This window comes from Candidatus Brocadia sinica JPN1 (assembly GCF_000949635.1).
GTDB lineage: Bacteria > Planctomycetota > Brocadiia > Brocadiales > Brocadiaceae > Brocadia > Brocadia sinica.
In genome coordinates, this window is sequence record NZ_BAFN01000001.1 from 2,594,562 (window position 1) to 2,652,232 (window position 57,671).

Genomic DNA, 57,671 nt, shown 5'->3' on the forward strand with positions numbered 1-57,671 from the left:
CCCCCATACTTCTGGTCTGGAGAAAAGGAGAGGGAGAATATAACAGTTTTATCTTTGCCAGAAAGGATAGCGGAATAAACCGTCTGGAGGATTTGAAAGGGAGGATAATCGCCTTTGAAGATGAGGGATCGACTTCTGCGTATTTCCTGCCAAAATTCTCAATGGAGGCAAAAGGACTAAACTTGACAAAAATCAGTTATGCCGATCCCTGTGTTCCAAAAGATGTGGTAGGGTATGTTTTTGCTGGTTCGGAGTTGAATATCTCCAGTTGGGTTTTCTTTAAGAAAGCAGGCGCAGGGGTATTGAGTTGTTCAGATTGGTTTGATCAGAGAGATAATCCAAGGGCTTACAGGAAAGAGTTTAAAATTATTTATAAAACGCAAAAACTGCCAAGGATGTTAGTTATGGTAAGAGCCGGGTTGGATGAAAGATTTGTAGCAAGGGTCAAGGAAGAGCTGCTCAATATGGATAAGAGCAAAGAAGGAAAAGAAGCTTTGAACGAGTTCGATATAAAGAAATTCGTTGCACTGCCAAAGGGCGCGTTAAGGCGCATTGAACACCTATATGGAGAGAAAGCTCGTATCTTAGATTGAAAATAGCCATTCCTGATTGCTGGATAATCGCAAAAATCTCCGGAGAAATTTTATTCAGATGTTTTACCTGAGAAGCATCAAGACAAAGTTCTGCTTATTCATTGCTTTATTAATCCTCCTGCCCATGGGACTCTTTGTTGGTGTGGCAATTCATATCCACCGAAGCAATCTCTCACAGGTGGAGAAAATGAACTCCTTCCTTTTGACAACAACTCTTATGAATGAATGGAAAGAGAAAACATATTCGATGGCGGCGCTTCTTGCAAAAGAATTTGCTCAACCTATTTTTGAACTGGATATTCACGAAATGAAATATCTTGCCAAATTGGTTACAGAAGGAGATGGATTCCGTTATATTTACGTCCAGGACGAAAAAGGAAGGGTGCTGGTTGATACTACTGAAGGTTCTCAGTTGCTGGGCGAAGTGCTCAATGATACGCTTACCAGGAAGGCGCTCGCTGTCAACCGGATACTCATGCAAAAACAGGCAGATATTGTTGATGTGGCGGCACCAGTTATGGTAGGAACTCGACATCTGGGCATTGTCCGTATTGGTTTTTCTACAGAAAGAATCCGGGAAGTTACCGGTATAGCGACACAGAAAATTGGTGATAGTATAAATCAAGCGTTTGCTATAATCGTCAGAGACATATTTCTTTTTCTGCCGGCAGTTTTTGTCCCGACCGCAACTCTTGGATATATCTTTATACGTAGTCTTATATCGCCGATAAAAAATCTTACCGCAGGAACTGAAAGAATAACCAGGGGAGATCTTACCTGTCGGGTTGAGATAAAATCGAAAGACGAACTCGGCCAACTAGCGGCTTCTTTTAATAAGATGACTGAAAATTTACACGAGACGACAGTATCAAAAAATTATGTGGATAATATTATCAGAAGCATAGCTGATACCCTTATTGTAGTAACTCCGGAAGCAACTATCAAAATGGTCAATCAGGCAACCTGCAACCTCCTGGATTATCAGGAGAACGAACTTATCGGCAAACCAATTTCTTTGATTTTAGCAGAAGAACAACACGTTAAGACAATCTTGTTTGATGCGCTGTCTGAAAGAGGTTTCATTTGCAATGTAGAAACTGTTTATGTGGCAAATGGCGGCAGAAAAATACCCATGCTTCTTTCCGGCGCAGCAATGAACGGAGATAATACGACGCAGGGAATAGTAGTTGTGGGATCGGACCTCACGGAACGCAAAAGGATAGAAAAGGAAATCAGAAACCGTGCAATACAACAAGAAGTTGTGTCAAAAATAGGTCAGCGTGCATTAGCCGGAATCGACCTCACAACCCTGTTGGATGAAATTGTTGCCATGGTTGCCCAAACCTTCTCGGTGGAGTATAGCAAAATATTAGAACTGCTTCCGGACGGCAAGGCCCTGTTGCTACGCGCAGGGATCGGATGGAAAGAAGGATTGGTGGGACAGGCGACTGTAAATGCCGGATACAACTCACAGGCCGGTTACACCATACTTTCCGGGGAACCTGTAATCGTCGGCGACCTGAACTTAGAAACTAGATTCAACGGACCGGATATGATCTTCGACCACGGGGTAATCAGCGGTATGAGTGTTATCATCCAGGGCAAGGATCGGCCATTCGGCGTACTGGGCGTACATACTACCAGACAACGAACGTTTACTATAGATGATGTCCATTTTTTACAAGCCATAGCAAATGTACTGGCGCATGCTATTGAACGCAACCAGTTTATAGAAAAGCTGGGAGAAAAGGAAGAACGGCTGGAACTGGCGCTGTGGGGCACTGATCTTGGGCTATGGGACTGGAACATTCAGACGGGCAAGGTCTTCTATGACAAACGATTGGCAGAGATGCTTGATTATACACTGGAAGAGATTGAGTTGCATGGCGATTCATGGGAGAAACTGATTCATCCTGATGATATGCCAGGGATGACAAAAATTCTCAATGACCATCTGAACGGAAAGATAGAGTGCTATGAGGCCAATTACCGAATCCTGAACAAGTCGGGTGAATGGTTGTGGATTTTAGATCGTGGTAAGGTTGTGGAGCGGGATAGATATGGCAAACCATTGCGGGTCGTAGGAACACATCGCAATATCACTACTCAAAAACGGGCAGAGGCCCGTATTCTTTATATGGCAAACCACGACATATTAACCGATCTGCCCAACCGCGCTCTATTTCTCGATCGTCTGGAGCAGGAACTTGCCCATGCACACCGCAACAATCGCATCCTGGCAGTGATATTCCTCGATCTGGACCGGTTTAAAATTATCAACGATACCCATGGGCACGCAGTTGGCGACCTGTTGCTCAAAGCAGTGGCAGAACGGCTAAGAGGCTGTATCCGTGAGGGTGATACTGTGTCTCGTATGGGTGGGGATGAATTTACCCTTATTATCACAGATATTGTCCATCCACAGGATGTTGTTCCTATTGCACAGAAAATTCACAGCAAAGTATCTCTTCCCTTCCATCTTGAGGGCCGTGAACTACACATAACCCCTAGCATGGGTATCACTCTCTATCCCTTAGATGCAAAAGACGCGGACAGTTTAATTAAAAAGGCAGATACCGCTATGTACCATTCGAAGGAACAAGGAAGAGGCAATTTTAAGTTCTACACAGAAGAGATGAATGTGACTATTCTTGAAAGAGCAGCTTTGGAAAATAACCTGCGAAAGGCGCCGGAAAAGGAAGAGCTCGTGGTATATTACCAGCCTCAGATAAACCTGGTCACCGGGCAAGTCATTGGTATAGAAGCCCTGGTACGCTGGCAACATCCGCACCTGGGAATGATCTCTCCTGGTAAATTTATTCCCATTGCTGAAGAAGCTGGTCTCATTGTACCTCTTGGTGAATGGGTATTGAAGACAGCGTGTTCCCAAATTAAGAAATGGCACGATGCGGGATTTTCCACGTTGCGCCTTGCTGTCAATATCTCAGCATATCAGTTTAAACAACAAAATTTTGTGGATATGATCACGCGCGTGCTTAAAGAAACAAGTCTTGGACCACACTCTCTGGAGATAGAACTTACGGAAGGGGTTATCATGCAAATAAACGAACAGATCATCACAACACTTTATAAACTGAAGGCGGTTGGAATACAATTCACTATTGATGATTTTGGCACAGGATACTCATCTCTGGGCTATTTAAAACGCTTTCCCGTAGATGCACTGAAAATCGACCAATCCTTTATACAAGATATCACCACAAATCCCGATGACGTGGCAATTGTCAAAGCTATTATTGCCATTGCAGAAAGCCTTAAACTGAGGGTCATTGCCGAAGGGGTTGAAACTCATGAGCAGGTTGCCGTATTGCAAAAACTCTGTTGTAATAACATCCAGGGATATGTATATAGCCGCCCTTTGCCGGCGCCTGACCTGGAGCACCTGTTACGCAAAGCCTACTGCATGGAATATCAAAAATAAAATATCCAAATCTATGTCAAACTTTAAGACTCTGTTCGGTATAGAATCATCAGTCATTCAAAAGACCTGCGTCGTTGTTCCCTATCTAATGCCGGGCATTCTTAAGGCACTTGGGATTGAAGGGCTGAAAAAGGGGAAGCTCTATGCAACGGCCAATGCCGATGCGTTTACCTTTATGAAAGCCGGTATTGGCGCCTTGCTTGTTGGTGATGCAATCCTATATCTGGAAGAGACGAACTGTCAGGAGATCATTTACTTTGGCTCCTGCGGTCTGGTGCAGGAAACAGGCCAGTTAACCATCGGCAGTCTTGTTTGTCCCAAGGCATGTTTGTCTTTTGAAAGCTTTACGGACACCATTTTAAGACATACGAATAAGATTACTACCCAATACCCTGACCAAACGTTATTTCAGCCTTTTTTGACTCATGATCCAGGCCAAAAAATCCAGCCTGTGATTGGGATGAGTATAGGCTCCCTGAAGTGTGAGGAAGCCTACAAAGAATTTTTTGGTGAAAAAGGTATCGAGGTAATCGACATGGAATGCTCGGCCTTTTTTAGTGCAGCGCAGTACATCAAAAGAAAGGCAGTTGCCCTTTTGTATGTAACCGATGTCATCGGCAAAAAATCCTTTTTTGAACCGCTCGAACTACAAGATAAATTACAAATTGATTATGCAATTCAAACCGCCTGCAAGGTAATACGGTCATTTTATAAAGAAAGATAAACCCGGGATAGTACGTCAGACTGCCTTCCTGCATTACGCTTTATATACCTTGACATAATGCTCCCTCTTTTGCTAGTATCTTACCATGAAAATTATTCTGTACACTTAGACACTCAGCTGCTTTTAGCGCAACCGGGATGGTTGCGCTGCCAGATTGAATTTCCTGTATATTAAAATAGGAATTTATGCCTACCAGCCTCCTAAATCAGAACTCACCTTCACCATATTCCACTGATATCAAATCGGAAACGCACATCACGTCCACAAATCAGCTGCCTCAAAAATTATACGCTGAAGTGGTTGTCAATATTCCCTTAAATAAGGTGTTTCACTATAGTGTCTCCCCACATTTACGAGAAAACCTTACTGCTGGTATGCGGGTAAAAATACCCTTTGGCAATAAGATAATTGCCGGATTTTGTGTCGGATTTACCCACACTCCATTTACTGACAAAACAAAAGATATCATCGGTGTAATCGATAAGATCCCACTGATCGACGACCTCATGCTCAAGATTACAAAGTGGTTATCGTCTCATTACTGCTGTGGATGGGGAGAAGCGATCTCTGCCGTTATTCCACCCGTTGTGCGCAGTAAGAAAAAAGAGAAGTGGAATGGGTTTGTTCGGCGCAATGAACATACCGTGACACTCGACCATGATACCCTCTTAAACATGAAAGTCCGAGCGCCAAAACAGGCCAAGGTACTCGAAATCCTTTTAGAACATCCTACCGAAATAAGCGCCAAAGAATTGATCCGCATCAGTGGCTGCAAGATGCCCGGCCTTCGTCAATTGGAGAAAAAAGGTTTTGTCATCCTTGAAAACAAGCTTCCTGATGCAGCCAATACGCCTCGTACTATTGACCGATTGCAGCAACACTTAACCCTTACCCAGGAACAGCAAAACGCCTTTGATATCATTAACAAAAAACTTGAACAGCCCAAGCCGGGCATTATATTGCTTCACGGCATTACGGGCAGCGGGAAGACGGAACTCTACCTTCAAACCATCACAAAGGCGCTTGAGTATGGTCGCAAGGCCATATACCTCGTTCCTGAAATATCTCTCACCCCACAGACCATTCAAAGAATAAAGGCGCGGTTCGACAAGGTGGCCGTATTACACAGCAACCTCCTGGGAACCGTCCACCAATCGCAATGGAACGATATTAAAGAAGGCAAGGTGGACATAGTCGTCGGTGCGCGATCCTCCATATTTGCCCCTTTGAAAAATGTCGGATTGATCATTATCGATGAGGAACATGAAAACACCTATAAGCAGGAAAATATTCCCCGTTACAATGCCAGGGATATCGCTATACTCAGAGCGACCTGTGAAAACGCCCTGGTGATCATGGGGACGGCCACGCCCTCCCTGGAAAGTTACTCTCAGGCACTGAACGGAAGCTACGAAAAGATCGTCCTTTCAAAGAGGATTGGTGAACGGCAACTCCCCCCTGTCGATATTGTAGACATGGGTGAAGAAGTCCGCAAACGCCGTGGATACAACATTATTTCCCAACGGTTGCAATATTACATGAACCAATCCCTTGCCCGAAATGAACAGGTGATCTTGTTTTTGAACCGGAGAGGGTTTGCACCGTATATTCACTGTAAACGGTGTGGATTTGTACTAAAATGCCATCGATGTGATATCCCGATGACCTTTCATAAAAAATTTAATACTACGTTATGCCATTATTGCCATGCGGAAGCTCACCCCCCTGAATCATGCCCGGATTGCCTGGCCAATACTATGAACTATCGTGGTTTTGGGACAGAAAAAATTGAAGATGAAATCAAGAACAAGTTCCCCAATCATACAATCATACGGATGGACAGCGATTCCATGCGTGTACGTGATGCACACGAAAAGGCCTTGACTGCATTTGAACGGGGGGAGTTCCAGATATTGCTCGGTACACAGATGATTGCAAAGGGATTGGATTTTCCCAATGTTACCCTGGTAGGGGTAATCTCGGCAGACACGATACTGAACCTGCCCGATTTCCGTGCAAGCGAACGGACATTCCAACTCATTTCACAGGTTGCAGGCCGGACAGGCAGGGGAACAAAGGGCGGGCGGGTAGTGGTGCAATCCTTTAACCCCAGACACTACAGCATCACGTATGCAGCAGCCCATGATTATGAAGGATTTGCAAGAAAAGAACTGGAATACAGAAAACAATTGAATTATCCTCCTTTTGGAAAATTAGCACGGATTGTCTTCCGGAGTCCGCAGGAAAACAAAGCCAAAGAGAAATCCTCTATCGTTGGCGACAAACTGAAAGAACTTGCAAAAATCAATGGGAACCATCTGGAAATACTCGGACCGTCACCGGCCCCCATGACGAAAATCAATAACCTGTTCAGATGGCATATTTTATTAAAGACACAAGACCATGCAAGTATTCACACCGCCCTCCACGGCGTAGCAGACATGCTAAAACCGACAAAAAGCGTGCAAACGATGGTTGATGTTGACCCCTATATGATGTTATGAAAACGGGTATTTTTGACCATTTTTGTAAGTGGCTGGTAGTGTGTCCTTTACGACTGTAATACTTTGAAATAAAATAACTTACGATACAAATTCATTTCCTTTTGATTCCTGCTGATTCCTGAGCATTTCCCCTGTGTCGGTCACGTTTTGGTCACAGTAAACGAATAATATTCTTTACTGTTATAACCCTATGTGTTATATTATCTCAGTGTTTAAGCAAATCCTTACTATCATAAAAAGACCGTGATTAAATCCTTCAAAGATAAAGATACTGAAAAATTGTATGTAACAAGTAAAAGCAGAAAGTTTGCCTCTTCTGTGTATAAAATTGGATTACGGAAATTAGATTATCTGAATGCAGCACATACCTTGAATGATTTAAAAGTGCCACCAGGAAACAAGCTGGAAGCATTAAAAGGCAGTTATGAAGGGAAACACAGCATAAGGATTAACGATCAATACCGTATCGTATTTAGGTTTGAAGGATCACATGCTTATGATGTGGAAATTACAGACTATCATTAAAAGAAAGGCGGGAATATGATTGCATTAAAAAGAAAGCCAACGCATCCGGGCGAAATCTTAAAGAAGGATTTTTTAGAATCTTTAGGGTTGACTCAATCACAGTTAGCAAAAGAAATTCATACCACATTTAGGACGATAAATGAAATCGTGAATGAGAAAAGGAATATCAGTCCTGAAATGGCCGTTAGATTATCAAGGTATTTTGAAACATCGGCTGAACTCTGGTTAAATCTTCAAAGCCAGTACGATCTTTATATTGTAACTGAAAAAAGGGGCGACAGCTTGAAAGACATAAAACCCTTTAGAAGACCTGTTAAGGCCGGAGAGATGGAGACGGTTTAAGAAAATTTCCGTTCTCAGACGCTATAAAACCGGCCTAAAAACGCTTCCGAAGGGAGTCTGCATGGGTAAGGTCGATGAAGTACTTCCGTGTGTGTTTTTTGTAGGTTTTAGATAGGTTTTTCGGGGTTAAATTGAAAATTTAAGGGATAGCTCCTGCAGGGCGACAAGGTCACATTCCTGAGTGACCTTCCCTTAATTTACTTTTCAGGGTTACTACAGGAGGTAGCAGATGGAGCAAGAAGAAAATAAATCAAGTGGTGATGCATGGGATATACTTGTTAACCGACACGGCATTGCGTATAAAGACGAATATGAGCCAATATTTGAGCAATTAGAAAAGACGATAGAGAAAAGTCTTTTAGAGCGTATTAAGCACACGAAAAAGAGATGTGTTCTACTAGTTGGAAGCGATAAGGACTTAATTCGTAAGATTGCATGTTTGATTTATTGTTACAGCGACACGTTCGGCTTTCACTATGTGGATTGCCTGAACGAAAAAAACATAGATGATAAACTTTCTCAGTTTAAACGAGGTACAGTATTTTTAGAGGATATAGACAGCAAAGACCTCCCACTGATTAAACGGATTGACACCAGAATAACGGACTTTCTCAATGCTGGTTCCGGGCTTTCCTATACATTCAATGGCGTTAAAAAGACCACACCGCAAGGGCAATTAATAATCAGCGCTTCCGATGCAGATAACCTTCCACAGTATTTTACTTCAAAGTTTAATATTATTCCCCTTGAACCAGCGAAGAAAGACCTTCCCGCAAGCACGCAACAGGATATACAAAAGATTACGGCGCTCTTTTATGATGACGCAAAAAGCATCTTGTTTTTAGATGATGAAAAATGCTGTGAATTGACAAAAGATGAGCAAGCATTGGTTGATTATTTAAGACAAGATAGCCAACATTTTAGCGACATAATTACCCATTTTCAATCAAGAAAAGAATATTCTAACACAAACTGGAGCCGGGGGAATTTTGACAACCTTCAGTCCGATTTAAACAAGAAAACCGTAAAAAAATTAGGTGTAAAACTGATTCAAAACTTGGAAAAAAGAAGCGGAAAGTATGGCTTATTTGTAAAGATAAAAGACAAAAAATTCAAAAAGTAAGATAGCCGGTAAGATATTGGTAAGATACGTCAATCTTACTAAGAATCAATAAAATACCAGTAAAATCAAGGGAATTGAGCGAATGTAAAAAGTAAGATAGAAAGTAAGATTTTCATAGTTGTATAAAATAGGCCGTGTGCTGACGTGTGTTAGCCATGGCCTTTTTTATTTCAATCGAAAGGAGCATGTATGGAAGGAATTAAGTTTTTCAATTTTGCAATTCCAATCGAGACATATAAAAAACTCAAAGCCCGTTCCAATAGAACGGGGAAGCCTATTTCTGAAATGTTGAGGGAGGCGATTGAGATTGTTTTGAAAACACGAAACGGGAACCCGACTACAACGAAAGGCTAGGCATGGCAAATGAAAACGTTTGCGAAAAGAATCATTGTTTGGCTGGCCGTCCGCAAATACATAACTGAAACATTTGCGCGGCGGTTGATTGCCTTTTTGAATTTAGGGAACGCTTAAGATGAAATCGACACTTGAAGCGGCATTGTCATATCGAAATCAAGGATTCAGCATTGTCCCATCGAATCCCCGGACAAAGGCTCCATTGGTTCCATGGGCTGAATTTCAAGGCCGGATGCCGACCGAAAATGAAGTTGTTTCGTGGTTTAAACAATATCCCAAGGCAATGATTTCGCTAGTAACCGGCCAAAACTCCGGGGTAACGGTAGTTGATGCAGATTCTCCAGAGGCTATTTCCAGAATTGAAGAAATTCTTCCAGAATCTCTTGAACTGCCCTGTGTGCAAACTCCGAGGGGTGGCAAACATTTCTATTTTGCTTACGATCCATCTATACCCACAAAAGCCGGGGTGCTTCCTAATATTGATACCCGGAGTGATGGCGGTTGTTGCGTGTGCCCTCCCTCTTGCAATAGTAGTGGCAAAAAATATATATGGTTGAACGGTTCCGAACTTCCCAGAGAAGCCTTGCCGGAAATGCCTGAGGGCTTGTACCGTATGTTAACTGAGACTCAGTCTCAACCCACTGCCATGTGTGCGACCTCAAGGGAGCACACCATTAATAACATACATACTATATATAATAAAAAACTAATAATAGGGAGGGTGACGACAATTTTGACGACACCCCTCCTCTCTTTTCCGAAGGTCGTCGAGACACAGATTTGTTTACACTTGCCAATTCCCTTGTAAAATCAGGCATGCCAGAGCGAGACATCTTCAAATACCTTGAATTTATTATACATTCATGGGGTGAACATGACGAAACATGGATAAATATTAAGATTCAAAGCGCTCTGAAAAGGCAAGAAAAGCGGGATGGGAAGTTTTCGGACGAAGTTAAAGAGTGGATTTTGTCGTCAAAAGGCATCTTTTTGTCGTCAGATGTCGTCAAAAGTCTCCAAGTGTCGTCAAGGGATGAGCAAAAGAATTTGTCAAAGATTCTCTCCCGTCTGTGTGACGAGGGTGTTATTGAGCGTCATGGAAACAAAAACGGTTGTTTTCGCAAGATCGAAAAAGATTACGAGATTATAGACCTGTCCAGTGTTTCTGTAACCCCCCTCCCAATTGTATGGCCGTTCAATATCCATGAAAAAGTTTACATACTACCTAAGTCGGTTGGCGTTATTGCAGGCCAAACCGATGCAGGTAAGTCAGCCTATTGCCTCAATTTTGCCTACATGAATAGGGAGCGAATGAAGGTCAGGTATCTAACCAGTGAAATGGGCGCACAAGAAATCAAAAGCCGGATTTCGCATTTAAATGTTCCTGATGTGGAATGGGAAAAAATTGAGTTTATCGAACGTTCGGGCAATTTCCAAGACTTGGTGTTGTCGGATGGAATAACAGTAATTGATTATATGGAAAAGACGGAAAATTTCTACGAAATCGCTAGGGATATAAAAGAGATTTTCGACCGTCTAAAAACGGGTTTTTGCCTGATTTCAATTCAAAAGAAAGAAGGCCAAGACTTTGGCCGTGGCGGTGATTTTTCCGCAGAAAAGTCAAGGCTGTATCTGAGCATGTCGCCAGGGCGTTTAAAAATTGTAAAGGCAAAAAACTGGGTAAAACCCGATGTTAACCCAAATCGCATGGAATGTGAATTCAAATTAGTGGGCGGGATTAAATTTATCCAGACAAGTGGCTGGAAAAGACCTGATTAAAACTTTTACCAAATGGAGGAAAAAATAGGTGATTATAACCGGTGAAACTTTAACCACTCATTTTAGAGAACAAGAGTCGAGGCGTGAGTCGATAAGGCAAAATTTAACCTGGGAGACTGTAATTGCAATTGATCCTTATTTTGATGATTTACTGTCCGAAATTGAGGGCATAGAGCCAGGGGAAAAGTTTTGCGCCAATAATATTTGGTACAAAAAATACAAGCCTATCATTCTAAACCGGGTGGGCTGGTATGCCCCTAACTATGCTCCGGAGATTTTAAAAATTGAGCGTGCCTATGATCTTGTATATCAAAGACTTTATAATGCGTTACCCGATTGTAAGGGTTGCGGGTGTTTTACAGGTTTTTAAACTTCTTATCTTTTTTTTACGGGTTTAACTTTTATCAGTCTTTTTTTGGAGGTGTGGAAAATGTCGAATATTGAAACAGCAGTGAAGGGATTTAAATTGAAGCAAAAAGAGGTTGTTTTTGCCGGGGAAAAGTTAACCGAGCTAACCCGGCGGGGCGATGATGTCCGGGAAAATTTACCCCGTCTTGAAAGGAATGTCGAGTCAGTCAGGGCGCAGAGAGAGCAAATTGTTGATAAGCTTATCTTGAATACGGTGTCACGAGACGATTTTGGGAAAAATGAGGAATTTAGAAAAGTCCAGAAATCGCTGGAAGATGCTGAAAAAGCAGTCGAAGGTGAGAGGCTTATAAGTGAGGCCGTTTCCAGGCAAATCAAAAAAATTGAATCAGAACTCCCTCGGCTTCACACACAAGTACAGTTGGCTGAAAGGAGAGTTTGGGAAACGATTTCAGCAGAATTCGAAAGCCAGATTAGTGATGATATCAAAGAAACGGTGACGACAATAGTTGCAATCGGTGCTCAGACGGGCAGGACACGGCAATTTATCTTGGATTGCCTTTTCCCGAATCCCAGCAGCGGTGAAACCCAGGAAATCCAAAAGGGGTTGCGTGAGGAATACAGTTTGATCGATTAATCGGCTACCTCCAGGCCGATTCCTGGCATGGGGTGTTTCCGTGATAGCATCCCATGCCTTTCTTTAAACATTTTTTACGAAAGGAAACATATGATGAACCTATTAACAGAAGTCGATCCAAAAACAGGAAGAAAAACTCTCAGTCCCATTTATCAAACTTTAAGAAATAGGAAAAGGGCGGGGAGTCACAAGGACGAACCCGAGCAAAAATCAGTCATAACTAGGCGTGAAGTGGTTGGACGGACTCAGAAACCCGAACCTGCTTCAACAATTACGGTAAGCCAAAGGCAAGCTTTGATTGACCTGCAAAAATACAAATCAGGCGAGCGAATCGACATGAGATGTCGCACTCCGCAAACTGCCGAGATACCTGAACCGGTAAAAGCTCTTTCGTTTGAAGAGCAAATAATTAGTGATTGGAAAAATGATTCAGCATTGCAAAGAGAATTCACGTCATTCAATAATTATACTTCCTTTATGAAGGCGCAAAGGGAAGGTCGGACGAAGATTCATCGGGGTTGTGTCGTGAAATAGCGGGAGTCCTCCATTAGCCGTCCGTAGCTCCCGTGTCTCGTTTCATACTACGGACGGCATTACTTCACAGGAAAAAGAAGTGTATCGTAAGTTGTTTAAAATAAAGGCTTTGTGATAAAAGTGGGTCCTTGGAAAAAACTTTTTTTGTACGGGTTTGGAACAACCGTAGAGTTCATCCAGTCCCAGGGGCTAATCTAGGGTTTATGTTTTGGTTACTAAATAACAATCATTACAGATTAGGGGGAATTTATGGCGAGTAAAAAACAAGTGAATCTTAGGGAATTATCAAAAATTTTGCAGATTTCGCAGCCCACAATCCGAGACTGGATTTTAAAAGGTTGTCCTGCGGAAAGGACAAGTAAGGGCTTCCTTTTCGTTCCTGATGAGGTTTTTTCTTGGAGAGAAAAGTATCTATCTGAGAAAAAGCAGAGCAGTGAAGGTTATGAGCGGGCAAGAACCGAGCGTATGATCTGGTTGGCAAAGCAGGCGGAACTTAACTATAAAAAGCAAGAGGGTATTCTTGTTGATGCTGGCGAAGTAAAGCAGGCAGCATTTGAAACGGCACGGCAGGTCAGGGATGGTTTGCTAAATATTCCAAATCGGATATCTGACCTTTTAGTCGGTGAAATCAACTCAGCGGGGAGGATTGATGGGGCAAAGGTTAAAGAAATTTTGGACAAGGAACTACGCCAGGCGCTTGAAGCCCTGAGCGATAATCTTAACAAATCAACGGAGGTACACGATGATAAAAATTGAAGAAAGCAAGACCGAGCAATTAACCGTTCTATGGCTTCGATATTTCGAATTAATGTGCAAGCTAAAGTTATTGGCGAATGAAGCCATTTTGATAAAAGAGCAAATCAGGGTTTGGGAGGGTAAAGATATATGCCGGAATTGAAATTGGTGAGCGATAACGGCTTAAAATTAATCGGCATACCGCTGGCAATGACGCTAAACAACCTTCTGGACACCATAGAATCAAAGAAAAGAGATTTGTTTGAGAAAATAGGACGTGAGACTTGTAAGAAAAAGCTTATTTTTTTTGTCGGGGGGGGGGTAAGCAATGACACCAGCAATAGCAATCAGACTTGAATGTAAATGGTGCATGGGTAGCGTAAAAAGTTTTACATGCGATAGTGAATTTTGCAAATTGAACAACAAGTCTTTAACACCATTGAGGCGTATCAAAGCCCATTGCCTTGATTGTGTTGAGACACGACAAGAGGTTAGGGAGTGCACAGGGAAATTACTTTTTGAGGATAGACTTTGTTATTTGCATCCCTACCGATTTGGAACAAATCCAAAACGTGCAGGAATTGGAAGAAAAGGGGGAAACCCTAATATCAGAAATATCAAAAAAACACAATCTCACGATATGTTTTTGGCTTCTAAAAACGTTTCAGGATGTCTTCAACGTAGTCTAGGTCAATGAAGGTAATCAAAACGCTAAATTCTACTTATTTTTGAGATTTTTCAGGGTGGTAAATATGGAACAACTAATTGGACAGGCAAAAAGACTGGTTGCCAGGGGACTAAATCCCGACCGTAAATGGCTGGAATCTTCCCTGGATAGTTATAACGATGAATCTTACCGGGTATCGTTACTTGTCTTGGAAGGATCACCGGCGAAAGGATACATCATCGCAAATTACGGAACAGGACAGGTAATTGCTTTTGATGATGACGGCAAAGGCTAAAGACCTATCGTTTGTAGGATAGATAGTGAATCGGTCGAACTTAAACTTATAAACATTGCAGGGAAATAATGAAACGGTACGCAAATATTAAAGAAGTTTCTGAATATACGTCTTTGCCCGTTAAAACGCTTTACGAATGGGCAAGCTTAGGACGCATTCCTTCCATTAAACTGGGGAGGCGTGTCCTGTTTGATCTGAATGATATTGATAATTTTATGTCTTCCCTTAAGCGTGATACTGGCCATGATAAAAAAATCATTAAAAAGGTTATTGCCGATGTATGCTAAAGCATATATAATTTTAGACACAGTCCAAAGGACACCTTCCGGTCACGGGAAAGGGGGGAAGAATGTTTAAGCGTGACGGGGTATGGTGGGTATCCATTACGTATGGAGGGAGAAGGATAAGGAGGAGTACAGGGACACCAAAATTAGAGCTTGCAAAGGCTATTGAAGCCAAGTTAAGGACGGAATTAATTGAGGGAAAATATTTCGACCGATGCGAAGGGGAAGAAAAAACGTTTCAAGACATGGCAGACCGCTTCATGTTAGAGTATGCGCCGAAGAACTCGAAAAGGACGCAAATGCATTACAAGACAACCCTGGGGCATGCATTGCCTTTTTTTGGCAATATGAAGTTGACTTCGATCACACCAAAAAGGATAGCAGAATATAAAGCCATGAGGTACAGCAGGGGGATTAAACCGGGCACGTTTAATTTAGAACGGGCGATGTTTTCAAAGATGTTTAACGTTGCTATCCGGGAATGGGAATGGTTGAAGGAAAACTCAGTTAGTAAGGTTTCCAGAGACAGGGAAAATAACCATCGTGACAGGTGGTTATCTATAGAAGACGAACGGCGGTTATTGGAGAATATGCCTGAATGGTTGCGGGAAATTGTGTTATTGGCCCTACACACAGGTTTAAGACAAGACGAATTGCTTTCATTGACATGGGACAGGGCAAACCTTCTGCAAAGGACAATTGTTATCCAGAAGTCAAAAAACGGAAGGGCAAGGACTATCCCTTTAACCAGTGTTGCAATGGGTATTCTGGAAGAAAAGGCACGGATAAGGAATTTAAAGACAGACCTGGTATTTACGAATACTATAGGCAAAAAAATCGGTAAAAGCTGGGTGTTGGAGAATTTTATCATCGCTAGAAAGAAGGCGGGGCTTGATGACTTCCATTTTCATGACCTCAGACACACCTTTGCCACACGGCTTGCACAAAGAGGGGTTGACCTGTATACTATTTCAAAACTATTAGGCCATGTCAACATTGCCATGACACAGCGTTATGCACATCATTGCCAGGAAAGTTTAAGGGCGGGGATTGCAGTTTTGGAAAATTCAGGTCACGATTTAGTCACAGTTGGAGAAATCAGAAATGTGTCTAATGCCTGAAACCCTTGATTTTACTAGACAATTCAGGCGGTTTATGGCTTTGTTGATTACTATATGATGTTATAATTATTTCGTAAATCTTTTAAATTTAAGGATGATATAGAGTTGAAAGTTGGAAATTGAAAATTACAAATTCACAACTCAAAGTAATAACTTACTACTTTAAATCCATCCCAAGCTTAACATGCAAATGAAATTCCCTAAGCATCTTTAATATAAATACTTACAAATAAATATTTGCAGTGTAGTACTAACAATTATCGGAGGTAATAAATAATTCTTATGTCACCCAACGGATTGGACGCTAAAACATTTTTTGAGCGTGAAGGAGGTATCACCTATAATGATTTTATCCTACTGCCTGGTCATATTGATTTTACTCTCGACAAGATTGGTCTTGAGACCAACCTAACCCGTAACATAAAGATCAAAAGGCCCGTGGTTAGCTCTCCCATGGATACCGTAACTGAATCAAGGATGGCTATCAGCATGGCCATGCTTGGAGGTATCGGTATCATTCATTACAACAACAGCATCGAGGAACAGGTGAAGGAGGTGCGAAGGGTTAAAAGATTCGAGAATGGATTTATTACAGAACCTGTAGTCCTCAGCCCAAACCACACCATCCGGGATGTCGATACCCTCAAAGAAACCTATGGCTTTTCAGGTATCCCAATTACTGAAGATGGCACATTAAACTCGAAACTTATTGGTATCGTAACCAAGAGGGATATTGATTTTGAGGAAAATCGAACCAAAAAATTAAAAGAGGTAATGACCACCCAATTGGTTACCGCGCCAGCCGGGATTTCTCTTGCCGAGGGAAACAGGATACTGAAAGAAAGCAAGAAGGGAAAACTTCCCCTTGTTGATAAAAAAGGCCGTCTCGTATCTCTCATGAGTCGCACCGATTTACTGAAGAATGAGGACTTCCCCTTTGCTTCGAAAAACAAGGATAAACAACTCCTCGTTGGGGCAGCGCTTTCTACACGGGAGGATGATAAAGAACGGCTGGCAGAACTGGTGAAGGCAGGCGTCGATATTATCGTGATTGATTCCTCACAGGGTGATTCTGTTTTTCAAATTAACACGATCAAATACATCAAGCAAAAATACCCGCAGCTCGATGTGGTAGGAGGAAATGTCGTCACCGCCAAACAGTGCAAATCATTAATTGATGCAGGCGTCGATGCCCTTCGTATTGGTATGGGCAGCGGTTCTATCTGTATTACACAGGATACCCTTGCTGTGGGAAGGGCTCAGGGCTCGGCTGTGTACCATACCGCAAAATTCTCTAAAGAATACGCCAATATCCCTGTTATTGCGGACGGTGGCATAGCCAATATTGGGCACATTGTAAAGGCGTTATCCCTGGGCGCCAGCACGGTTATGATGGGAGGCTTGCTTGCCGGTACCAGTGAATCCCCCGGTGAATATTTTTACGAAGGTGGGGTTCGTGTGAAAAAATATCGGGGCATGGCGTCTCATGAGGCTATGGAAAAAGGAGGAGGAAAAAGGTATCTCTCTGTCGAAGACCGGATAAAAGTTGCGCAGGGTGTTACCGGTACGGTTGTAGATAAGGGGTCAGCCATCCATCTGGTTCAATACCTGATGCAAAGCTTACTCCATTCATTGCAGGAGCTTGGGCTCAGAAACATTCAAGAACTTCATAACGGACTCTATGAAGGTACACTCCGGTTTGAAATGCGGTCACCATCAGCCCAAACGGAAGGGGCCGTCCACAACCTTTACTCTTTTAAGGAACCGCATCTGGGTTTGTTACGAATGGGGAGATAAATTTTTTGTAAGCGCTCAGCAATCCGCAATCATCCATGACCGTTAAACAAAACGCTATAGAAATTGTAAAAACCTTGCAAGAACACGGCTATAAAGCCTTTTTTGCAGGCGGTTGTGTTCGCGACATGATCATAGGGAAGGAAACTGCCGATTATGACATCGCCACCAATGCCCTTCCCCAGGATGTCATGAAACTTTTTGAGAAGACCATTCCTGTTGGTGTACAGTTCGGCGTGGTTATTGTTGTTAAAAATAGTCACAACTTCGAGGTGGCCACCTTCCGCGCGGAAGGCTCATACAGCGACGGACGTCATCCTGATTATGTAGCCTTTTGTACCCCAGAAGACGATGTAAAGCGAAGAGACTTCACCATTAATGGTCTACTTTATGACCCTATAAAGAATGAGATACTTGATCACGTTGGTGGACGCGAGGATATTTCTCAGGGGATTATCAGAACTATTGGAAATCCCGTCGAACGATTCACTGAAGACAAGCTGCGTATGATACGGGCTGCCCGCTTTGCATGCCGCTTTCATTTCCCTATCCATCCTGATACAAAACAGGCGATTATTCAACTCGCAAAGAATATTCATGTAGTCAGCGCCGAACGCATACGGGAAGAGCTGGAAAAGATACTAACCGGACCAAATCCGCATATTGGTATTCAACTGTTGGATGAACTCCATCTTTTGCAAGAGGTACTGCCAGAGGTATCCAACATGAAAGGCGTGCGACAGCCCGAAAATTTTCATCCTGAAGGAGACGTCTTTGTACATACCCTCTTGTGCCTATCCAAGCTTTCCCCTGTCTCTGGACAGGGAATGGAGAAACCATCATTTACCTTAGCTATGGGAGTATTATTACACGATATCGGTAAAACTGTCACCTTTGAGGAGTTGGATCGGATTCGGTTCAATCTGCATGAAAAGGTGGGTGCGGATATGGCGGCAAGGATCTGTGACCGGATCAAGACTTCGAACGCTGAAAAGGAGCGGATTGTCTGGCTTGTCCTGAAACATCTCTATTTTAAGGATGCCCAAAAGATGCGACTGAACAAACTGAAGAGGCTGTTTGCAAACGAAGGCTATCCGGAACTAGCAGAGTTATGCAGAATTGATGCTCTTGCAAGTTGCGGCGACCTATCGGACTATCATTACTGTCAGGAGATGTTCAGTAAACTGAGTCACGAAGAGGTCAAACCCAAACCATTGATTACCGGTCACGACCTCATCATCATGGGATTAAAACCAGGCCCTCTGTTTAAAGATATTTTGACAAAAATTGAGGATGAGCAACTCGATGGCAACCTCACAACGAGGGATGCGGCCATTGAAGAGGTAAGGAGATTGATTTCTCAAATGAAAACTGTGCTCAAGTAAATACTTGACAAATTTTTATCACATTCATCATGCCGCTAAAGCGGCGCCCTGAAATCATGAAAATATTGGTTTTTTGCTAGTCGCAGGCTTTATACCTGTTTTCCCCGATCGTAAGTAGAGGACATGATTTTACATTCGGAAATGGTGCGGCTACCATAGCTTCATATCAGAGGAGAAATCAAAATATGAACAAACTCTATCGTACTACAAACCAGTTTTTTCTTGCCGCCTTTTTTATTAGTATGTCTTTTATTCACCACATGTTACCTTGTTCTTTTGCCCAGGAATTAAAGGATGTCAATTCTCAAGTCGCTGAAACGCCCATAGCCAAAACGACTGCCACACCACGGCGCATACTAGGCAACATGAGATTCAGACATGAAATGGCAGAACTCCTAGGGGAAAAGGTTGGACCAGACGATTCAGGAGACGTTTACAATGCAGGTGGACTTGCAAGCTATTACACGGGTCCAAAAAAACTCTTCCCGGGAAAGGGAAAGTTCGGGCAACTCTATACATTCTTACCCATAATACGATGGTATGACCCGGCATATTATTTTAACGACGAAAACTTTCATCCTGGCAGTACAATAACGGGAGAATTTACCAGCGAACAATGCGTCACCTGCCATTTACTGGAAAATCCTGGCATCGTGACCCAATGGAAACAGAGTAAACATGGAACTCCTCCAGAAGGGAAAGAGGCAATTGGTTGTGACCGGTGTCACGGAAAGAATCACGAAAAGCTTGTGATGCCCGCTTATACCCTCTGCGGCGAATGCCATGAGAAACAACTCAAGGGGCACCGGGAGGGAGATCGGGGCTCACATGCTCATGCCTATCATCTGGAGTTGATAGATCAGGGATGTCAGATGGAGAAACCTGCTGAAGAGACAACCGCCTGTCTTGCATGTCACGCCATTGTTGAAAACCGATGTGATGGGTGCCATACCCGACATCGGTTCTCAGCGACTGAGGCAAGGAAGCCTGCCAGTTGTGGGGTGTGCCATTCTGGTCCTGAACAATATGAGTATGAAATGTACATGCAGTCATATCACGGTATGGTTTATCAGGGAGAAGGACAGACCTGGGATTGGACGAAGCCTCTCAACGCCAAAAACTACGTAGTTCCGACCTGTGCATATTGCCACATGCCCGAAGGCGAACACAATGTTACCAGGATGTCAACGGTTTACACCTCTATGGGCACCTCGTTAGTAGATCGTGGTGCTTATCGATACAAGGAGGCGCGGGATGCATGGATCAATACCTGTAAAGGTTGCCATTCCCCGCGATTCGCCAGAGACCATTTAGAGGCCATGGACGAGGCGGTAAAGCTCAGTTTTACCAAATACCGAGAGGCAATGGTTATTCTCATGGCATTGTATAGTGATAGCCTCATCGATCCCATGCCCAGCGACCTTGCCCCCGATTCCAGAGGTCACAATATCTTCAGTCTGTTACCAGGAAAGGGAGAGATGCGAAAATATAATGTCTCCAATATAGAGAGATTAACTTATGAAATGCTCGTTGACATCATTGGCGCTATTTATAAGGCCAAGGCCCACAACGCCTATTACAGCCCCATCTATGGCTATTGGGAATGGGCACAGGATCGCTGGCTGGTACAGATCAAGGATGAAGCCAGCAAACTCAAACGCTTTGCTGCAATCGAGGAGAAATTAGGCATCAAACACACCGCCTATCCCTTTTGGAAACATGGGGAATACACGGATATGTCACTGGGATGGAAGAGGAAGGAATGGGGGAAATAGAAAATGATTTAGGCCAATGTCCCGTAAACGATGGAAGGGACTCCCCAGAGCACGTCGAGAAAGAAACGTACAAGAAAAGCAAACCACGCTTTTTTTAAAAGTTCACCAAGCGCCGGATTTTTCTCACTTACCACAGGGAATACCGCATCGTGCAGGATGTATATGGGGAGAACACCCTTTTTAATCTCTGCAGGATCGGGGTCCCGTGAGACCATCCCGATATCCACAAGACCCGCAATGGCATCAGATGCGCCCTTGCCTGCCCCGCCTGCCGAGACATCAATTTTTACCTTTGGGTGTAATTTCTGGAATGCCTCGCTCCACGCTACTGCCGTTGGATAAATCGCCCACGCTCCCGATAAGGTAATTGTGCCTTCGAGTTCTTCCTCCACAGCGCCTGCGGGTTCTTTTTCCTGAGCCGATACCATAGCATGGCTCAGGAACAAAATACTGATTAACGACAAACCACGAATTAATCCTTTCATTTCTCTCTTCTCCTTAAAAAATCTGTATTAAAACGACAACTGAAGGCGGGTGGAGAATACTTTTTCCGTCTGACGATCGTCTCCATTCGCAGCACCGCCATCAAAGTAAGTTTCCTCATAGTTGGCCATGAGCCGCGTAGCCTTGTTGAGGAACCAGTTTGCGCCTATAGTCCAGGTAGACGCATGGTTCACCGACTTGTCAGGATCCAGGAATGCAAAAGTATCATCATCGATGTCCAGCTCGGTCCAACGCGCTGAAAGTTGCAGAGCGCCCCATTCCCCATTCCACGGATCGAAGTTTTTGCGGGGAGTTACGCTCTGGAAGGTATTGTCCTCTCCGGTTACCACATAGGAGGCTTGCACCTGCCAGGCGGTATTGTCTTGTCGAATGGAGCTCTGGCCGCTGGCATTCGTGCCCAACAATTCCTGCGACGACACCACGTATTCGCCCAACAATCCAAAGGGCCCATAGTACCAGTAGGCTTGCGGGGAAACGCGGGTGTGATCGCCGCCATCGGCGGTAAGTGAGGTAACACCGCTTCCCAGTTTCGAATAATCGACAATCGTATTTTGGCCATTCGGGCTGGGTAAATTTGTCAGCCTTCTCGTATGTGGTTGTCCCCAACTGCTGCCCACGCCGATACCCAAACCATCGAACAGAGAGATGCCGCTGTACTGGAAGGGATGTGCCCATATGCGGCCGTTAAACTCCTTGTTGTCGTCAAAATCCGTTTGTTGGTCGAGAGGTCCGTTGTCGCCAACGCCGTTGAAAACCCCAAGTTGATAACTGAATAAATTTTTAAAGTTCACATGGCTGCCGGTATACTGCGTTTTATAGCCCGGCCTGGCGAACTCTCCGTGCAGCACGATGCCAACATCACGGTTTGGTCCGAGGTACGTGGGGTAAGCCCGCTCTAAGAAGGTAAAATCGTTATCACCCTGTAAACGCTCCAGAATGATGGGCGGCTTTTGCTTTCCGACATTGAGGCTGGCGAATGAGAAATAGTGGGTGTCAATATAGGCATCGTACAAACGAGTACCGCTGTTACCGCCGAAATCAGGCATAATCTTGAAGTCGAAGTATCTAAACAGCGTGCCTTCAAGCCGGAGACGGGCTTGCTTAAGTTCGAACCTGTCCGTCAGATTGCTGCCCGCTTGCGGATTTTTATCCGTATCTTTATCGTCCATGAAGAATTTGCCATCGGTTTGCACTGAACCGCGCAAATTCAAGACGTGTGCGCCATCGGCTGAACTGAACCGGAGTCCGGCGCTGCCCGCTTCAAATTTCGGTGCTTTTTTGGCAGTTTCCGCCGCAAATTCTTCTCCCAGTGCCAACCTTTGCTCCAGAACCTTCACCTTTTGATCCAATGCTGTGAGGTCCGACTGCGAACTAGCCGGTACGATTGCGGGTTTTTCGGCGCGGAGTCGTGCGTTTTCCCGCTCGGATGCTTCCAGCCGCCGCTCAAGTGCCTCGATATGCCGTTCCAATTTTTCCAACCGTTGTTCAGATTCCTTTATTGCCAGATCATCCCTCAACCCTGCACCCTCTTCTGGTGTAATCAACTTCTTTTCTTGAAGAAGGTCGAGTAAGTCATCTACACGAGTTTCTTCTGCGCGAGATGAAGTTGTTGAAAACAAAAGGCTGATTATCAGCCAACTGAAAACTGGAAAAATTTTCATTATTTTTCCTCCTGTATCTTTCCTGCTTCCAGTTGACTGGTCAGCCTTAAATTTTTCTTAATAATTCAGCTTCTATCCCCCGTTGTCGGATTGTTGTAATGTTTTCTAACCGTTATCACATCCTTTCGGTTTTGACGACTTTAGACCATCTAGCCTGAACTTCTCCGTCTTGTCGATTTGGACTACTTTAGAATCTTGGATAGTAATCTGGACGTAACCATATTGAATGCCCTTGAGCGCTTTGAGAATCTGAGTTGTGATTGCCTCATCAATTTTCTTACTATTAGTTAAGTTTTCTTCCATTTTAGAAACTTCCTTTTAATACATAGTCTATAAAATCTACAAAATTTATAGACAATTTAAAAAAAATTTTAATTATATAAAAAGCTTGTCCAATAGCATTAAAGATTCTGTCAAAGACGTTCAGGTGTCTAATGTAATCAAAAATTGCAACAATTTATTTATATAAATTCTACATAAATAGTAGACAATTTAAAAAGTTTCAGTGCTTTTGTCAAACATTTTTTTAAAATTTTTCACCACCAGATTATAATTTCGATTTTTAATATGGATAAAAATTGTTGTTTTTTCCATCGTAATTATATATCATTTTTTTAGTAATGGTTCACCACAGAGGGTGCAGAGAACGAGGAGAAACAATCCCCTTAGTTCTCCTTAACAAAGGGTGATTTCGGGGGTTGTTATGCGGATTTTTCTCTTCTCATTTGTTTTCTCTGCGTTTTCCTCGCCCTTTGCGGTGAATAGTATTTATTTTGTGTCTTTTCTCTGTGAACTCTGTGGTAAACAGTCTTTGAGGAATTCATGAATTACAAACCCTACGCCATCTCCTGGAACACGACTTACCGGTGCAATCTGCGCTGCAGCCACTGTTATCTTGATACAAACGCATTAACGAGGCAATCTGCCAGCGAACTCACGACACAAGAGGGATTTCGGCTCATTGACCAAATGGCTGAGCTTAATCCCAATCAGTTGCTGATCCTTACCGGTGGTGAGCCTTTATTACGAAAAGACATTTACGAACTTGCCTCTTACGCCTCTCAAAAAGGGATGATGATCGTACTGGGAACAAATGGTAACTTGATCGATGATGACATTGCGAAGAAACTCAAAGAGAGCGGGGTGGCGGGGATTGGTATAAGCCTTGACTCCATCGTGCCTGACAGTCATGATAAATTCAGGGGACTTTCGGGCTCCTGGGATGACACCCTGAACGGGATTGAGGCATGCCGCAGACAGGGTATCGAATTTCAAATACAGACTACAGTTACCAGGGAAAATTTTCATGAAATCCCTGATATTATTGAATTTTCTTACAATCTCGGCGCTAAGGTCTTTAATTTATTCTTTTTGGTGTGTACCGGGAAAGGGCAAGAACTGACGGATATTACATCACAGCAGTATGATCAGGCGTTGCACCAACTGTATGAGGTCCAAAAGAAATATCAGGGGAAGATGATGGTGGGAGCAAAGTGTGCGCCGCACTACCGAAGGATTGTGTATGAACACGATACTACCTCTCCGCTTATTCGGACCTATGCAGGCGGTTGTCCGGCCGGCACTCACTATTGCAGGATTACTCCGGAAGGAAACGTTACGCCGTGTCCATACATGCCAAATATTTCCGGGAATGTGAGAGAAAAAAGCTTTGGAGAAATCTGGAAAGGCGCCGCAGATTTTCAGACCTTGCGGGATGCTAATCTCCATGGCAGGTGTGGTGTGTGTGAATTTCAACATATCTGCAAAGGATGCCGTGCGCGGGCATTGGCTGCCACGGGAAATCAGATGGACGAGGATGCATGGTGCGACTATACCCCCGGAAAATATGGAAACAAGGTCATCCGATTGGCAACATCCGAAACCTTTGGTATAGAAGAGAATTTTACTATGACATGGAGTATTGAGGCACGGGGTATCCTGAAACAGATCCCTTCTTTTGGGCGAGGCATGGTTATTCAAGGTGTGGAACGTTTTGCAGCAAACAAGCGGTATCCGGAAGTAACGGTAGATGTAATGAGAGCAGCGCGTGAGGAAATGATGTCGAATAGGAAGACGGCATTCCCCATGAAAAACGCTGAAACAGCGCAACACCCACCCTTTTTGATGGGTGAGGGTAAGGGTGGGGGTGAGCCATTGCAAAATGAAGAAATTCCCTGGACCGAAGAGGCCTGGAAACGGGTGCGAAATGCGCCGGACTTTGTCCGTCCGGGCATTTACAAGCTCATGCAAAAAAAGGCACGACAGCATGGTTACAAGGAAATTACCTCAAAATTTCTTTCTGAAATACGGGATGAATCCATGCAGCTTGCATCAAAGCGCATCAGGAATATTGGATTTGATGAACTCAGGATGGATGCATGGGACAAGGCCAAAGAGAAGTTAAAGAATGCACGGAAAAAAGAGGTCATTGATAACATTAAGGCATTTCTTGGTGAACGAATAAACAAGAATGAAGGTATTATTACCAAATTTCAGGCATATCTTAAGACAGCAGGGGGGCCGGGAAAAAAAGAGGCTCCAGTAACACCGGGATGGACGGAGGCGGCAAGGCAACGACTGGAAAAGGCGCCGATATTTGTCAGAGGCAGGGCAAAGAAATCAATTGAAGATTTTGCTATTCAGAAGGGTATTGCCGAAATTACCTGTGAACTGATTGATCAATACATGAAAAACATCCCTTCTTTTGTAAGAAATAGATTCAAATAGCATGAGAAGTTTCTGGAATCTGTAAGTCTATTCATGAATATCATTTTAAAAGAGGTCCTGCAAAAATACCTAAGCCGGAAAAATTTCTTCCCCACTATTTTCAGTAAGTTTCACATCCCCCCCTATAAATCCATAAAAACGAAGATTATCATTTCCTCAATCCTCCTTTCCGTGTTTCCCATCTTTATTATGAGGGTATTTATTTATCCTACGGAAAAAAAGGCCTTGCAGGACGCATTAATACAAAACCTCGAGGGGGTTGGGCACAAGCAGGCAGAACTTATTGTACGATGGATAGAGGAAAGGAAGGCCGATGCCCGGATCGTTGCCGAAAATCCAAACGTGCCGGGAGTAATTTACAAATCCGAGGGGAGTGAAAATTTTTATAGACTATTGCACCATTTAAACACCCTCCGGGAGGCTTACGGGTATAAGGAAATCTTCATCTGTGACCGGTTCGGGGATTTAAAAATAACCACCTCAACGGGAAAGGTGATTACCAATCTGGCCGGATTCGAGTTTTTCCAAATGGCAATAAGCGGTGTTACGTTTGTTTCACCAATTATGCCTTCGGTAATTCCCTTGGAAAATGAATATGGAAAGCTGGAGCATGGCTTGCCAACCCTTTATATTTCTACCCCGGTGGTTTATGAACACAAAGTCATCGGTGCAGTATGTCTCAGGGTAGGTGTGATGGAAATCAGTAAATTAATGCGAAGTGTTCGCCTGGGGGAAACGGGGGAGACGTATTTGATAAACAAGGACGGCTATATGATCTCTGAATCCAAGTATTTAAAATACCTCAAGGATGCAGGATTTGTCCAGCAAAGAACAACACTTGAACTTCAGGTGTTAGACCCCAGGACAAAAGAACTCACAAGAAGCGCTGAAGAGTGTATAAAAGGTAAAAAAGGTCATGATGCAGAGGGCTATACAGACTATCGGGGAATAAAGGTGCTGGGCTTTTGGCAATGGATACCAGAACTGGACTGGGGTATTATTGCGGAAATTGATGTAAATGAAGGATACGGCCCGGTGGAAAGACTGCATACTATCGTTGCTCCGATCATAATATTGGTAACACTTGCGGTCATCTCCTTTGCATTCTTCTTCGGGAAAAAGATATCAGATCCTATTTTGTACCTTACCGAGGTGACAAAAAGCATTTCAGAAGGTGATTACAGCAAACGGGTGAAAATCACCTCCAATGACGAAATTGGAGAGCTTTCAAATTCTTTCAATAAGATGGCCAGTTTCTTGGAAGAAAAAACACAAATACTTAAGGAATACACAGCCAACCTGGAAAGGACTGTGGAGGAGAGGACAAAAGACCTGACCCGTATGAATCAAGAACTGGAAAAACAAAGCAGCAATTTGGAAAAGGCATATAAAGAATTATTGACGCTTGATCAGATGAAGGATAAGATGATTCGGGATGTGTCTCATGAATTGAAATCGCCCGTTGCACAAGTACAAATGGCAATTGATCTGTGGTCCATGGAAGTCAAAAAAGCGCATATTGATCGCTCAAAGGAAGAAAAATTTGGCAAGATAATTAGTAACAGTTTGCAGCGGTTGCGAAAGACAATCGGGAATATCCTTGATCTCTCTGTTTTGGAATCGGGTAGGTTAGTTTTCAAGAAAGAATCCATTCAGATGGACGAATTGGTTTTACAAATAACCGCCGGTATGAGATTGTTGACTGAAAAAAAGGGATTGGCTTTGATAAATCATGTGAACCAGGGATTACCCGCTGTAATTGGCGATAAAGACGAGATTCAGCGTGTAGTTACCAATCTTATAGATAATGCGATAAAATACACGGAAAAAGGAGAAATTCACGTTTTTTTAGAACAAAGGGATGCCTTCATAGAATTTGCCGTAAAAGATACAGGAATTGGCATTGGTTTGCCGAGAGACATGTTTGGAAAATTATTTGAAAGGTTTTTTCAGGAACGTCCAAGAACGGATGGCGCAGGGGTTGGCCTTGCAATATGCAAAAATATCGTAGAGGCACACAAAGGGAATCTCTGGGCAGAAAGTGAAGGCACCGGCAAAGGAGCAACATTTAAATTTACCTTACCGATAGCATAACAACATGCTTCATGAATATGAGATGTGTCGTAAATAAAAAAGGAGTTGGACTTGGGCAAAAAAATACTCATAATAGAAGATGAAGATGAGTTTTTCTTTTTTTATACGATGATGTTCGAAGGCACGGATTATATCGTCCTTCGCGCCATCGATGGAAAGGATGCGCTTGGAAAAATAGATGAAGATAAGCCAGACCTCATTATCCTGGATTTGCTATTGGACCAACTCACAGGCGATGCCTTCCTGAAGCAACTAAAATCGAATCCTGTGTACGCGAACATTCCTGTCATTATCGCAAGCAGTTTTTCGCCGCGGTCGTATAAGACAATTTTCGAAATAGACCCGAGGTTGGTCTTTCTGGAAAAACCATTTACGCAGGAAAGGCTCCTTGCTGAAATTAATGCCAAAATAGGAGCTTAGCAAAAGTGATTTGGCATTTTTGGCAAAAAAATTTTCATTGTACTTGTTCAAACTTCGGGTAAAACATCAATTTTTTATGAAAATCTGCTTGGTTCCAGCTTGTCCAGATTAAGGTATCCGTGAACTATTTTCTATCGATCAAAGAATCTTGCATCGTTGTTTTCCTCCTCCTCGCGGGTTGCCATACCACACTGCATACAGAATCTGTTATCAAAAGAGATACCAACGCCTTAGAATTATCCTTATTCTACGATTTGGGAGACGGACGTTTAGACATGTCACTTGAACGGGCATGCCTTATTGCATCGGGTGTCGATACCGAGAAAAAGATGCGGACTTATCTGACGAAGATCGATCTCCTTATCTCACGGATCAGCCATGACACAGATATTGACAAAACCAGCGATCCTTTAGCAAAGGCCGGGAAAATGTTTGATTGGCTGCAAAAAAATGTTAATGAAGGGGTATATAATGATTGCTATGATATCAGAGACACCTTCAATCTCAAGGTGGGGAACTGTCTCTCCTATGCAATACGGTTTACCATACTATGCCGGCGCTTTGGTATTGATATAAAGAACGTCTTTGTTCCGGGACATATTTATAATATGATGGTGTCTAATGGGCAAATACAGTATTTTGAACATACTCATAGCGATGGTATTGTAAAGAAAATGGACAAGTACAATCCTCAAAAGAAGGTCATGAGGGACGAGGAACTGATTGCCGAGATATTTTTATATAAAGCCCGGAATGCGAATTATGATATGAAATATGAGGAGTCTTGTAAAAACTGTCAAAGTGCTCTGATGTGCAATCCTGATGATAATCGTCCCGTTATTTTACTTTTGGATAATTACATTGCAAGGAAGAATTACGAGGAGGCATTTCAATATCTGAATGAATATCTCTCCCGGCATCCTGATGACAAGAAATCATTGAAAAATGTTTATACACTATTACAAAGGTTGTGTAAAAAAGAGGATGATAAAATTCAATAACATGAGAATTGTATATCTTTTTCTTGGCATTATTTTCGGGATGCAACTAATTTCTTCCATCAACATAATCTTTGCGGCTGATGAGTGGAAATTAGAAGATGAAACATCAAAAATAGAATGGGGTTTAGAAGAACAATCGATAAAATACGAATGGGGTTTAGAAGCACAGGCGGTAACACACAAGAAAAGCGATAGTATTGTATTACACTATGATGGGAAGACATGGAATTGCGTTTATAATGCATACAGCATTTGGCTGAATAGTATTTATGGATTCGATTCCAGCGATATTTTTGCCGCCGGGGATAATGGTATTGTACTCCATTATAACGGTAATTCCTGGATAAAACAGGAAACATATGTAACTTCCCGGTTAAACAGAATTTGGGGTATCAGCCCCAAAAATGTCTATATCTCCGGAGATAATGGCACAATTCTTCATTACAACGGTACTGAATGGAAAAAATACAATATGATGACAACGAGTTGGTTTAGCAGCACCTGGGGTTTGCATGCAAAATATCTATTTATTGTGGGTGCCTTGGGAAAGATATTACATTATAATGGGAAAAAATGGATAGAGCAGGAGAGCGGTACCATCGATTGGCTTTATAGTGTCAAAGGGAATAGTACTGATAATGTGTATGCTGTCGGAGATTACGGTACCGTGCTTCGTTATGATGGAAAAGAATGGAAAAAGATAATGCTCAATACAAACAAAAGGCTTATGAGTGTTTGTGTCCCTGATGCAAACAATGTTTTTGTTGTGGGTGCTGATGGCTTGATACTTCATTATGATGGGATTCAATGGACGAGGCAGAGAAGTGGTACGGATAACTGGTTGAGGAGAATATGGGCTATTGATGGCAATACTATCTTCACCATTGGTGATAATGGCACGATACTTTATTACGATGGTAAAAAATGGAATAAACAGAAAAGTGGTACTGATTATTTATTGCTGGGGATATGGGGGAATAAGAGAGACAATGTATACGTGGTAGGAATTAACCAGAAATAGTTACTGATTTCAGACATTTTTCTTACGTATGGGAGGAACGATTGTGGCTACTTACAAATTTGTAGCGAAAGATTTAATGGCAGAAAAGGTAGTTTGTGTTCATCCGGAAACCCCTATCAATGATCTTATAAAAATACTCGTCAAAAATCATATAAATGGGGCACCGGTTGTGGATAAAAAGAGAAAGCTGGTCGGGGTTGTTTCGAAGACAGATATTGTTGAATATGACGAAAAGACAAGTAAAAAGCGAGGAGGCGCCACGAAGAAATCGTTTTATAGCGACACCAATGGGAAATTGAAAAAGGAACTGGATAAGCTATTAAAGACAAAAACCTTTGGAAAGACCTTTGTAAAAGACATCATGACATCCCGTGTCATTACTGCACAGGCCAATGATACGATAGACCGTCTTGCGAAGATCATGCATGATAAAAAAATCCACAGGGTCATCATTCAGGATAAGGAGCAGGTTATCGGCGTTGTGAGTACCCTCGATATTCTCCATGCCGTGAGCACCATGGGCTATGGCAGCAGCGCATTTGTTACCGAAGAGGCGATTCTGGATCTGCAGGAACGGTTGGAAGCAGCAGAAAATTCTATCCTGTCCCTGCGTGATATCCTGGATAGAATTCACGGTGAGAAGTAAAATGCAGGGGCGAAGGGGGTTGTAAAACACTTGTCCAAAAGAAGTTTTTCTACGGTAAATACGATAAAATACATTTCATGGTTAAAATAATGAATCAAAAGTCGTTTATCCTTTTAGGAATTCTCCTTAGTTTGGTGCTTGTTGTGGTTATCTATGTAGTCACAGAATCCTTATATACCGTGAGCGAAGACGGTAGCAAAGAAACTAATTTTCAGCAAATGGTTCATGGTGTGGGTCTGGGTGCCACAACAAAACCGACATGGTGTTATATAAACTTCGACCCGAGGGTTGACCCGCGGTGTCCGTGTATCGAATGGCCTATCCCGGGCGGATACTGTTACTGTCCTGACCATACAGGCACGGTATCATATATAGCGGGCAATATGGAAATGGGTGTAGCGATTGAGATCGTTAGAAATCACTGAACACATCGATAGTTGAGCAGGGTGGGTTAAACGAACAGAGTGGGTCAACTGAACTTTTTTGCTTCAAAAGTGGGTAAAAACTGTTATAAATTGCCATTTTTTGCACTTGTTTTGTCGCTTTTTAGCCAATAAAGTGGGGAATAAATCTCATGAAATAGGGTGAAATTGTCCATTTTACCCACTCTGTTTGCTGCCAACTGTTTCCTACACTATGCCTCTGAATATTTCAAATCTGGAAAAGAATAAACTCCTGGCTCCATTTACTACATACAAGATAGGTGGACCAGCCGATTTTTTTGTTGAAGTTCATACGATTAGCGAATTAATACATGCCTTATCAGAGGCTCGCCGTAATGGTATCTCCTTTTTTTTGCTCGGTTGCGGGGCTAATATTCTGGTTACGGACAAGGGGTTTCGGGGATTGGTGATTCGTAATTTAGCAGATAAAGTCACCTTCTCCGATGATGGCAAAGTGGTAGCCGAAAGTGGCGCAATTATTGCCGATCTTATAGTGCAATGTTGCGACCGTGGATTATCCGGATTTGAACACTTTGCCGGTATTCCAAGTACCGTTGGCGGGGCTATGTGGCAGAACCTACACTTTTTGTCACCCGACCGGCAACGGACGGTGTTTATCGGGGAAATAGTTCAAACGAGCCGTATTCTCACAGAAGATGAGCGGTTTTGTACGGTCGGGGTTGATTACTTTCAGTTTGATTATGACAAGAGTATCTTGCAGAAACGGAAAGACATTGTGCTTGATGTCACGTTTCAACTCAGTTCAAAGCAGAAAGAAGAAATACTGGCGGTGACGGATGCAAATATGGCCTGGCGTAATGCGAAGCAGCCGCAACTAGCAGAATATCCAAGCTGTGGTTCGGTGTTTAAAAAAATGAAAGGTATTGGGGCTGGAAGGTTGATAGAGCAGGCCGGGCTTAAGGGTACACGTATTGGTGGAGCGGAGGTATCGGGGAAGCATGCAAACTTTATCATCAATACGGGCAATGCCAGGTCTGCCGATGTCCTGCAGTTAATTCAGTATGTGCAGGAGGAAGTGAAACGGAAATCAGGGTATACTTTGGAAACTGAGATTGCGGTAGTTGGGGAATGGTGACTACATAAACAGTAACGAGAAAGGGCAGGTATACTGTTTTCATGCACAGAGAGTACCTGCCCTGTTCGCCTTTATCTTAACCAACCTTTACCGAAATCTGTTTTGGTTTTACTTCTTCTTTCTTTTGCATGGTAATCTCGAGCACACCGTTTTTGCACTCTGCTGCTATTTTGTTTGTATCCACAGAGGTAGGGAGGTCTATGGAACGTGAGAAACTGCCATAGCGTCTTTCCATGCGATAGTAATTTTTTCCCTTTTCCTCTTTTTCTTCCTTCTTTTCACCCTTAATAATGAGGGTATCTCCCTGGATCGAAATGTCAATTTCCTTCGGGTCCATACCAGGGATTTCTGCCTTCACGGTAACTTTATCAGCCGTTTCCGATAAATCAATAGGTGGTACCCACGTACCCGCCATGCCAAATTCAGTTAACTCTCCTCCTCTGAAAAACCGGTCAAACATCCGATTCATTTCCTCCTGCATGGAAGAAATGGATGGCAACTGCGACCACTTTATCAAATCCTTAGCCATACTATTGCTCCTTTCAAAAAATGAAAATGAAAGATATGAAATACATTTGCTTTTCGTAATAGCTAAAACAATGCCAATTATATTTGTGTCTGCGTTTCTTTTGCATAACACATTGCAAAAAAATAAGTTATAAGATAATTATGATATTCTGTCTTAGTATGGTTGGTGCTGTCAATATGGCAGCACTGTGTTATAAAATGGCATTATTGTGAAAGTAATTTTTAATTTCCTTGAAAATTTTAACTAAAATTTGTTAGTATAACGGGCCATGGAAATAAACAGAAATACGATAATTAAAGACCTCATTGAGTCTCATCCGGAGACACTCGCTGTATTCAAAAAGTATAACCTTGTCATAGCGGGCGGGGTTCGCGGGCCGAATGAACCCATAGCCTTTTTTGCCAAGGCACACGAGGTTGATTATGACACCCTTGTTAAGGAGCTCAACGAGGCTATTGAAAAGGGCGGTGGTGAGCATGTTGAAATTCCAAAGCTTGAAGAAGACAAGATTTATGAAAAGTTTGTGAAAACGGCGATTGTTTTAACGCTTACCGTAGGTGTAACATTTGGCGCCATCATATTGAGTTACATCGCTATTAAATTAAATTTTAATTCAATTTATTATGCACTCATTCAGGCACATGGTCACGCGCAGCTTTTCGGCTGGGTGGGACTTTGCGTTATGGGCTTTGCCCTATATATTGTGCCGAGGGTAAAAAATGCCGAACTCAAACACAGGAATCTGGCAAATCTCTGTTACGGACTTATTATAACAGGTATTTCACTAAGGACTATATTACAACCCATACCGTTTCATGCCATCAGGTTCTTACTTCCCATATCCGCTATCTGTGAAATCATTTCGATATGTCTCTTTGCATTTATTATCTTTAGCACCATATTTTCCAGCAAAGAAAAGATCGGCATCTTTGATAAGTTTTTCAAGGCAGGAATAATCTGGTTTCTCATCTCCATGTTTATAAATTTTGGGATGATATGGTATATATATAAACACGCTATTTATGAAATTCCCAAGGCAGTTTTTAGTCCTTTTGTACATCTCTATCTCTTCGGTTTTGTATTTATGTTCATCTTTGCCATTAATATCAGGACGGTATTTGCCTTCCTCGATATCAAACCTGTCAGAGAAAAGGCTGTCAATTTGACCTTTTGGGTTATGAATATATCAGTCCCGATTTATTTTGTTACCCATATGTTTGCGAATAAGAGCATCGTTGCGCTTCGGCTTTCACAATTCATTGTATTTCCTATGGCCTTCGCTATTATCACATTCATCTACGGTCTTCGCATCTTTGAGCGGTCTACTAAGGAACTTCACGACGTGGTGATGGACAGGAGTTACGCCAAGACTATTCGCACTGCATATATCTGGCTTATCGTCACCACGGTTATTCTGCTCATAATCCCATTTCTGGGGCATGGTTCCGAATTACAACGAAGGTTTCACGGGTCACTGAATCATGCCGTTACCGTGGGCTTTATAACTATGATGATTATTGGCTATGCATCGAAAATGATCCCCACTTTTAAAGGGATTGACATGTATAGCTTAAAATTATCAAACATTACCTTTATCTTATTGAACACGGGTTGTTTTCTCAGGGTATTTTCACAGATATTGGTGGGTACGAGTGGCGGCAATCCCATATTTTATGCTACTATGGGAACTTCTGGATGGTTTGAACTGGCAGCATTGGGTGTCTTTGGTTATAACTTGTGGAAAACCATGAATACTACGCAGGAGACAAAGCCTTCGGTATCTAAGAAATTAACCGAGATCACAAAGGATACAAAGGTCTTTGATGTGGTAGACCAATACCCGGAAACGCTACAAATATTTCTCGACTTTGGGTTTAGCCAGATGGCGAATCCGGTGATGAGAAATACTATGGGTCGGGTTGCAAGTATAGAAATGGCGACCAAGATGCACAATGTGGATATAGACAAATTCCTTAGTGCTCTTAACGACAAAATTGCTTCAAAAAAATAAAATCTTTTGATTTTTTCCTTGACGTAATACCGTGAGTGTAATATAAGTATCTGAAAGATACATAACGATAAAGGCAAACCCTGAGCAATCAGGGGACGCAAAGTAAAGGGTCTTATCAGTTGTTTAAACAGTTTAAGCCGTTTAAATTGTTTAAACGGCTTACGAAGAGATAGCCTTACTGCCGAAGATGTTAACCAACGTCTTTACAGTAAGGCTTTTTTATTTTACGGATATTTGTAAAAAGTTTCGCGTGCAACTCTACTGTTAGCGTAGTAATCGTGTATTACTTTCTTACCATATAAGTGTGCTATTTTGAAAGGAGGCAGGAAATGAAAAAAACCGGTCTAATGCGTATTACTGCGTGTTGCTTGTTTGTTGTTGCTGCGGTAGGTATGTCAGATGTATGGAAGGATAATATAGTTCTTGCGAAAGAAGGTATAGAGTCCAAGCATAGTGCAGAATCTACACCTACCCGTTCATTGATGCGGGTAATCAGTTCCCATACGTCCAGGATCCTTGAGGCCATAATGGACGGTGATCATGATGCTGTAATTAAGGAGTCATATGCCGTTGCAGAGAGTAGCCAGGCCATAATGAAAAATTTCTTTCCCGAGGGTGGACAAGTTGGAGAGTGGTTCAAAGAGACGGGTAAGGATCCAAAAAACGCCGAGGATGTACAGACGGTAAAAAAGGAATTTGAAAAATATATGAAAACTGTTGCTGATGCTGCAAAGAATGTTGCCGAAACCTCAAAAAAGCACAATATTGTAGAAACGTATAAAAGCCTTGATGCAATGTTGAAAAATGCATGTTTTACCTGCCATGAGACTGCCCGGCCAAAATGGCCAGAATGGCCGGAATGGATGAAGATAACCGGGGGTTAATCGTATATTGAGATAGCACATCCGCATTCGACGGATGTGCTATCTCTTATGGAGTTTAACGAATTATCAATGTTTGATCCGAATCTAACTCTTTGAAAAATCAGTGCAAATCTGCGTGAATCAGCGTCCAAATGCATTTTTTATGTTTTTAACAAATTCATAAAAGAACGTTTGTGCTTTTTACCAGCACAAAATGAAGAAAAACCCGCCTCCGGTTTCCTTGGTATGGCAAAAAGAAGCACAACGATAGCCAAGATAAACCATCCGAAAATCAGGGATGTCTGCCACAGAAAAAGATTGTTTCAGCGGATGGATGCGGGGAGGGATTATCCCGTCACGTGGGTAACAGGCCCGCCGGGTTCGGGTAAAACCACACTGGTTGCAAGCTATCTTGATACCTGCAGGGTCCCCTTTCTGTGGTATCAGGTGGATAGGGGGGATGCGGATATTGCAACCTTCTTTTATTATATGGGTATGGCGGCAAAAAAGGCGTTTCCTAAAAAACGAAAGCCCCTTCCCGTATTAACCCCTGAATACCTTTCAGACATCTCCTCATTTACCCACCGATATTTTGAAGAACTCTACGGCAAATTAAACCCGCCATTTATCATTGTCTTTGATAACTATCAGGACGCGCCTGATGAATCGGATTTCCACGACGTTATCAGCGCCGGTTTATCCACAATTCCTGAAGGAATACATGTCATCGTAGTAAGCAGAAATGAGCCATTGCCAGCGTTCTCCCGTTTGAGGGCAAATAATGGGATACATTTCATAGGGTGGAATGAACTCAGGCTTACTCTTGAAGAATCCAGGGAAATTGTCCGGATGAAAGACCGGAGATCGTTCACCAATGAAAGTATTACCGATTTACATGAGAAGACGGATGGATGGGCTGCCGGACTGGTGCTCATGGTGGAGATCGCAAAGACAAAGGACATCGGGCGCCACATCCTGAAGGAACTTACCCCTCAGGAAATATTTGATTATTTTGCAAACGAGGTCTTTAAGAAGACGAATAAACAGACGCAGACATTTTTACTGAAAACAGCCTTCTTGCCCAGGATGACGCCGCACATGGCAGAAAAGCTCACCGGCGCCAACAATTCTGAACAGATACTCTCAGACCTGAATAAGAAACACTATTTTACCACACAGTACGGTTATCACGTACAAAGCGCCTACAAACAGCAAGGAACCTCATTGCAAGATTCTTTGCCTTCCGGTGTGAGGAAGAAAGAGGAAAAACCGCACCATGCCATCCTGTCGTATCAGTACCACCCCCTTTTCCGGGAATTTCTTCTTTCGAGGGCGAGGAATTCATTTAACCCCGAAAATCTTTCGCAGATACAACGATACGCCGCGGAGATATTGGAAGCATCCGGAATGATTGAAGATGCGGCTGTGATCCTCAGGGACGACAAAGACTGGAATGGCCTCGCAAACCTGATCCTTAATCAGGCAGCATCCATGTCGGCTCAGGGAAGAAACAAGACCCTTGAGGAATGGCTTCTCAGTTTTCCACGTGACATGCTGGAGAATACCCCCTGGCTTCTTTACTGGCTGGGCGTCTGTCGCTTTTTGTATAATAATCCTGCCGAAAGCCGTACGTATTTTGATAAGGCATTTGAGCAGTTTCGTGCTCAGGGGGACTTTACCGGAGTATGGTTATCCTGGGCATATGCAGTAGATACCTTTTTCCATGAATTTGATAATTTTTCCCCCTTCGATTCATACATTCAGATATTTGAAGAACTCATTCAGCAAAGGCCTGTATTTCCTTCACCCGAAATAGAATTTCGCATCATTTCCTGCAGGTTTATTTGTATGATGCTTAGGCAGCCGGATCACTCTGAAATTAAACTATGGGCGGAACGGGTATTCGCTCTCCTGCAAAAGTGTAGTGACGTGAACCTCTGTTTACAAACGGGATTTTATCTGTCAGTTCATTACGTGTGTATGGGCGATTTCATCCGTGCCGGTATTCTGATTAATCTTCTTCGCAAACGGGCACAGGCAGAAACGGCCATCCCCTTAATGCGGCTTTTGGTAAAAGCTGCCGGGGTGCTTTATTCATTGAACACCGGTTCCTCGGGCTTGTGTATTCAGCATGTTTCTGAAGCGTTAGCGTATGCCCATGAAACAGGTGTGCATATTTGGGATATCCATGTGTTGTCAACCGGGGTATGTGCTGCCCTCAATGATGGTGATATGGACACAGCCACACGATTGCTGCGAAAGATCGAACCGGGTCTGGCAATGGCACGAAAAATCGATGTCGGTTTCTATCATCACATCAGTGCCATGAAGGAGATGCTTATGGGCAATTTATCATTGGCCGCAGAACACATACAAATAAATGTGCGTATACTTTCTGAAATAAACGCTCATTTTGCTCTCACATTGGGCAGGATTACTATGTCCCACGTTTACGCCGCTTTGGGAAAATATCCTGAGGCGGTAGCTCAGCTTGCACTCGCCAGGCAAATTGGTCTTTGGATGAAGAGCAAACATATTGAGTATATGTGTCTCCTGACAGAGGCGTATTATGCCCTGGAGTTGGGAATTGAGGGGGTAGATGAATTGAGCAATGCAGAGACAAGCAGGCATTTGCCCTTTTCTCCCCCATACGATAAAGGTAAAGAATCTGAGGGGGATTCACAACTCCCCCGGTCCCCATTTGTTGAGGTGGACGCTGTGCACGGGATCGAGATACTTCGCAGGGCAATGGCGCTGGGGCGTGAACAGAACTTTATCGGTTGTTTTATCTGGCGTTTTGACATCATGCCCCGGCTGTGTGTAAAGGCATTAGAAGCAGGGATCGAGGTTGCGTACGTACGACACCTTATCCGCAAACGGAATCTGATCCCTGACGACCCTCCCATCCAATGTGAAAACTGGCCGTGGCCAATAAAGATATTTACCCTGGGCAGGTTCATGATTCTCAAAGAGGATAAACCAATACAATTTGCCGGGAAAGTCCAGCACAAACCGTTGGAAATGCTCAAGGCGATCCTGTCAATTGGAGGCGGTGAAGCGCCTGAAGATCAGTTGGTCGATGCCCTCTGGCCAGACGCAGAAGGCGATACGGCTCATCATGCCTTCGAAATTACCCTGCATCGCCTGAGACGCCTCCTGGACAGTGATAAAGCCGTTATCCGCCATGGAGGGCTGGTGTCATTGGATAAGAGATATTGCTGGGTGGATATGGTGTCATTTGAACGGATGGTTGAAGATATTGAAGATATGCGCAGGGAAATGGAGAAACGGGGAACCGGTGAAGCGGAGAATGGGGGAACCGGTGAGGCGATTCGGAGTAGTCTCCCCCATTCCGTTTTCCCGATTCCCCCTTTTCCCCACGCTCCCCCTATTTCCCCAACTCAGTCAGAGATGCTCCGGTTTGCGGAAAAGGCAATGAATTTATACAAAGGATCATTTCTTTCCCCGGAAACCCGGCACGCATGGGCGGCATCCGTACGGGAACGCTTGCGGGACAAATTCCGCCATCTTGTCATCTCACTGGGCACTCATCTGGAACAAACACGGCAATGGGAAAATGCGGCAGCACATTACCGGAAGGCTGTTGAAAAGGACGATCTTGCCGAGGCATTTTACCAGCGGCTCATGGTATGCTATCAACAGCTTGGTCAAGGCGCACAGGGAGTCGAAGTTTACCATCGCCTGAAGAGCGCTCTTTCTGCTGCATTTGGAATCGAACCATCCCCTTTAACAGAGTCCCTCTACAAGTCACTGTGTTGTGATAATACGTAGTAGTGGCAACTATAATAAACGCCTTAAATAATAACAAGAATGTAGGATGGGTGAAGCGATAGCGCACCCATCAAATTACGGTTTTGTATAGGGAGTTTAACCATGGAATATCGTAGGGCATGGTGCGCAGGAGGTTGGTATTTTTTTACGGTGGTTACGTATAAAAGACAACCGATTCTGACTGTACCGGAGAACATTTCTCGTCTCAGAAGGGCCTTTCATCATGTAAAACAAAAACGCCCATTTGGGATTGACGGAATTGTAGTATTGCCGGATCATGTGCATTGTGTTTGGCGATTACCCGAAGAAGATCGTGATTTTGCAACGAGGTGGCGATTAATCAAACATTTTTTTAGCCGGGCATGTTTTTCTTTGGAAGAAACGCAAAGCCACTCAAGAAAGGGTAAACAAGAACGTACCGTGTGGCAGAGACGATATTGGGAACACCTCATCCGTAATGAAGAAGATTGGCGGAGGCACATGGATTATATTCATTATAATCCCGTCAGGCATAAGCTGGTGGCAAGGCCATGCGATTGGCCACATAGTTCATTTCAAAAGGTGGTCAAACAAGGTTTGTATGAATGGGATTGGGGGAGCAGCGAACCTGAAACGATTGAAGAAATGGATTTTGAATGAGATTATGTAAAATGGTTATTATGTTGATGACTCTGCTCCGCCTGACCCATCCTGCATGAAAAACGACGAAACATTGGGAATGATGGGTTCACTTCGTTTAACCCATCCTACATAATCTAGTAGGATGGGTGAAGCGATAGCGCACCCATCAGATTTTATTCGTATAGCGACAGAATATAAAGCTGTAATTGACCAATATTTACAACTTTTCTGAAAAAATCCTTAATCCGTATGCTATCCGTATGCAACCGCGTGATAGCGTATGTCAAACAGGGTATCCGGCAATTGGCAATCCTTTAGTCGTCTTTATCAATTTAGTTTTTTTAATAATTTCCAATGGTCGTCTGTTTTTATAAAACCTTTTGTCAGATAGGAGGAGGACGCAACATGGAAGGTATAAAAAAATGGCTTTCAGTATTTTGTGTCTTAACCGTTTTTGTAGGTATCTTCATTTTTACCCTGCCTGCCTGCAGTTTTGCTGTTGTGTATCACACGAACGAAATAATCCAACAAAGTGAAACCACCTGGTACGCTGCCGATAACCCCCACATCGTCCAGGGATATGTAATACTTGATCCCACGGTAGAGGGTGTAGTTATATTGACAATAGAGCCAGGATGTGTCGTAAAATTTGATGGCAATGCATACATATCCACTGGTCAATACCAGGTAAAAGGCGCCTGTTTAAATGCGAATGGGGACATTGGCAATCCCATCATCTTTACCTCTAATCAGGCAATCCCGGCGCCGGGTGATTGGCGTGGGATAAGATTTGAGGAGAGTACCGGCGGGGTAAGTATGAGCAATTGTATCATTGAATATGCGACTGATGCGGTTCTTTGTACGGACAACGCAGTACCTTTCCCCCTTTTTCAAAACTGTACGATCAGACATTGCGGACGTGGTGTTCTATGTAAGTTTGATAGTTCCCCGGTTATTCAAGATTGTACGATAGAAAATACCACCGAGGGTATCTACCTTAGCAACAATTCTTCGCCGAATATTCAGCATTGCACGATAAACAATGCTAACGGTACTGGTATCGAGGTTTTGAGTGGCTCTTCGCCAACCATACAGCGCTGCACGATTTCAGCGTGTGGTATGGGTATTCGAGTTGGGGGGGATGGTCCGTTGCCAAATATCAGCGATAATACCATTAGTAATTGTGTAACTTATGGTATGGAATTTAGCAATGCCTTACCTGGTTGTACCATAGCAAATAATGTCTGGAATAATAACGGTTGGTATCCCATCCGCGTTACGGCGTATACAGCCAGCTTTCTTGGCGGCGGGAATACCGGAAGCGGTAACGGGACGGATGCTATATCAATTTCCGGAGGATTGGACTACTTCGGCGCCCCAGACGCCACCTGGCCAAAGGATGGATTTGATTATGAAATTAGTGGTTTTTTGAATATCGGTCTATATTCAACAGCTACCTTGACCATAGAACCAGGGTGTGTGGTGAAATTTAATAGCCCGGGAGGACTCATTTTTCACAAAGGCGCTTTAAATGCACATGGAACCAGTGATAAGCCCATTACTTTTACCTCCAGCGCGGCAACCCCTGTACCAGGAAATTGGAGTGGGATAACATTTGGACCTGACACCTATGATGCAGGCACAATCATGGAGCACTGCATTGTAGAATATGCAACAATGGGAATTACCTGTCAAGATGCCTCGCCTGCCATTCAGCATTGCACGGTAAGAAACAATGATACCGGTGGTATTTACACATCGGTTGGAGCCGCGCCATCCATAACCTTCTCGAATATACAAGATAATAAATATGGTGTTCTGTCTAATGACGCCAATCCCGTTATAAACCATTGCAACATCACCGGCAATCTTTACCATGGTATTCTTAACCAGGGTAGCGCTGTTGCCATAAATGCGGAGAACAACTGGTGGGGTGATGCAAGCGGCCCTTCCGGCGCCGGTCCGGGGACAGGCGATAGCGTTAGTGGCCTTGTAGACTATACCCCGTGGCTCTTGTCGCCATTCACGGGCAATTCCTCCGGCGCCCTGAGTATTTATACCTTTAATGAGGGAATGGGGACGGCTGCTTATGATTATTCAGGCAATGGCAATGACGGCACCATCAGCGGGGCAACATGGACAACTGGCAAGGACGGAGGCGGGTTGGATTTTAACGGTACGAGTAGTTATGTGTCAATCCCCCTGATAAACAGCGCCGAGGTCTCTGTGAGTGCATGGTTCTATAAGGATGCTGAAGATATCATCCGCAATGATGCCATCTTCAGCGGATTCAGGAACAATGCAGATCTGCAAATGCGGGAGGGGTTTGAATTGCGGTTTGATTCAAGCACCCCCGACACCCTTGCGTTCGTCCTCGTGACACAGGATGGAGTCGGAAACAAGACGATGCAAATTGCCCGAAGGAACCTGCGTAACTCCGTTGGTAGTTGGTATCATGCCGTAGGCACTTACAACCAGACGACAGGTCAGCAGAGGTTGTATGTCAATGGAGAATTGGTCCGTACCGTAACCCATCCGGCGGGAAATACCGTTGTGCCGTTGACATTTTATCCCGATATGAGGATGGGGCATTCGAGGGTTAAAAACGGATATTTCAATGGTATCATCGATGACGTTCGCCTCTACAATCGACCCTTGAGTGATCAGGAAATCCATGACTTATACAACGCCTTTACCGGTGTCCTGCTGGCACACTACACCCTTGATGAAGGGGCGGAGACGATCGCCAATGATTCGTCAGGCAACGGTAACCACGGTGCAGTCAATGGAGGGGCGATATGGACGGCGGGGATAAATGGAACTGGACTGGGTTTTGACGGGGTAGATGATTATGTGTCAATCCCCCGAATCAACCAGGACGAGATTTCCATTTCTGCATGGTTCTATAAGGATGCTAAAGATACCATCCGCAATGATACCATATTTAGCGGGTTCAGAAGTAACTCAAATCTGCAACTCCGTGAGGGGTTTGAATTACGGTTTCCCGCAGGTGCCCCCAATACCCTCCAGTTTGTCCTTGTGACACAGGAAGGTGGCGGTGCAAGGACCACGAGAACGGCCCAATGGAATTTAGGCAATTCAGTGGGAAGCTGGCACCATGCTACAGGCACCTACAACAAGACGACGGGCGAGCAGAGGCTCTATGTAAATGGCGCATTGGTGAATACGCAAACCCATCCGGCAGGAAATACAGTCGTACCATTAACGGCGTATCCTGATATGAGAATAGGGTATTCGCGGGTGAATTCAGGCTATTTTAACGGCGTCATTGATAATGTCAGGCTTTATAAGTTGGAATTGACTGGTCTGGATGTGATGTATCTCTATAATAATGGGCTATGAGCCGCCTTGTAGGGTAGGCTCGCCTACCATTTATTTCGTATTAATGTAGCTTTTTGAAATCCTGCATGAATGGTATTTATTGTAGGGGCAGGTTTCAAGTCTGCCCCTATTACGGTATGTAAAACATTGTTATTGTTGGAATTTTTCAAAAAACTAAATTGTTACTTTATTTCAAATTTATGTGGGTGGAAGGGGGCAAAGGGTCACCGTCTTAAATGATAAATGAATTGAGTCTTCCTCAAGAAAAAAGTGTGACATGGCACATAAGTGTGAAGGCACACTTATGTGCCATGTCATACTTTTCCCCATCTTTCAGATATCCAATTCAATCTTTGTACTATGCATAAATATATAATAATATATTACTTCAGATTAATATAGCATAATAATTCTTTTGTCCTAATTATGGTACACTTTATGCTATTAACATTTTCTTAAGGTATTTTTCAAAGGCGTTGTTTAATCTGATCTATGATTTAAAATTTTATTTTTTATTTGACAGCGATTATAAAAACTATTAAATCCTCCTACAAAAAGGATAACGAAAAGGGCAAATCCTGAGTGATCAGGGGACGCAAAGTAACAGGGTCTTCAACAAAGTTGAGAGTAGAGAGTTAAGGGTTTAGTGTTATATTTTGGAAGACAGCCTTACTGCCGAAGATGTTTTGATGGACATTTTTGCAGTAAGGCTTTTTTGTTTTATGGATATAGAGAAACTTTGCCGGAAGCTCTGTCGAATACTTAGACAATGGGGTACACCTCACGAAAAGAGTATCCAAACGATGAAACTGTAATGTATGCAGAGATAGTAGACAGGACAGAAAAAAGTGCAAATGCATCTGCTTTAAGAGCAATTGCGATGGATGCTTTTATCAATGCGGCCAAGTTTTATAGTGTAAGAACTGCTAAATTGGCAGAAGTTACAGGTGTAGCTTTGAATAATGATAGTCACGGATACCTTAATAAATTCAAGGGGATAAAATGAAGAAAATAAATTACTGGTTTTTAAAATGGTTTTTATTGTTTATTGTAGTTGTAGGAATAAACCTTACAGGGAATTATATGCAAGTCACAGCTATGGAAGTTAGTCTGAGTATTGCGGAAATTGCACAAACTGCCGATCTTATTTGTATCGGTACAGTAGATCGTCAAATGTGCCAGTTTAACAATAAAGAATTTATTATTACTGAAGTGTATTTTACTGATATTGAAATTGTTCATGAAACAGAGCGTTCTAAGCAGAAAAAATTTTCTGAAATTCAGCTGTCATATGCAGGGGGGCAGGTTGGTGATAAAGGAATGCGTGTAAACGATGCGCCAATTTTGCAGGAGGGACATCGCTATCTTATGTTTCTACAAGACGATGGGAAGGTTTATATGAACCCTGTTGTAGGAGGAAGACAAGGTCTATTCGAAATAATACACGATATGGATTCCCAGAAGGAATATCTCTTAACTCCATCGAAGAAGGCCGTTGTTGGCATAAATACGGAAGGAATCAAGGTCAGTAGAAAACGTGTTTCGCATATTAAAAATGGTAGAATAATTGAAGAAGAACCAAAGGAACAAATATCTGAAAGGTTTAAGTCTCAATTACCGAGTCCTTCTAACCCAAACGATTCTGTTAGGCAATCGGATATCTTAAGTAAAAGAACCGATGATGAACTTCAGTTACTGAGTTTGAAAGAATTTGTTGACTTCATTAAGAATATCGCACTTAAGACACATCTGGGGAAAAAAAGGTTAAAAAGAGGTAGTCAGGGGCGATTTTATAGGAGACAAAATGGGAAAATGGAAGTCGAAGACTTTAAATCAATAGTTAGACAGAAGTTGCCGACTCTTGGTGAAAAAGGAAATAATACAACTATATTAGAAGTTACAGGCGAATCTGATAAACGTGCCAGGGTATATTCTGAAACTGTTCCGGTTCCTAAAGGGGGGACATTAGGTTATTGCGGCATTCAATCTTTGCCAATTGTTATGGAGCAGGTTCCTGAGGATTGGTTTTGTTACGATGACAATGAGTTTAGTGTGTCTATGTGGAATAATTTTATGGATATTTACAGAAAATATGCTGATGATGGGAATGACCGAGGGAATAACGGTGTAAATGAATTTGTGGGTTTTCTTGATGACTCACAGTTATATAATGCATATGGGTTTAATTGGGGAAGCGGTCTTGCTGTGTGCATAACTTACTCCTGGGATTATTATAACTGTACTGAAATCTTAGAGACAGATATTGCATTTAATAATGCCTATTCTTGGACGGATGACGAAGATTATGCTTTGGGTAATTATGATGTTATACTGTATCGTCCAGCTGTTAATCATGAAGTGGGACATTCCTGGGGTTATCAACAAGGAATTTATGAAGAAACATATGACTATGACTACCTCTCTGTCATGCACCCATACTATTTTGATATTGTAGAAAATGGAAGAGGCATACATCACCCTGATGCATATTTAATTCGCAGGGCATATGATAGCCAGACAGGCATTTTAGATGTTGTAGATGTTGGTGTTGAGTCATATTATGCTTCCGATGGATTACATAATGCTGAAACAGATAAAAGTTCTTATTTTGCAGGGGAAAACATTACTATAGAAGATGTTACTGTAGAAAACATGTGTTATAATGATATTTCTGACCTAAGAATTCGATTCTATTTATCAACAAATAGAACTATTAGCACTAAAGACTATCAAATGGGTGGATATTACTATTGGACTACATCTACTGGAGAAGCGTATAACGTCGATACATATACAATGACTATACCAAGTGATATCCCACCAGGTACTTATTATGTAGGAGCAATGGTTACAGTCGATGGATTCGAAGACGATGATTACACTTCAAATAATACGATGACTCTCTACGATACCATCACGGTGCAGTTGCCCAATCAGGCACCCAATGGGGTAATAGATACACCCGGTGGAGATATGACGATCAATGTGGGAGGTTCGGTGAATTTTACCGGTACGGGTACGGACCCTGATAACAACACTCCGTTGAACTACCTGTGGAGTTTTGGGAGTGGATCAGGTATTTCCGATTCAGCGCAAGAAGATCCCGGTCTGAAACAATTTAATACGGCGGGCGCTTTTAAGGTAAGCTTTACGGTGACAGATACCCTGGGTCTTGCCGATCCGACGCCGTCCACCCGCACCATTACCGTTGCACCTTGTGAGGCAGAGTCGATAGACGTGTTTCCATCCGGGTTAACGCTTACGTCAAATAACAGTGATGATGTAACTGTGACTGTGAAAGGAGAAACTGGATGTCTGGTTGAGGGTGTGACTGTTACATCGGAGATTATTTCTAAAAATGGATGGAAAAGAATATCAGTTTCGCCGGAAAGTCAATTGACAGATTCCAATGGTCAGGCCGTGTTTGAAATAACTGCAAAAAAGAAGAAAGGCAGGGCAACGGTTGAATTTGACGCAAATGGATTAAAAACTTACTTAAATGTTAAGGTTAAAAAATAAGATCTTGCGTATGGGATTTTGACAGATTGTTCGAAAATACAATTGTCCCAATAGATGTATACGGCATATATTGTTTGTCTGGAAATAATTATCAATATCGGGTATATTACCGATTGGATAAACACGTCATTGGATAGCCTGTTAAATAATAAATATTGATATTTCCCGTTGCATTATTCATGACGATATACTTTTCAACAATTTCATCGTCTCCCGCAAAAAAGCTGGTAAATCAGAAGGTTGTCTTGATGTGACAAGGTTGCCGTCAACAAGCACTTCTTTGTCTTCATAGATGGCGCCGGCGTCCTTCATCTCCTGAGCCACTGACTTATAACAGGTTGCATGTCTTCCCTTGAGCAAACCTGCCGTTATCAATGTCTGCGGGCCATGGCATATGGCTGAAACAGGTTTGTTTTTCTGGAAAAAATACTTCGCAATTTCAATGGCAGCCTTTTCTTTCCGTATAGCTTCGGGGGCCTTTCCCCCAGGGAGGATGAGGATATCATAATCACCAGGTCTCACCTCCTGCAAAGTTTTATCTACCGCTACCTCATAACCGTGCTTCCCTTTTATCGTGTCCTTTCTTATGGAAGCAATGTCTACCTGAATTCCCTCTTCTTTTAATCGATAATACGGGACAAGAAGTTCAGAATCTTCGAAATTATCAGCGCTTATGATCAGTGCCTTCATATCATTCCTCCTCCAATTTGTTTCGGATTTCAATATTTGTAATAGTTCTCCCTCTCTTAACCACTTTCACCAGGGCAACGTCATTGAATTAAAATAACGTGTTGCCCTTTCAGGGCATTGAAATAAGTTTAGATTAAAATGTTAACAGCCATAAGGACACGTATTTAAGCCGTTTGTATAGCCATAGCAACATTTGATTGTGCTAAATTTGTGCTATATTCACTATAGCTTTTCTCTAAAAGTTCAACGGCCTTCCTCAGATGTACAGGGGTAATATGGGCATATCTTCTGGTCATCCGTGTATCTTTGTGTCCCATAAGTTCGGCAAGGGTATCCAGGTCAACCCCTGATTGACGATGCCAGGATGCAAAACAATGCCTTAAGTCATGGAATCTAAAATCCTCTATTTCTGCACATTTCAAAGCTTTTTTAAAGTTTAGTCGAATGCGCCCGGCTTTAAAAGGTATTCCGTTATTATCATAAAAGACATAGGGGCTTTTAGAATCATTTTTCTTCATTACTGCATATAAAACGTCATACGCAGGATTAGCCATCGGAATTCTTAAATCCTCACTATTCTTTGTCTCTTTACCATTCAACGTAATCACCTTTGCCCGTAAATTAACCTGATTCCACTTTAAATTTAAGATATTACCCCGCCTTAACCCTGTCCAGGCTGCAACAATTACTATGTCCCTTAGCCAGCCTTCACAACAGTTAAGAAGTTTATTAAACTCATCAAATGATAGATGCCTTACCCTTTTGTTATCAGCGTTTTGCTCCATTTCTATTGTTGGTGTTTCTTTTATCCACTGCCAACGATTCCTGGCAAGATTAAGCATCCTTCGGAGTATTTTAAACTGTCGGTTAATGGTTGCTGGTTTTACTCCCTGTTTTTTTCTCATTTGTTTAAAGTCGTCTATCAATGCAGGGGTAATTTCGCTGAGCTTGTATTTACCAAAAAAGTCTTTCAGTTGGTTCAGGTAACTTATCGAACAACGCCAGCTCTTGAGTTCCCTGAAAACCTGATATTCGTATTTTTCGGCTAGCTCAAGAAATGTCCGCTGGCTTGCCTCATGAGCTTCAAACCATTTTCCCTCAACGATGTCGTGTTTAACCTTGCAGTAGATTTTTTCCGCCAACTTCTTATCCGTTGTCTCTGTCGATTTTCTTACCTGTTGGCCATTGTAAGTGAACCGCATCCACCAGACCAGACCTCTTTTATAAAGTCCCATGTTCTTCCGCCTCCTTTCCGAGACCTTGACATGGGCCTGGTTTCCCGTTGGATGCATTATATACACCATCCAGAACGCTATCAATACCATTTTTGGCGCAATATAACTTAATGCATCTCTTGTTCATTTCTTCCCATTGGTTTACTATTTCCTGAAAGGCTTTTATGTCTTTTCCTTCGTCCCAGACCTTGTTCATTCTCTGTTCGAGTTCTTGTGCTTTAGTATACATCCTGGGAAACACTATCATTATGTAACTAAACGTATCCGCTCGGTATACTTGTGCAATTTCGTCTACCTTATCCTTAAAAATAGCTTCCATTTTGTTCATAGTCTTCAGATACTCTATGACTATAGCCTTATTCCCTTTTATCTCATTGATTATTGTTGAAGCTTCTTTCAGTGGATTGCCTTTGCCTACAAACTTGAGCTTGATCTTGTCACCTTCCAGTGAGATGCTATATCCCAGGTTTTGAATGGTATTGATTAATTTCGGAATAGTGTTCAAATCTCAATCTCCTTCTCTGGAATACCTGTATCCTCTGCTAAATCAGCCATTTCAATGGTCGCATGGTCAGGGTCATTATCTGGCATGGACTTATGACTTACCATTGCACTACTACTGCAATGGTCATCAATGGTCATGGTATTATTGTTGATCTTGTATCTTTGATATATGTTCTCGATACGGTCATAACTGAATTCATAAGCCCTTTTGCCGTCTTTTCTCCCAGCCGACTTATCATAAAGGCTTAGTTGCTTGAGTATCTTCCCTACCCATATATGGAATCTCTTTTTTTCTTTTTCTTCCATAGTTGCATAATCTGATTTCAACCTCTCTGCTATGTCGGTTACTGTTAATGTCTCTTTTCCTTTGTCCTTTACCATTTCTTTTAATGTTTCAAAGAGTTCTATTTCATATTCAGACAGTTCATTTTGGGTTTCTTGCATACTTTCGAGGAAAAATCCTTTAATCTCTTTTGTTTCTTCATCTGGCACATCTTCAAGCCTTAATATAGTTTCAAGAGGTCTCCAGAGTTCCTTTACCCTGTGTGATACGTCCTTTCCTGTATCTTGATATATTTCCTTTACCGCATGCCATCGTGTTAAAAGGAGTCTGTATAACTTATCCCTTAAATCTCCCCATATTGTCAGGTATGCGTCAGGATAGGAATATTCCTTGATAGCCCTGAGCATGGTAATTTCAATACACCTATCCTTTAAATCGCTGTCTAGTTCCTTTATACTTGCAAATGCCTTTGGCCCGAAGGTCTCAAATTCCATAATTCTACGACTCTTGTTTGACATGTTTACAATCCTTCTCTTACCGCCCCCAATGGTGTAACTATCCGAAAGGATACCTAATATTTCTGTATTCTTTTTGTTGCTGAGTTCTTCGGCCTGGTCATTCAAGAATGTTCCCCGTATTCCATCAATGCTATCCGCAAGGGCTGCAACCGATACGCCTTTTACCTTCATGGCGTTAAATGACAATCTCTCCAATAAATCCAGAAACCTACTCTTACCGCTCTGTTTTTTCCCATAAATGAACAAGAAGGGGAAGGCATGGAAGCATCTATGAAAATAGGTTGCTATAATCCACGCCGTTATGATGCCGTAAATGGCTTCTCTTTGAAATTCGATATAGTTTTTCATTGTTTGTTTTATTTCCTGATAGAGTTCTTTTGGTGGTTCTTTATTGGTAATAAAGTTTACTATCTTGTTTTTGTCCCATCGGTCATTCACCCTTAAGAGTATCCTGTCTTGTTCATGGAATATGATTGTTTTATCTTCGTATTTGAAAAGATGCTCTTTGTGTATTGATATATCTTTTCCCGATTTGATATAAAAATTCTTATCCTCTGGTTGATTGTTCGATATTACCGTTTCCCGGAAGCCTAATGACATGAATGTTTGGTTTACTTCATATGAAGGATGGGCAATAATAATATCGTGTTCATTATCTGTATGAGTTGGGTTATTCTTTTCCATAAATTTCCTCGATTGCATGTTTAACGATCCTGTCTATATCCTGCTTTTTCTTTGCCTTTTTTGTGATCCTTTGGGGTACGACTTTTAAACCGTAGGATGCCTTTACCCATTCCTCTATCTTTTCCATATCAAAACGCCAGAGGCCATTGAGCTTAAAAGACGGTATTCTCTTTTGATTTACCCATGAATAGATGGTTGACTGCTTAATTTTAAGAAATTCTGAAACTTCTTTGATGGTTACTATCTTCATGTTGTCTTACCTTAAGCCTTGTTATATTTCTTCTTTTTATTACCTATCTTTGTTTTTAAATAATCTTCGTCCTTGCCGTTTGTCTGTTCCCTGAGATAGTTTTTGGCCTTCTCTAAATATTCGCTGAGTGTTCCCTTGTCAACGTTTTCAAATCCTTCACGGGCTGCAAAGGCCGTGATATATCCAATGCCATTTTGGAATAACGTCTTATCGCTAGGTATCCTCGATTTATTTACCTCTCTTAATATCCCGGTGAATTTACCGTCATTAAATCTTATATCCTGAATCTTTTCCCACAGTGGGTTTGTTTTCCATCGTGTCCTATTGATGGTAGTTTCTTTTATTGCGAGCCTTAGCCAATCACGGGTACAATACTTCCACATATCGTTAATTTTTTCCATAAGGCTTGAAAATGTGTTTATTTTCATCTGTCCCAAAAGTTCCCTTCTCAATTGAAATTCAAGTCTCCATACCCTTTGGAATGTGTCCCAGCCTTGCTTTTCCCATATCTCCCGGAGATATTCCTTGCGACTCTTTTCAATCTCAACGGTTTTGTCATAGAGTCTTGCCAAAATATCTCCGCCCTGGCCTATTGTCCAGCCGGTGAATATATCACCATTCCAATATTTATGGGTCTTTTGCGCCCTCGTAATCCAGGATACCTTTTCTATGGTTTCCAATTCTCCATTGGTAACGAAATCAGTAAAGACATCGGTTCTGCTGATAGTTTCTTCTTCTATCTTTTCTAAAAGCATATTTACGATTTTTCTTAAATTGATGATTGCGTTATCAAGACCGTAACAGGTAAGGAGTTCGCTTGATACCTGGACATATATTTGAGGGAGTTTTTGTCTCTTACTTCCCGATATTTGCAGGTGATACCAGTTATCAACCAGAATAAATGAATACCACTTTGTACCCCTGTCTGATACCTCAAAACAATGGTCATCAATGGTCATTACTGCTAAGGCTTGTTCCTTTTCATCTTCTGACTGAGCCAGTTTCTTTTTTTCTTCCAGGCGTTCTTTTAACCCTTCCTTGATCGTACCCTTATAAGACACATATAAACTGTCAATTCCCTTCAATACCTCTTTAAACTCCATCTTTAAATCCTCCCAAAATAGTTCCCTGTAATTTGGCGGTGCTGTGTTACTAGGCTTCGCACCGCATGAATTATTACCAGTCCTTGTAATCTTTATCTGACCGTTATTATTGTTCTGCTAACTCAACACAGATTCACTTGCGCCTGCATATTTGTGTTACCTGCGTACTTTGCCTTTCCTGGGGCAGTACGCCTAAGGAATGGCGCAAGCACATTGTTGTACCAGGATATGGATATTCACCCATTTTTTAAAATATCGCCATACATCTGCTTTTTTTCCGGTACGTACGCGCGTGCTTCGTTATGCTCCCGCTTGCGCTCCGCTCCACTCAGCACGTGTACCATCAGATAGCCAATTTTTAATGAAAGAAGGCTGTGATCGCCTTGCCCAAAACAATTGTATTGATTTACTGTTTCTCTTATTTTCACAATCGATCCTGGAAATAAAAAAGGCCACAGTATTTATCTGTGGCCTACTATAGGAAAATTTATCTCTTATGTCTTGGACATGAAAAATATTTTTTATGTCCGATTAGTAAAAATCATCTATCATCTTGTTTTCTATTAAACGTTTTACATGCTTTCTAAACGATTCCGGGTCATCCTGTACTATTACCCCACAGGATTTTAATAACTCCCATAGTTCCTGATTGTTTAGTTTACAAAGCCCTAGTCCCCAAAACGAAATTAAAATACTGTTTAACTTTGTGTATTCAATATCATTCTCTAAAGGCGTTTTTTCAATGGCCATTCCTAGTTTTTTAAAAAAGCTTGCATCTCCAGCATAGAATGCCTTTCTTATACGCTTGCGTAGCCAATTCAAGTCAAATAGCCTCTTATCAATTTGTATTGCCTTAAACAGTGATTCATCATTTCCCTTTTCAGCTTCTTCCAAGAGCCCATCTAACGATTTTTTATGTGTTATGCTTGATACGGTATTAAATACTTCCGATAGACTTATTTTGATTAGGTTTAATCTATCGAGTCTTTTTCTTTTTATGGACTCATCATTTTCCGTATCCCAATATCCTTTAAGCATTACTTGGATCATTAAAGTTGAAATGTTCATAACTACATCGAACACGCATCTTTTAAGGTCTCTTTCAGGCCTTCTATCAAAATAGGATTTCAGTTTTTCTTCTGTCTCAAAGAAACTAAAAAACATTCTATAATATTCCTTGCTTTCTTTGTTTGGCAATCCGTGTATCATCTTTAATAAATACGATTTCTTTTGTTCAAATTTCTTTGCAGTAAAAAACTTTAATATGTACTCAATATCATTACTCGCCCCTAATTTAATAATGTCCTTTGTTAGCTTTTTATTGTATTCATAATCATATTTAATTTTCTTATGGAATGAAGGATATCCTTCATGTTTCAGAAAATTTAATGAGTCATCATCAAGGCACAAGTAACCGGTATTTACGTTAATGTGAGACCTATCAATAAAGTCTAAATATACCTTTATGAGTTCATCAAAGTCAGGGTCGATTTTCTCTTTCCAGCCATCGGTCTTTTCCGTTTGCATATTTCCTCATATAAGTTGATAAAATCCCTATTTCACCCAATTCATTCCCTTCCCTCTTAGCTCCACAAAAAACGTTCCGCTAAGAGCGAAGGTTTAACGCTTATTTCTTCGGCTAACCTTATTGCCTTTCCTATCACAGCATTCTTTCATCTTCTACAAAACAGAAGATCAAAGAATGCTGTGATTTATTAATTATCGGTTAATCCTTTGTAATATTTAATCACCCATATTTCACAAGTATATTGTTTTTAATTGAAATAGGTTTGTAGTTTTTCAGATTTGATACTTGGGAGGGGAAGATTTTAAATGCAGGGATGTCTATTACAGGAAACAGTGTTATTTTATCAATAACGTAAGTATGAATTAGAAGGTTTTGAGATTTGATATATTTCCAGTATAACGCCATCATCAGCCTCCGGGCCACAGACCTGAGAATGAAAATGAAAAAGCGCTATCCCCTGCCGGCTGGATGAATTTGTTGTGCAATATAATTTGCATAGTTTTATTTATGATGTGGCAATATTGTTGCCGACAGATTTCAATCTATCTATTATAGACTTCGGTCGCATCCAATTATAATAAATCTCATGAAAGATACCCTCTCCAAGATTCATTTCCATTTTCCTAAAACTATACCGAATAAATTTACCATTAAACTGGGGAACCCCCTTCGCTAAACCTTTAGATTTTTGTCGATTTGCTTGCTTAACACTGGAAAACCCCACATCCAGTCCGTGTTCTTTACATAATGCAATGAAGTTGTCAGCATTAAAATAGTAAAGAATTCTTTTTCTTCCAAATAATAAATCCATTAAAAAATTATCGGCAATCTGGCGAGCTGCTACGGGATGCAATACAACCGATCCAAAGCCTTCTCGCCAGTCCTTCAATGGAAGCTTGTTAAGAATATTTGGCAGGTTTGAAGGATAGTTTTTGTCTTCGAATGATTGGGGATTTGTAAACACATGGTAAACATAAAGCCTTGCATCAAATTCGCCCAGCGCAGCGATATTAGCGTTTTTGTGATTTATTACACCTATAACTAAGCAGTCATCAACTATATCAACAGCAAAATTATCATGGTCTGCGGCCTCAAGTAATCTCTCAATCGTATCGGTGTATAATTGACTAACCGAATTATCAGATACTATAAATAACTTTTGCTCTGGATTATCAGGGTTTTCATAAATCCCGGGATTGGCGTGAATTAAATCTATGTTTTTGGACATATTTAATTGTTGACGAAAGCATCGTTCCATCTGTTTAATGCCTTTTTCAGCGTATTTGTTAAAAAAATCAAAGTATGAAACATCTTTTTCACTGGCAATAGTTTCAAGTATTTCTTCATTAACCCTTCCTGATTTTGCCTCTATAAAGTCGAATTCGATTGATTTATTTTCCTCAATATATGTCACTTTTAAAATATCCGCAATACAAGAGAAGCGGCAGAAATCAAGAGGTACAGCAAACACATTTGGACTTTTATTGACATCATTTACGTATTTTAGCACTGAGTCAATATTTTGGTGACGCAACAATCCTGACTTTGGCCCTTTGAATATTTTTGTTACGCTTGACCTGTCCCAATTCATAGTTATCCAAATATATGTATTGAAAAACAATTCTAAAATTATTTTTAGGCCAACTTTTAAATTAATATTTTTTTCAACAGATGAATCTTTTTTATTATTACTGAGAAGCTCCAAATCATTTTCGATCAACAAGATTTTCTCGACAAGTAAATTTTCAGCTTTTTTCCAAGAGTTATAACACTCTCTTATAAAGTCGGAATAATTGTCTTCGATTTTATCAGGAGTCGAGAATCTATCAAGATCGGTGACGCTCCGTGTAAGTAGTTTTCTACATTCAATTAGCGTTTTCTCAATTTGCTGTTGTTCATCTATTAGCGAAATATTAGTCATGAAATCCGACACCAATAAGCGTTAAGATTCATTTGTAGTTTTTTCAGATTTGATAATTTGGAGAGGAAGATTCTATATGCAAGGATGTCTATTGCCGGAAACCGTGTTATTATACCAATAACATAAGTATGCATAAGAAGGTTTTGAGATTAGTATATATTCAAGGTATAACGCTAAGCTTAGTGAACCGAACCACTGAATCACAAAGTAAAAAAAACCGCTCTGCAAATCTCAAACAACACCTGCCCCAAAAGCGCCGTGTGGTTCGATTTTACTGCAGCGCGTTATGCGCTATATTTGTCTGATTTACCAAGATTACACTCCGAACAAAGTGTTTGGAGATTTTCAATTATAGTTTCTCCACCTCCAGACCACGGGACAATATGATCAATATGTAACTGAACTCCGGACGACAATGCCGGGGTGTTACCACACATTACACACTTAAAGTTATCTCTTTTCAGAACATTATATCTTAAGGACAACGATATACTTCTATTTGTTTTATGTTGTATATCTGACAATGGTTTGGGAAAGGCGCGTGATTCTTTTTCAATTTCTTCAACAGAAGCTCCAGATTTCCAAGAAACAAACTCTAGACATATTTCATACCAGGTTTTTTTAAATTCTCTTTGATACTTGGAAATAGATACTGGAGAAAGTGGTTGTTTCATTTCTTTTGCTCTTGGTTGTCGACCTAGCTTTTCCCAAACAGTCTCCAAGTTCTGAAACAGATAATCATGGTCTATGTTTCTGTCATATCGCGGTGAAATACCTGCCTCGTTGCATAATGAGGACCACTTACCAAAATGCCTTTCTACTGTTGTAGGTGATATTCCTAGCCATCGGCAGAAATCACGACTAGCAACATATTTAGTGCCGTTTTTATCGACAAAGCCTCTTAACGCCGATAGCAATTCCTCTTTTGAATATTTGTTAAATCGTTTTATTGTGTAATCGGTCATTTACTTAATTTCTGCTAGCGCATAACAATTAATTAGATTGATCCGCATAATATGCGGAATACAGATTTATTGTACATATAACATGCCTTTGATACGTTAAGTACTATATTGATAAGTACTTCATTCACCACAACTTATGTCTTTTTTCATTTGTTATCACATTGCCTTATACGGATCAGCATAAAATCCTCTTGTTCCATTTGATCCAATGATAATAAGCCTGCTCCATGCGGCTGTTGTAATTAGAGGATGATAATACAAAAATGAAGAAGAACGCAAGCCTTTTTCGTTTTTTTCTGGGGAAAGAACGGTGTTGAATCGTTCCAGGTTATCCGAGAATTGTTATTTTAGCAAATCATGTGTTATAATTTGTACTAATTTTGTGCTAAAATTAACCCAAAAGGATAGAAGTAATTGAAATGAATAGAATTGATATAACGACAACAATCCCTTAAAATTCAAGGCAAAACAGGAAACCAGCCCAATATCAAGGACTTAAGAATTTTTAATATTTCGCCCTTTCAGGGCTAAAAATATTGTTAAACCTTGTCCCAGGGCTGCCGCCCTGGGCTATACTCTGCCAGCCCTTCGGTCTTTTCCGCAAAGCGAAAAGCTCTCGGCCTTAATTCAATGACATTACCTTGCGAAAGTGGGCATAGGTTGGTTATTTAATTAAGCCTTCGGTACTTTCTCAATGTAGAGCGATGAGACTCGTCGCTCT

The 57,671-nt window shown here is 41.9% G+C and carries 51 protein-coding genes and 2 riboswitches (1 of these 53 only partly in view); of the genes, 37 read left to right on the plus strand and 14 right to left on the minus strand.

The window, feature by feature from the left end; all coding sequences use genetic code 11:
* The 22 genes from BROSI_RS11765 to BROSI_RS11860 form a co-directional block, all read left to right on the plus strand.
* Positions 1 to 593, plus strand: partial view of a phosphate/phosphite/phosphonate ABC transporter substrate-binding protein gene (locus BROSI_RS11765; protein WP_052563992.1) — the 3' portion only. It extends 319 nt beyond the left edge of the window; the window shows 593 of its 912 coding nt (coding positions 320-912); its start codon lies beyond the left edge, outside the window; its stop codon occupies positions 591 to 593.
* A gap of 58 nt (positions 594 to 651) precedes the next feature.
* Positions 652 to 4,035 carry an EAL domain-containing protein gene (locus BROSI_RS11770; protein WP_052563993.1) on the plus strand — a complete coding sequence of 1,128 codons (3,384 nt, stop codon included), beginning with the start codon at positions 652 to 654 and terminating at the stop codon, positions 4,033 to 4,035.
* 13 nt (positions 4,036 to 4,048) lie between these two features.
* Positions 4,049 to 4,759, plus strand: coding sequence for a phosphorylase family protein (locus tag BROSI_RS11775; RefSeq protein ID WP_052563994.1), 711 nt, complete (start codon positions 4,049 to 4,051; stop codon positions 4,757 to 4,759).
* Between the two features lie 185 nt (positions 4,760 to 4,944).
* Positions 4,945 to 7,263: a replication restart helicase PriA gene (gene priA, locus BROSI_RS11780; RefSeq protein ID WP_052563995.1), complete on the plus strand. Its 2,319-nt coding sequence runs from the start codon at positions 4,945 to 4,947 to the stop codon at positions 7,261 to 7,263.
* Between the two features lie 243 nt (positions 7,264 to 7,506).
* Positions 7,507 to 7,788, plus strand: coding sequence for a type II toxin-antitoxin system RelE/ParE family toxin (locus BROSI_RS11785; RefSeq protein WP_052563996.1), 282 nt, complete (start codon positions 7,507 to 7,509; stop codon positions 7,786 to 7,788).
* A gap of 15 nt (positions 7,789 to 7,803) precedes the next feature.
* Positions 7,804 to 8,130, plus strand: coding sequence for a HigA family addiction module antitoxin (locus BROSI_RS11790; RefSeq protein WP_052563997.1), 327 nt, complete (start codon positions 7,804 to 7,806; stop codon positions 8,128 to 8,130).
* Between the two features lie 229 nt (positions 8,131 to 8,359).
* Positions 8,360 to 9,253 (plus strand): hypothetical protein, encoded by an 894-nt coding sequence (locus tag BROSI_RS11795; protein ID WP_052563998.1) that lies wholly within the window; start codon positions 8,360 to 8,362, stop codon positions 9,251 to 9,253.
* A 189-nt stretch (positions 9,254 to 9,442) separates the two neighbouring features.
* Positions 9,443 to 9,607, plus strand: coding sequence for a ribbon-helix-helix domain-containing protein (locus BROSI_RS21415; RefSeq protein WP_082059191.1), 165 nt, complete (start codon positions 9,443 to 9,445; stop codon positions 9,605 to 9,607).
* Between the two features lie 118 nt (positions 9,608 to 9,725).
* Positions 9,726 to 10,415, plus strand: a complete 690-nt coding sequence (locus tag BROSI_RS11800; RefSeq protein WP_052563999.1) for a bifunctional DNA primase/polymerase — start codon at positions 9,726 to 9,728, stop codon at positions 10,413 to 10,415.
* A gap of 8 nt (positions 10,416 to 10,423) precedes the next feature.
* Entirely contained in the window at positions 10,424 to 11,386 is a 963-nt protein-coding gene (locus tag BROSI_RS11805) for an AAA family ATPase (RefSeq protein WP_157842504.1), read from the plus strand.
* 28 nt (positions 11,387 to 11,414) lie between these two features.
* Complete coding sequence (locus tag BROSI_RS11810; RefSeq protein ID WP_052564001.1) at positions 11,415 to 11,756, plus strand: hypothetical protein; 342 nt, start codon at positions 11,415 to 11,417, stop codon at positions 11,754 to 11,756.
* A 60-nt stretch (positions 11,757 to 11,816) separates the two neighbouring features.
* Positions 11,817 to 12,389: a hypothetical protein gene (locus BROSI_RS11815; RefSeq protein ID WP_052564002.1), complete on the plus strand. Its 573-nt coding sequence runs from the start codon at positions 11,817 to 11,819 to the stop codon at positions 12,387 to 12,389.
* Between the two features lie 90 nt (positions 12,390 to 12,479).
* Complete coding sequence (locus BROSI_RS11820) at positions 12,480 to 12,923, plus strand: hypothetical protein (protein WP_157842505.1); 444 nt, start codon at positions 12,480 to 12,482, stop codon at positions 12,921 to 12,923.
* 249 nt (positions 12,924 to 13,172) lie between these two features.
* Positions 13,173 to 13,679 carry a hypothetical protein gene (locus tag BROSI_RS11825; RefSeq protein ID WP_052564004.1) on the plus strand — a complete coding sequence of 169 codons (507 nt, stop codon included), beginning with the start codon at positions 13,173 to 13,175 and terminating at the stop codon, positions 13,677 to 13,679.
* Positions 13,666 to 13,821: a hypothetical protein gene (locus tag BROSI_RS19910; protein ID WP_157842506.1), complete on the plus strand. Its 156-nt coding sequence runs from the start codon at positions 13,666 to 13,668 to the stop codon at positions 13,819 to 13,821. Before BROSI_RS11825 ends, BROSI_RS19910 begins: the two co-directional genes overlap by 14 nt.
* Positions 13,809 to 14,015 carry a hypothetical protein gene (locus BROSI_RS11830; protein WP_052564005.1) on the plus strand — a complete coding sequence of 69 codons (207 nt, stop codon included), beginning with the start codon at positions 13,809 to 13,811 and terminating at the stop codon, positions 14,013 to 14,015. The genes BROSI_RS19910 and BROSI_RS11830 overlap by 13 nt, the downstream gene beginning before the upstream one ends.
* A 395-nt stretch (positions 14,016 to 14,410) precedes the next feature.
* Complete coding sequence (locus BROSI_RS11835; RefSeq protein WP_052564006.1) at positions 14,411 to 14,620, plus strand: hypothetical protein; 210 nt, start codon at positions 14,411 to 14,413, stop codon at positions 14,618 to 14,620.
* Positions 14,621 to 14,688: 68 nt separating this feature from the next.
* Positions 14,689 to 14,907, plus strand: coding sequence for a helix-turn-helix transcriptional regulator (locus BROSI_RS11840; RefSeq protein WP_052564007.1), 219 nt, complete (start codon positions 14,689 to 14,691; stop codon positions 14,905 to 14,907).
* 62 nt (positions 14,908 to 14,969) lie between these two features.
* Positions 14,970 to 16,025 carry a tyrosine-type recombinase/integrase gene (locus BROSI_RS11845; protein ID WP_052564008.1) on the plus strand — a complete coding sequence of 352 codons (1,056 nt, stop codon included), beginning with the start codon at positions 14,970 to 14,972 and terminating at the stop codon, positions 16,023 to 16,025.
* Between the two features lie 282 nt (positions 16,026 to 16,307).
* Positions 16,308 to 17,822, plus strand: a complete 1,515-nt coding sequence (gene guaB, locus BROSI_RS11850; RefSeq protein ID WP_052564009.1) for an IMP dehydrogenase — start codon at positions 16,308 to 16,310, stop codon at positions 17,820 to 17,822.
* A 35-nt stretch (positions 17,823 to 17,857) separates the two neighbouring features.
* Positions 17,858 to 19,204 (plus strand): CCA tRNA nucleotidyltransferase, encoded by a 1,347-nt coding sequence (locus BROSI_RS11855; protein WP_052564010.1) that lies wholly within the window; start codon positions 17,858 to 17,860, stop codon positions 19,202 to 19,204.
* A 185-nt stretch (positions 19,205 to 19,389) separates the two neighbouring features.
* Entirely contained in the window at positions 19,390 to 20,979 is a 1,590-nt protein-coding gene (locus tag BROSI_RS11860; RefSeq protein WP_052564011.1) for a multiheme c-type cytochrome, read from the plus strand.
* 8 nt (positions 20,980 to 20,987) lie between these two features.
* Here the strand turns inward: BROSI_RS11860 and BROSI_RS11865 are convergent, their stop codons facing one another.
* The 3 genes from BROSI_RS11865 to BROSI_RS11875 all read right to left on the minus strand — a co-directional run bounded on the left by BROSI_RS11865 (position 20,988) and on the right by BROSI_RS11875 (position 23,447).
* A complete protein-coding gene (locus tag BROSI_RS11865; protein WP_052564012.1) occupies positions 20,988 to 21,464 on the minus strand; it encodes a substrate-binding domain-containing protein in 477 nt (158 codons plus the stop codon).
* Between the two features lie 27 nt (positions 21,465 to 21,491).
* The gene (locus BROSI_RS11870) at positions 21,492 to 23,144 is read right to left on the minus strand and encodes a porin (protein ID WP_052564013.1); all 1,653 of its coding nucleotides are present in this window, start codon (positions 23,142 to 23,144) and stop codon (positions 21,492 to 21,494) included.
* 105 nt (positions 23,145 to 23,249) lie between these two features.
* Positions 23,250 to 23,447: a YezD family protein gene (locus tag BROSI_RS11875; protein WP_052564014.1), complete on the minus strand. Its 198-nt coding sequence runs from the start codon at positions 23,445 to 23,447 to the stop codon at positions 23,250 to 23,252.
* A gap of 519 nt (positions 23,448 to 23,966) precedes the next feature.
* Here BROSI_RS11875 and BROSI_RS11880 point away from each other — a divergent pair.
* From BROSI_RS11880 to murB, 8 genes are all read left to right on the plus strand, one after another.
* Positions 23,967 to 25,871, plus strand: a complete 1,905-nt coding sequence (locus BROSI_RS11880; RefSeq protein ID WP_157842507.1) for a radical SAM/SPASM domain-containing protein — start codon at positions 23,967 to 23,969, stop codon at positions 25,869 to 25,871.
* Between the two features lie 33 nt (positions 25,872 to 25,904).
* Positions 25,905 to 27,965: a HAMP domain-containing histidine kinase gene (locus BROSI_RS11885; protein ID WP_052564015.1), complete on the plus strand. Its 2,061-nt coding sequence runs from the start codon at positions 25,905 to 25,907 to the stop codon at positions 27,963 to 27,965.
* 51 nt (positions 27,966 to 28,016) lie between these two features.
* On the plus strand, positions 28,017 to 28,385 hold the full coding sequence (locus BROSI_RS11890; RefSeq protein WP_052564016.1) for a response regulator: 369 nt from the start codon (positions 28,017 to 28,019) through the stop codon (positions 28,383 to 28,385).
* 119 nt (positions 28,386 to 28,504) lie between these two features.
* Positions 28,505 to 29,386, plus strand: a complete 882-nt coding sequence (locus tag BROSI_RS11895; protein ID WP_052564017.1) for a transglutaminase-like domain-containing protein — start codon at positions 28,505 to 28,507, stop codon at positions 29,384 to 29,386.
* 1 nt (position 29,387) lies between these two features.
* Positions 29,388 to 30,407 (plus strand): WD40/YVTN/BNR-like repeat-containing protein, encoded by a 1,020-nt coding sequence (locus BROSI_RS11900; protein WP_082059378.1) that lies wholly within the window; start codon positions 29,388 to 29,390, stop codon positions 30,405 to 30,407.
* Between the two features lie 43 nt (positions 30,408 to 30,450).
* On the plus strand, positions 30,451 to 31,053 hold the full coding sequence (locus BROSI_RS11905) for a CBS domain-containing protein (RefSeq protein ID WP_162183244.1): 603 nt from the start codon (positions 30,451 to 30,453) through the stop codon (positions 31,051 to 31,053).
* Between the two features lie 89 nt (positions 31,054 to 31,142).
* Entirely contained in the window at positions 31,143 to 31,478 is a 336-nt protein-coding gene (locus BROSI_RS11910; RefSeq protein WP_157842508.1) for a hypothetical protein, read from the plus strand.
* A gap of 211 nt (positions 31,479 to 31,689) precedes the next feature.
* On the plus strand, positions 31,690 to 32,592 hold the full coding sequence (gene murB, locus BROSI_RS11915; RefSeq protein WP_052565808.1) for a UDP-N-acetylmuramate dehydrogenase: 903 nt from the start codon (positions 31,690 to 31,692) through the stop codon (positions 32,590 to 32,592).
* A 76-nt stretch (positions 32,593 to 32,668) separates the two neighbouring features.
* Here murB and BROSI_RS11920 read toward each other — a convergent pair whose 3' ends face one another.
* Positions 32,669 to 33,121 (minus strand): Hsp20/alpha crystallin family protein, encoded by a 453-nt coding sequence (locus tag BROSI_RS11920; protein ID WP_052564021.1) that lies wholly within the window; start codon positions 33,119 to 33,121, stop codon positions 32,669 to 32,671.
* A gap of 268 nt (positions 33,122 to 33,389) precedes the next feature.
* On the opposite strand from BROSI_RS11920, the gene BROSI_RS11925 reads away from it, so the two are divergent.
* From BROSI_RS11925 to BROSI_RS11955, 7 genes are all read left to right on the plus strand, one after another.
* Positions 33,390 to 35,132, plus strand: coding sequence for a DUF1858 domain-containing protein (locus tag BROSI_RS11925; RefSeq protein WP_052564022.1), 1,743 nt, complete (start codon positions 33,390 to 33,392; stop codon positions 35,130 to 35,132).
* A 62-nt stretch (positions 35,133 to 35,194) separates the two neighbouring features.
* A riboswitch (cyclic di-GMP riboswitch) is annotated at positions 35,195 to 35,318 on the plus strand.
* Between the two features lie 143 nt (positions 35,319 to 35,461).
* The gene (locus tag BROSI_RS11930) at positions 35,462 to 36,016 is read left to right on the plus strand and encodes a cytochrome c (RefSeq protein WP_052564023.1); all 555 of its coding nucleotides are present in this window, start codon (positions 35,462 to 35,464) and stop codon (positions 36,014 to 36,016) included.
* 225 nt (positions 36,017 to 36,241) lie between these two features.
* Positions 36,242 to 39,787 carry an AfsR/SARP family transcriptional regulator gene (locus BROSI_RS11935; protein WP_157842509.1) on the plus strand — a complete coding sequence of 1,182 codons (3,546 nt, stop codon included), beginning with the start codon at positions 36,242 to 36,244 and terminating at the stop codon, positions 39,785 to 39,787.
* Between the two features lie 102 nt (positions 39,788 to 39,889).
* Positions 39,890 to 40,426, plus strand: coding sequence for an REP-associated tyrosine transposase (locus BROSI_RS11940; RefSeq protein WP_052564025.1), 537 nt, complete (start codon positions 39,890 to 39,892; stop codon positions 40,424 to 40,426).
* A 387-nt stretch (positions 40,427 to 40,813) separates the two neighbouring features.
* Positions 40,814 to 43,771: a LamG-like jellyroll fold domain-containing protein gene (locus BROSI_RS11945; protein WP_052564026.1), complete on the plus strand. Its 2,958-nt coding sequence runs from the start codon at positions 40,814 to 40,816 to the stop codon at positions 43,769 to 43,771.
* A 539-nt stretch (positions 43,772 to 44,310) separates the two neighbouring features.
* A riboswitch (cyclic di-GMP riboswitch) is annotated at positions 44,311 to 44,430 on the plus strand.
* Between the two features lie 89 nt (positions 44,431 to 44,519).
* Positions 44,520 to 44,756, plus strand: coding sequence for a hypothetical protein (locus tag BROSI_RS11950; RefSeq protein WP_052564027.1), 237 nt, complete (start codon positions 44,520 to 44,522; stop codon positions 44,754 to 44,756).
* Positions 44,753 to 47,269: a PKD domain-containing protein gene (locus BROSI_RS11955; RefSeq protein ID WP_052564028.1), complete on the plus strand. Its 2,517-nt coding sequence runs from the start codon at positions 44,753 to 44,755 to the stop codon at positions 47,267 to 47,269. The genes BROSI_RS11950 and BROSI_RS11955 overlap by 4 nt, the downstream gene beginning before the upstream one ends.
* Positions 47,270 to 47,446: 177 nt before the next feature.
* Here BROSI_RS11955 and BROSI_RS11960 read toward each other — a convergent pair whose 3' ends face one another.
* From BROSI_RS11960 to BROSI_RS12010, 10 genes are all read right to left on the minus strand, one after another.
* On the minus strand, positions 47,447 to 47,959 hold the full coding sequence (locus BROSI_RS11960) for a type 1 glutamine amidotransferase domain-containing protein (RefSeq protein WP_052564029.1): 513 nt from the start codon (positions 47,957 to 47,959) through the stop codon (positions 47,447 to 47,449).
* Between the two features lie 164 nt (positions 47,960 to 48,123).
* On the minus strand, positions 48,124 to 49,194 hold the full coding sequence (locus BROSI_RS11965) for a tyrosine-type recombinase/integrase (RefSeq protein ID WP_052564030.1): 1,071 nt from the start codon (positions 49,192 to 49,194) through the stop codon (positions 48,124 to 48,126).
* The gene (locus BROSI_RS11970) at positions 49,181 to 49,699 is read right to left on the minus strand and encodes a hypothetical protein (protein ID WP_052564031.1); all 519 of its coding nucleotides are present in this window, start codon (positions 49,697 to 49,699) and stop codon (positions 49,181 to 49,183) included. The genes BROSI_RS11965 and BROSI_RS11970 overlap by 14 nt, the downstream gene beginning before the upstream one ends.
* Complete coding sequence (locus tag BROSI_RS11975; protein ID WP_052564032.1) at positions 49,696 to 51,183, minus strand: DUF3631 domain-containing protein; 1,488 nt, start codon at positions 51,181 to 51,183, stop codon at positions 49,696 to 49,698. The genes BROSI_RS11970 and BROSI_RS11975 overlap by 4 nt, the downstream gene beginning before the upstream one ends.
* Positions 51,170 to 51,433, minus strand: a complete 264-nt coding sequence (locus tag BROSI_RS11980) for a helix-turn-helix domain-containing protein (protein ID WP_052564033.1) — start codon at positions 51,431 to 51,433, stop codon at positions 51,170 to 51,172. Before BROSI_RS11980 ends, BROSI_RS11975 begins: the two co-directional genes overlap by 14 nt.
* Positions 51,434 to 51,444: 11 nt before the next feature.
* Positions 51,445 to 52,536 (minus strand): hypothetical protein, encoded by a 1,092-nt coding sequence (locus BROSI_RS11985; RefSeq protein WP_052564034.1) that lies wholly within the window; start codon positions 52,534 to 52,536, stop codon positions 51,445 to 51,447.
* A 236-nt stretch (positions 52,537 to 52,772) separates the two neighbouring features.
* Entirely contained in the window at positions 52,773 to 52,964 is a 192-nt protein-coding gene (locus BROSI_RS11990) for a hypothetical protein (RefSeq protein ID WP_052564035.1), read from the minus strand.
* Positions 52,965 to 53,067: 103 nt separating this feature from the next.
* Positions 53,068 to 54,063 carry a hypothetical protein gene (locus tag BROSI_RS11995; protein ID WP_052564036.1) on the minus strand — a complete coding sequence of 332 codons (996 nt, stop codon included), beginning with the start codon at positions 54,061 to 54,063 and terminating at the stop codon, positions 53,068 to 53,070.
* Between the two features lie 506 nt (positions 54,064 to 54,569).
* The gene (locus BROSI_RS12005) at positions 54,570 to 55,985 is read right to left on the minus strand and encodes a hypothetical protein (RefSeq protein ID WP_052564038.1); all 1,416 of its coding nucleotides are present in this window, start codon (positions 55,983 to 55,985) and stop codon (positions 54,570 to 54,572) included.
* A 284-nt stretch (positions 55,986 to 56,269) separates the two neighbouring features.
* Positions 56,270 to 56,950 carry an HNH endonuclease gene (locus BROSI_RS12010; protein WP_052564039.1) on the minus strand — a complete coding sequence of 227 codons (681 nt, stop codon included), beginning with the start codon at positions 56,948 to 56,950 and terminating at the stop codon, positions 56,270 to 56,272.
* Between the last annotated feature and the right edge of the window lie 721 nt (positions 56,951 to 57,671).

Coding starts and splice junctions, on each gene's coding strand:
- BROSI_RS11805 (WP_157842504.1), top strand. CDS start 10,424: ATGCCAGAGCGAGACATCTTCAAATACCTTGAATTTATTATACATTCA.
- BROSI_RS11975 (WP_052564032.1), bottom strand. CDS start 51,183: ATGGAAAAGAATAACCCAACTCATACAGATAATGAACACGATATTATT.
- BROSI_RS11800 (WP_052563999.1), top strand. CDS start 9,726: ATGAAATCGACACTTGAAGCGGCATTGTCATATCGAAATCAAGGATTC.
- BROSI_RS11995 (WP_052564036.1), bottom strand. CDS start 54,063: ATGCAAACGGAAAAGACCGATGGCTGGAAAGAGAAAATCGACCCTGAC.
- BROSI_RS11900 (WP_082059378.1), top strand. CDS start 29,388: ATGAGAATTGTATATCTTTTTCTTGGCATTATTTTCGGGATGCAACTA.
- BROSI_RS11820 (WP_157842505.1), top strand. CDS start 12,480: ATGATGAACCTATTAACAGAAGTCGATCCAAAAACAGGAAGAAAAACT.
- priA (WP_052563995.1), top strand. CDS start 4,945: ATGCCTACCAGCCTCCTAAATCAGAACTCACCTTCACCATATTCCACT.
- BROSI_RS11855 (WP_052564010.1), top strand. CDS start 17,858: ATGACCGTTAAACAAAACGCTATAGAAATTGTAAAAACCTTGCAAGAA.
- BROSI_RS11825 (WP_052564004.1), top strand. CDS start 13,173: ATGGCGAGTAAAAAACAAGTGAATCTTAGGGAATTATCAAAAATTTTG.
- BROSI_RS11875 (WP_052564014.1), bottom strand. CDS start 23,447: ATGGAAGAAAACTTAACTAATAGTAAGAAAATTGATGAGGCAATCACA.
- BROSI_RS11775 (WP_052563994.1), top strand. CDS start 4,049: ATGTCAAACTTTAAGACTCTGTTCGGTATAGAATCATCAGTCATTCAA.
- BROSI_RS11980 (WP_052564033.1), bottom strand. CDS start 51,433: ATGAAGATAGTAACCATCAAAGAAGTTTCAGAATTTCTTAAAATTAAG.
- BROSI_RS11840 (WP_052564007.1), top strand. CDS start 14,689: ATGAAACGGTACGCAAATATTAAAGAAGTTTCTGAATATACGTCTTTG.
- BROSI_RS11955 (WP_052564028.1), top strand. CDS start 44,753: ATGAAGAAAATAAATTACTGGTTTTTAAAATGGTTTTTATTGTTTATT.
- BROSI_RS11925 (WP_052564022.1), top strand. CDS start 33,390: ATGGAAATAAACAGAAATACGATAATTAAAGACCTCATTGAGTCTCAT.
- BROSI_RS11945 (WP_052564026.1), top strand. CDS start 40,814: ATGGAAGGTATAAAAAAATGGCTTTCAGTATTTTGTGTCTTAACCGTT.
- BROSI_RS19910 (WP_157842506.1), top strand. CDS start 13,666: ATGATAAAAATTGAAGAAAGCAAGACCGAGCAATTAACCGTTCTATGG.
- BROSI_RS11960 (WP_052564029.1), bottom strand. CDS start 47,959: ATGAAGGCACTGATCATAAGCGCTGATAATTTCGAAGATTCTGAACTT.
- BROSI_RS11870 (WP_052564013.1), bottom strand. CDS start 23,144: ATGAAAATTTTTCCAGTTTTCAGTTGGCTGATAATCAGCCTTTTGTTT.
- BROSI_RS11950 (WP_052564027.1), top strand. CDS start 44,520: ATGGGGTACACCTCACGAAAAGAGTATCCAAACGATGAAACTGTAATG.
- BROSI_RS11885 (WP_052564015.1), top strand. CDS start 25,905: ATGAATATCATTTTAAAAGAGGTCCTGCAAAAATACCTAAGCCGGAAA.
- BROSI_RS12010 (WP_052564039.1), bottom strand. CDS start 56,950: ATGACCGATTACACAATAAAACGATTTAACAAATATTCAAAAGAGGAA.
- guaB (WP_052564009.1), top strand. CDS start 16,308: ATGTCACCCAACGGATTGGACGCTAAAACATTTTTTGAGCGTGAAGGA.
- BROSI_RS11985 (WP_052564034.1), bottom strand. CDS start 52,536: ATGGAGTTTAAAGAGGTATTGAAGGGAATTGACAGTTTATATGTGTCT.
- BROSI_RS11880 (WP_157842507.1), top strand. CDS start 23,967: ATGAATTACAAACCCTACGCCATCTCCTGGAACACGACTTACCGGTGC.
- BROSI_RS11795 (WP_052563998.1), top strand. CDS start 8,360: ATGGAGCAAGAAGAAAATAAATCAAGTGGTGATGCATGGGATATACTT.
- BROSI_RS11910 (WP_157842508.1), top strand. CDS start 31,143: ATGAATCAAAAGTCGTTTATCCTTTTAGGAATTCTCCTTAGTTTGGTG.
- BROSI_RS11835 (WP_052564006.1), top strand. CDS start 14,411: ATGGAACAACTAATTGGACAGGCAAAAAGACTGGTTGCCAGGGGACTA.
- BROSI_RS11830 (WP_052564005.1), top strand. CDS start 13,809: ATGCCGGAATTGAAATTGGTGAGCGATAACGGCTTAAAATTAATCGGC.
- BROSI_RS11935 (WP_157842509.1), top strand. CDS start 36,242: ATGGCAAAAAGAAGCACAACGATAGCCAAGATAAACCATCCGAAAATC.
- BROSI_RS11845 (WP_052564008.1), top strand. CDS start 14,970: ATGTTTAAGCGTGACGGGGTATGGTGGGTATCCATTACGTATGGAGGG.
- BROSI_RS11940 (WP_052564025.1), top strand. CDS start 39,890: ATGGAATATCGTAGGGCATGGTGCGCAGGAGGTTGGTATTTTTTTACG.
- BROSI_RS11790 (WP_052563997.1), top strand. CDS start 7,804: ATGATTGCATTAAAAAGAAAGCCAACGCATCCGGGCGAAATCTTAAAG.
- BROSI_RS11920 (WP_052564021.1), bottom strand. CDS start 33,121: ATGGCTAAGGATTTGATAAAGTGGTCGCAGTTGCCATCCATTTCTTCC.
- BROSI_RS21415 (WP_082059191.1), top strand. CDS start 9,443: ATGGAAGGAATTAAGTTTTTCAATTTTGCAATTCCAATCGAGACATAT.
- BROSI_RS12005 (WP_052564038.1), bottom strand. CDS start 55,985: ATGACTAATATTTCGCTAATAGATGAACAACAGCAAATTGAGAAAACG.
- BROSI_RS11865 (WP_052564012.1), bottom strand. CDS start 21,464: ATGAAAGGATTAATTCGTGGTTTGTCGTTAATCAGTATTTTGTTCCTG.
- BROSI_RS11965 (WP_052564030.1), bottom strand. CDS start 49,194: ATGGGACTTTATAAAAGAGGTCTGGTCTGGTGGATGCGGTTCACTTAC.
- BROSI_RS11815 (WP_052564002.1), top strand. CDS start 11,817: ATGTCGAATATTGAAACAGCAGTGAAGGGATTTAAATTGAAGCAAAAA.
- murB (WP_052565808.1), top strand. CDS start 31,690: ATGCCTCTGAATATTTCAAATCTGGAAAAGAATAAACTCCTGGCTCCA.
- BROSI_RS11770 (WP_052563993.1), top strand. CDS start 652: ATGTTTTACCTGAGAAGCATCAAGACAAAGTTCTGCTTATTCATTGCT.
- BROSI_RS11930 (WP_052564023.1), top strand. CDS start 35,462: ATGAAAAAAACCGGTCTAATGCGTATTACTGCGTGTTGCTTGTTTGTT.
- BROSI_RS11860 (WP_052564011.1), top strand. CDS start 19,390: ATGAACAAACTCTATCGTACTACAAACCAGTTTTTTCTTGCCGCCTTT.